The sequence below is a fragment of the Amycolatopsis sp. NPDC058278 genome, from assembly GCF_042881395.1.
Taxonomy (GTDB): Bacteria; Actinomycetota; Actinomycetes; order Mycobacteriales; family Pseudonocardiaceae; genus Amycolatopsis.
Genome location: NZ_JBHVXZ010000046.1, coordinates 1 through 55,794 on the forward strand (window position 1 = coordinate 1; position 55,794 = coordinate 55,794).

At 69.2% G+C, this 55,794-nt stretch carries 54 protein-coding genes and 1 tRNA gene (1 of these 55 only partly in view); 30 read left to right on the forward strand and 25 right to left on the reverse strand.

Annotated features, from left to right (window positions below; all coding sequences use genetic code 11):
* Positions 1-423 precede the first annotated feature (423 nt).
* On the reverse strand, positions 424-2,991 hold the full coding sequence (gene lanKC, locus ACFVYA_RS23895) for a class III lanthionine synthetase LanKC (RefSeq protein ID WP_387048015.1): 2,568 nt from the start codon (positions 2,989-2,991) through the stop codon (positions 424-426).
* Positions 2,992-3,425: 434 nt separating this feature from the next.
* On the opposite strand from lanKC, the gene ACFVYA_RS23900 reads away from it, so the two are divergent.
* The 3 genes from ACFVYA_RS23900 to ACFVYA_RS23910 all read left to right on the forward strand — a co-directional run bounded on the left by ACFVYA_RS23900 (position 3,426) and on the right by ACFVYA_RS23910 (position 5,074).
* Entirely contained in the window at positions 3,426-3,791 is a 366-nt protein-coding gene (locus tag ACFVYA_RS23900) for a hypothetical protein (protein WP_285987806.1), read from the forward strand.
* A gap of 22 nt (positions 3,792-3,813) precedes the next feature.
* A complete protein-coding gene (locus ACFVYA_RS23905; protein ID WP_285994054.1) occupies positions 3,814-4,185 on the forward strand; it encodes a hypothetical protein in 372 nt (123 codons plus the stop codon).
* Positions 4,186-4,357: 172 nt separating this feature from the next.
* Entirely contained in the window at positions 4,358-5,074 is a 717-nt protein-coding gene (locus tag ACFVYA_RS23910) for a S1 family peptidase (RefSeq protein ID WP_387048018.1), read from the forward strand.
* A 46-nt stretch (positions 5,075-5,120) separates the two neighbouring features.
* Here ACFVYA_RS23910 and ACFVYA_RS23915 read toward each other — a convergent pair whose 3' ends face one another.
* Positions 5,121-6,422, reverse strand: coding sequence for an alginate lyase family protein (locus ACFVYA_RS23915; RefSeq protein ID WP_387048019.1), 1,302 nt, complete (start codon positions 6,420-6,422; stop codon positions 5,121-5,123).
* A gap of 108 nt (positions 6,423-6,530) precedes the next feature.
* Complete coding sequence (locus tag ACFVYA_RS23920) at positions 6,531-7,040, reverse strand: SixA phosphatase family protein (protein ID WP_387048020.1); 510 nt, start codon at positions 7,038-7,040, stop codon at positions 6,531-6,533.
* Positions 7,041-7,271: 231 nt separating this feature from the next.
* On the opposite strand from ACFVYA_RS23920, the gene ACFVYA_RS23925 reads away from it, so the two are divergent.
* From ACFVYA_RS23925 to ACFVYA_RS23950, 6 genes are all read left to right on the forward strand, one after another.
* The gene (locus ACFVYA_RS23925; RefSeq protein ID WP_387048022.1) at positions 7,272-8,186 is read left to right on the forward strand and encodes a hypothetical protein; all 915 of its coding nucleotides are present in this window, start codon (positions 7,272-7,274) and stop codon (positions 8,184-8,186) included.
* A gap of 906 nt (positions 8,187-9,092) precedes the next feature.
* Positions 9,093-11,096 carry an N-6 DNA methylase gene (locus ACFVYA_RS23930; RefSeq protein WP_387048024.1) on the forward strand — a complete coding sequence of 668 codons (2,004 nt, stop codon included), beginning with the start codon at positions 9,093-9,095 and terminating at the stop codon, positions 11,094-11,096.
* Complete coding sequence (locus ACFVYA_RS23935; RefSeq protein WP_387048026.1) at positions 11,093-11,371, forward strand: hypothetical protein; 279 nt, start codon at positions 11,093-11,095, stop codon at positions 11,369-11,371. Before ACFVYA_RS23930 ends, ACFVYA_RS23935 begins: the two co-directional genes overlap by 4 nt.
* A 381-nt stretch (positions 11,372-11,752) precedes the next feature.
* Positions 11,753-12,073 (forward strand): hypothetical protein, encoded by a 321-nt coding sequence (locus ACFVYA_RS23940; protein WP_387048028.1) that lies wholly within the window; start codon positions 11,753-11,755, stop codon positions 12,071-12,073.
* Positions 12,066-13,232 (forward strand): putative T7SS-secreted protein, encoded by a 1,167-nt coding sequence (locus tag ACFVYA_RS23945; RefSeq protein ID WP_387048029.1) that lies wholly within the window; start codon positions 12,066-12,068, stop codon positions 13,230-13,232. Before ACFVYA_RS23940 ends, ACFVYA_RS23945 begins: the two co-directional genes overlap by 8 nt.
* A gap of 41 nt (positions 13,233-13,273) precedes the next feature.
* Positions 13,274-13,699, forward strand: coding sequence for a contact-dependent growth inhibition system immunity protein (locus ACFVYA_RS23950; protein ID WP_387048031.1), 426 nt, complete (start codon positions 13,274-13,276; stop codon positions 13,697-13,699).
* A gap of 162 nt (positions 13,700-13,861) precedes the next feature.
* Here ACFVYA_RS23950 and ACFVYA_RS23955 read toward each other — a convergent pair whose 3' ends face one another.
* From ACFVYA_RS23955 to ACFVYA_RS23970, 4 genes are all read right to left on the reverse strand, one after another.
* Positions 13,862-16,828, reverse strand: a complete 2,967-nt coding sequence (locus tag ACFVYA_RS23955; protein WP_387048033.1) for a type I restriction endonuclease subunit R — start codon at positions 16,826-16,828, stop codon at positions 13,862-13,864.
* A 170-nt stretch (positions 16,829-16,998) separates the two neighbouring features.
* On the reverse strand, positions 16,999-18,270 hold the full coding sequence (locus ACFVYA_RS23960) for a restriction endonuclease subunit S (protein ID WP_387048035.1): 1,272 nt from the start codon (positions 18,268-18,270) through the stop codon (positions 16,999-17,001).
* Positions 18,267-20,012 (reverse strand): N-6 DNA methylase, encoded by a 1,746-nt coding sequence (locus ACFVYA_RS23965; RefSeq protein ID WP_387048037.1) that lies wholly within the window; start codon positions 20,010-20,012, stop codon positions 18,267-18,269. The genes ACFVYA_RS23960 and ACFVYA_RS23965 overlap by 4 nt, the downstream gene beginning before the upstream one ends.
* 412 nt (positions 20,013-20,424) lie before the next feature.
* Entirely contained in the window at positions 20,425-20,793 is a 369-nt protein-coding gene (locus ACFVYA_RS23970; protein WP_387048039.1) for a helix-turn-helix transcriptional regulator, read from the reverse strand.
* Positions 20,794-20,884: 91 nt separating this feature from the next.
* Here ACFVYA_RS23970 and ACFVYA_RS23975 point away from each other — a divergent pair, with 91 nt between their 5' ends.
* On the forward strand, positions 20,885-21,448 hold the full coding sequence (locus tag ACFVYA_RS23975) for a hypothetical protein (RefSeq protein ID WP_387048040.1): 564 nt from the start codon (positions 20,885-20,887) through the stop codon (positions 21,446-21,448).
* Here ACFVYA_RS23975 and ACFVYA_RS23980 read toward each other — a convergent pair.
* Positions 21,445-22,491 (reverse strand): hypothetical protein, encoded by a 1,047-nt coding sequence (locus tag ACFVYA_RS23980; RefSeq protein ID WP_387048042.1) that lies wholly within the window; start codon positions 22,489-22,491, stop codon positions 21,445-21,447. The two genes, ACFVYA_RS23975 and ACFVYA_RS23980, sit on opposite strands and share 4 nt — an antisense overlap.
* 912 nt (positions 22,492-23,403) lie before the next feature.
* On the opposite strand from ACFVYA_RS23980, the gene ACFVYA_RS23985 reads away from it, so the two are divergent.
* Positions 23,404-24,672: a tyrosine-type recombinase/integrase gene (locus tag ACFVYA_RS23985; protein WP_387048043.1), complete on the forward strand. Its 1,269-nt coding sequence runs from the start codon at positions 23,404-23,406 to the stop codon at positions 24,670-24,672.
* Positions 24,673-25,213: 541 nt separating this feature from the next.
* On the opposite strand, the gene ACFVYA_RS23990 is transcribed toward ACFVYA_RS23985, so the two are convergent.
* Positions 25,214-25,286 (reverse strand) — tRNA-Lys (locus ACFVYA_RS23990).
* Positions 25,287-25,397: 111 nt separating this feature from the next.
* Between ACFVYA_RS23990 and ACFVYA_RS23995 the strand changes: the two genes are divergently transcribed.
* Complete coding sequence (locus ACFVYA_RS23995; protein ID WP_387048045.1) at positions 25,398-25,865, forward strand: AAA family ATPase; 468 nt, start codon at positions 25,398-25,400, stop codon at positions 25,863-25,865.
* On the opposite strand, the gene ACFVYA_RS24000 is transcribed toward ACFVYA_RS23995, so the two are convergent.
* The gene (locus tag ACFVYA_RS24000) at positions 25,838-26,686 is read right to left on the reverse strand and encodes a hypothetical protein (RefSeq protein WP_387048046.1); all 849 of its coding nucleotides are present in this window, start codon (positions 26,684-26,686) and stop codon (positions 25,838-25,840) included. The two genes, ACFVYA_RS23995 and ACFVYA_RS24000, sit on opposite strands and share 28 nt — an antisense overlap.
* A gap of 211 nt (positions 26,687-26,897) precedes the next feature.
* On the opposite strand from ACFVYA_RS24000, the gene ACFVYA_RS24005 reads away from it, so the two are divergent.
* The gene (locus ACFVYA_RS24005; RefSeq protein WP_387048048.1) at positions 26,898-27,440 is read left to right on the forward strand and encodes a DinB family protein; all 543 of its coding nucleotides are present in this window, start codon (positions 26,898-26,900) and stop codon (positions 27,438-27,440) included.
* A gap of 4 nt (positions 27,441-27,444) precedes the next feature.
* On the opposite strand, the gene ACFVYA_RS24010 is transcribed toward ACFVYA_RS24005, so the two are convergent.
* Positions 27,445-28,086 (reverse strand): TMEM175 family protein, encoded by a 642-nt coding sequence (locus ACFVYA_RS24010; RefSeq protein ID WP_387048050.1) that lies wholly within the window; start codon positions 28,084-28,086, stop codon positions 27,445-27,447.
* A 68-nt stretch (positions 28,087-28,154) separates the two neighbouring features.
* Here ACFVYA_RS24010 and ACFVYA_RS24015 point away from each other — a divergent pair, with 68 nt between their 5' ends.
* On the forward strand, positions 28,155-29,654 hold the full coding sequence (locus ACFVYA_RS24015; RefSeq protein WP_387048052.1) for an adenylosuccinate lyase family protein: 1,500 nt from the start codon (positions 28,155-28,157) through the stop codon (positions 29,652-29,654).
* A 103-nt stretch (positions 29,655-29,757) separates the two neighbouring features.
* Positions 29,758-30,765 (forward strand): SCO0930 family lipoprotein, encoded by a 1,008-nt coding sequence (locus tag ACFVYA_RS24020; RefSeq protein WP_387048053.1) that lies wholly within the window; start codon positions 29,758-29,760, stop codon positions 30,763-30,765.
* A gap of 15 nt (positions 30,766-30,780) precedes the next feature.
* Here the strand turns inward: ACFVYA_RS24020 and ACFVYA_RS24025 are convergent, their stop codons facing one another.
* Positions 30,781-31,476: a DUF4383 domain-containing protein gene (locus ACFVYA_RS24025; protein WP_387048055.1), complete on the reverse strand. Its 696-nt coding sequence runs from the start codon at positions 31,474-31,476 to the stop codon at positions 30,781-30,783.
* Between the two features lie 190 nt (positions 31,477-31,666).
* On the opposite strand from ACFVYA_RS24025, the gene ACFVYA_RS24030 reads away from it, so the two are divergent.
* A complete protein-coding gene (locus ACFVYA_RS24030; protein ID WP_387048057.1) occupies positions 31,667-32,560 on the forward strand; it encodes a hypothetical protein in 894 nt (297 codons plus the stop codon).
* A gap of 5 nt (positions 32,561-32,565) precedes the next feature.
* Here the strand turns inward: ACFVYA_RS24030 and ACFVYA_RS24035 are convergent, their stop codons facing one another.
* Positions 32,566-33,774: an alpha/beta hydrolase gene (locus ACFVYA_RS24035; RefSeq protein WP_387048059.1), complete on the reverse strand. Its 1,209-nt coding sequence runs from the start codon at positions 33,772-33,774 to the stop codon at positions 32,566-32,568.
* A 144-nt stretch (positions 33,775-33,918) separates the two neighbouring features.
* The gene (locus ACFVYA_RS24040; RefSeq protein WP_387048060.1) at positions 33,919-34,881 is read right to left on the reverse strand and encodes an alpha/beta hydrolase; all 963 of its coding nucleotides are present in this window, start codon (positions 34,879-34,881) and stop codon (positions 33,919-33,921) included.
* 153 nt (positions 34,882-35,034) lie between these two features.
* Between ACFVYA_RS24040 and ACFVYA_RS24045 the strand changes: the two genes are divergently transcribed.
* Complete coding sequence (locus ACFVYA_RS24045) at positions 35,035-35,484, forward strand: MarR family winged helix-turn-helix transcriptional regulator (protein WP_387048062.1); 450 nt, start codon at positions 35,035-35,037, stop codon at positions 35,482-35,484.
* A gap of 37 nt (positions 35,485-35,521) precedes the next feature.
* Complete coding sequence (locus ACFVYA_RS24050; RefSeq protein ID WP_387048063.1) at positions 35,522-36,364, forward strand: SAM-dependent methyltransferase; 843 nt, start codon at positions 35,522-35,524, stop codon at positions 36,362-36,364.
* Here the strand turns inward: ACFVYA_RS24050 and ACFVYA_RS24055 are convergent.
* Positions 36,361-37,299 (reverse strand): patatin family protein, encoded by a 939-nt coding sequence (locus tag ACFVYA_RS24055; RefSeq protein WP_387048065.1) that lies wholly within the window; start codon positions 37,297-37,299, stop codon positions 36,361-36,363. The genes ACFVYA_RS24050 and ACFVYA_RS24055 overlap by 4 nt on opposite strands.
* Before the next feature lie 103 nt (positions 37,300-37,402).
* On the opposite strand from ACFVYA_RS24055, the gene ACFVYA_RS24060 reads away from it, so the two are divergent.
* The 5 genes from ACFVYA_RS24060 to ACFVYA_RS24080 all read left to right on the forward strand — a co-directional run bounded on the left by ACFVYA_RS24060 (position 37,403) and on the right by ACFVYA_RS24080 (position 42,708).
* Positions 37,403-37,948: a PadR family transcriptional regulator gene (locus tag ACFVYA_RS24060; RefSeq protein ID WP_387048067.1), complete on the forward strand. Its 546-nt coding sequence runs from the start codon at positions 37,403-37,405 to the stop codon at positions 37,946-37,948.
* On the forward strand, positions 37,945-39,957 hold the full coding sequence (locus tag ACFVYA_RS24065) for an FAD-dependent oxidoreductase (protein WP_387048069.1): 2,013 nt from the start codon (positions 37,945-37,947) through the stop codon (positions 39,955-39,957). The genes ACFVYA_RS24060 and ACFVYA_RS24065 overlap by 4 nt, the downstream gene beginning before the upstream one ends.
* A gap of 72 nt (positions 39,958-40,029) precedes the next feature.
* The gene (locus ACFVYA_RS24070) at positions 40,030-40,959 is read left to right on the forward strand and encodes an alpha/beta hydrolase (protein WP_387048070.1); all 930 of its coding nucleotides are present in this window, start codon (positions 40,030-40,032) and stop codon (positions 40,957-40,959) included.
* 17 nt (positions 40,960-40,976) lie between these two features.
* Entirely contained in the window at positions 40,977-41,681 is a 705-nt protein-coding gene (locus ACFVYA_RS24075; RefSeq protein ID WP_387048072.1) for a helix-turn-helix transcriptional regulator, read from the forward strand.
* Between the two features lie 73 nt (positions 41,682-41,754).
* A complete protein-coding gene (locus tag ACFVYA_RS24080; protein WP_387048122.1) occupies positions 41,755-42,708 on the forward strand; it encodes a prephenate dehydrogenase in 954 nt (317 codons plus the stop codon).
* 93 nt (positions 42,709-42,801) lie between these two features.
* Here ACFVYA_RS24080 and ACFVYA_RS24085 read toward each other — a convergent pair whose 3' ends face one another.
* Together ACFVYA_RS24085 and ACFVYA_RS24090 are read right to left on the reverse strand one after the other, a co-directional pair.
* Positions 42,802-43,005 carry an antitoxin gene (locus ACFVYA_RS24085; RefSeq protein ID WP_086843804.1) on the reverse strand — a complete coding sequence of 68 codons (204 nt, stop codon included), beginning with the start codon at positions 43,003-43,005 and terminating at the stop codon, positions 42,802-42,804.
* Between the two features lie 23 nt (positions 43,006-43,028).
* A complete protein-coding gene (locus tag ACFVYA_RS24090) occupies positions 43,029-44,996 on the reverse strand; it encodes an FUSC family protein (RefSeq protein ID WP_387048074.1) in 1,968 nt (655 codons plus the stop codon).
* 68 nt (positions 44,997-45,064) lie between these two features.
* Between ACFVYA_RS24090 and ACFVYA_RS24095 the strand changes: the two genes are divergently transcribed.
* Entirely contained in the window at positions 45,065-45,514 is a 450-nt protein-coding gene (locus tag ACFVYA_RS24095) for an SRPBCC family protein (protein WP_387048076.1), read from the forward strand.
* A gap of 114 nt (positions 45,515-45,628) precedes the next feature.
* Positions 45,629-46,378 (forward strand): polysaccharide deacetylase family protein, encoded by a 750-nt coding sequence (locus ACFVYA_RS24100; RefSeq protein WP_387048124.1) that lies wholly within the window; start codon positions 45,629-45,631, stop codon positions 46,376-46,378.
* Here ACFVYA_RS24100 and ACFVYA_RS24105 read toward each other — a convergent pair.
* From ACFVYA_RS24105 to ACFVYA_RS24120, 4 genes are all read right to left on the reverse strand, one after another.
* Positions 46,375-46,854 (reverse strand): carboxypeptidase regulatory-like domain-containing protein, encoded by a 480-nt coding sequence (locus tag ACFVYA_RS24105; RefSeq protein ID WP_387048078.1) that lies wholly within the window; start codon positions 46,852-46,854, stop codon positions 46,375-46,377. The genes ACFVYA_RS24100 and ACFVYA_RS24105 overlap by 4 nt on opposite strands.
* Positions 46,851-47,456, reverse strand: a complete 606-nt coding sequence (locus ACFVYA_RS24110) for an RNA polymerase sigma factor (protein ID WP_387048079.1) — start codon at positions 47,454-47,456, stop codon at positions 46,851-46,853. Before ACFVYA_RS24110 ends, ACFVYA_RS24105 begins: the two co-directional genes overlap by 4 nt.
* A gap of 416 nt (positions 47,457-47,872) precedes the next feature.
* Positions 47,873-48,538, reverse strand: coding sequence for an SGNH/GDSL hydrolase family protein (locus ACFVYA_RS24115; RefSeq protein WP_285987771.1), 666 nt, complete (start codon positions 48,536-48,538; stop codon positions 47,873-47,875).
* Positions 48,539-48,604: 66 nt separating this feature from the next.
* Entirely contained in the window at positions 48,605-49,213 is a 609-nt protein-coding gene (locus tag ACFVYA_RS24120) for an NAD(P)-dependent oxidoreductase (protein ID WP_387048080.1), read from the reverse strand.
* An 84-nt stretch (positions 49,214-49,297) separates the two neighbouring features.
* Between ACFVYA_RS24120 and ACFVYA_RS24125 the strand changes: the two genes are divergently transcribed.
* Positions 49,298-49,861 (forward strand): TetR/AcrR family transcriptional regulator, encoded by a 564-nt coding sequence (locus ACFVYA_RS24125; protein WP_387048082.1) that lies wholly within the window; start codon positions 49,298-49,300, stop codon positions 49,859-49,861.
* On the opposite strand, the gene ACFVYA_RS24130 is transcribed toward ACFVYA_RS24125, so the two are convergent.
* On the reverse strand, positions 49,858-50,346 hold the full coding sequence (locus ACFVYA_RS24130) for a GbsR/MarR family transcriptional regulator (protein ID WP_387048083.1): 489 nt from the start codon (positions 50,344-50,346) through the stop codon (positions 49,858-49,860). The two genes, ACFVYA_RS24125 and ACFVYA_RS24130, sit on opposite strands and share 4 nt — an antisense overlap.
* Positions 50,347-50,439: 93 nt before the next feature.
* Between ACFVYA_RS24130 and ACFVYA_RS24135 the strand changes: the two genes are divergently transcribed.
* Positions 50,440-51,336: an ATP-binding cassette domain-containing protein gene (locus ACFVYA_RS24135; protein ID WP_387048085.1), complete on the forward strand. Its 897-nt coding sequence runs from the start codon at positions 50,440-50,442 to the stop codon at positions 51,334-51,336.
* Positions 51,333-52,967: an ABC transporter permease gene (locus ACFVYA_RS24140; protein ID WP_387048087.1), complete on the forward strand. Its 1,635-nt coding sequence runs from the start codon at positions 51,333-51,335 to the stop codon at positions 52,965-52,967. Before ACFVYA_RS24135 ends, ACFVYA_RS24140 begins: the two co-directional genes overlap by 4 nt.
* Here ACFVYA_RS24140 and ACFVYA_RS24145 read toward each other — a convergent pair.
* Together ACFVYA_RS24145 and ACFVYA_RS24150 are read right to left on the reverse strand one after the other, a co-directional pair.
* On the reverse strand, positions 52,964-53,431 hold the full coding sequence (locus ACFVYA_RS24145; RefSeq protein WP_387048088.1) for a hypothetical protein: 468 nt from the start codon (positions 53,429-53,431) through the stop codon (positions 52,964-52,966). The two genes, ACFVYA_RS24140 and ACFVYA_RS24145, sit on opposite strands and share 4 nt — an antisense overlap.
* A gap of 38 nt (positions 53,432-53,469) precedes the next feature.
* The gene (locus ACFVYA_RS24150) at positions 53,470-53,802 is read right to left on the reverse strand and encodes a hypothetical protein (protein ID WP_387048090.1); all 333 of its coding nucleotides are present in this window, start codon (positions 53,800-53,802) and stop codon (positions 53,470-53,472) included.
* 140 nt (positions 53,803-53,942) lie between these two features.
* Between ACFVYA_RS24150 and ACFVYA_RS24155 the strand changes: the two genes are divergently transcribed.
* Positions 53,943-55,169, forward strand: a complete 1,227-nt coding sequence (locus ACFVYA_RS24155; RefSeq protein WP_387048092.1) for an MFS transporter — start codon at positions 53,943-53,945, stop codon at positions 55,167-55,169.
* Here ACFVYA_RS24155 and ACFVYA_RS24160 read toward each other — a convergent pair.
* A complete protein-coding gene (locus ACFVYA_RS24160) occupies positions 55,111-55,683 on the reverse strand; it encodes a TetR/AcrR family transcriptional regulator (RefSeq protein WP_387048093.1) in 573 nt (190 codons plus the stop codon). The two genes, ACFVYA_RS24155 and ACFVYA_RS24160, sit on opposite strands and share 59 nt — an antisense overlap.
* Before the next feature lie 95 nt (positions 55,684-55,778).
* Between ACFVYA_RS24160 and ACFVYA_RS24165 the strand changes: the two genes are divergently transcribed.
* A protein-coding gene (locus ACFVYA_RS24165) for a nuclear transport factor 2 family protein (protein ID WP_387048095.1) crosses the window boundary here: on the forward strand, positions 55,779-55,794 show its 5' portion. The gene runs 410 nt beyond the window's last position; only the first 16 of its 426 coding nucleotides appear in the window; the start codon lies at positions 55,779-55,781; the stop codon falls past the right edge of the window.

The following is a 55,794-nucleotide window of genomic DNA, read 5'->3' on the forward strand; positions in this document are numbered from 1 at the left end:
CGCGGGCGGCCCCCCCGCGGGGGGGCGCGCCCCCCCCCATGGTGGGGCAACCTTTGGGGGGGGGCCGCCCGCCCGCCGCCGCCCCCCCCCCGGGGCGCGCCCCCGCCACTGCCCCATGTGGCAGGTGGAGATCGCGGAGTCGTCGCCGGCAGGCGCCCCGCCGACAACCGCGACCTCCACCCGCAGTCGGCCTGCTGGTCGGTCGCGGACCCCGTCGCCGGAAGGCGCCCCGGCGGCGGCCCGCGCCACTACCGCAGGCAGCGGCCGCCCGACACTGGGCGGTTGTACCGGCTGTGCCGCGTTGACCCGGCCGTCGAGCTCCTCACTGCCTAATGCGGCTGGACGTGAAGCGCTGCTTGGCCTTCGTGCGTGCAGCCGGAAGCAGTCAGCGGCGACCCACGCCGGACGTCGTGGCGATTTCGGTCAGCGACCAGCGGCCGGGTAGATCGGCGTGCCACCCAGGAAGGGCAACACCTCGCTGCCGTCGAAGAGCGAAGCCAGAGAAAGGAGGATCCCCGCGCCGCCGGTCTTGACGTCCATCGAGAGCCGTAACAACCGGTTGCCCGGGAACGCGAGGCCGTTCTTGTACGGCACCGCATACCAGGCCAGCCACGCCAGGTGACGGTCGATCGCCGCCGCACGGCTCGGCTGCTCCGCGTCCGGGTTCGCGGCCAGCGCGACCGCCAATCCGCACCGGCCGTTGAGCAGGCCGGGCTGGACGACGAACTCGCCGAGGCACGCCTCACGTAGAGCGGAAATACTGTCAACGGCCTCCGCGTCCGGGCGGTGGCGCGCCAGCTGCTCGGCAACCAGGAGGATCCCGGCGCTGCCGACGCCCGCGTAGGGCAACGTGCGGGCCACACCGTCGCGGACCTGCAGCGAGCCGTCGTCGGCTTCGATGCACTCTTCGAGGTCGCGGCACAGCGCCTGGTCGGCGAAGGAGAGCCAGGCCGACTCACCGGTGCGCTCGAAGAGGCGGATGAAGAGCAATGCCGGCCCGGCCCAGCCGGACAGCAAGCCGGCCCGGGCGGAGTTCCCCGGCGGCGCCGCGGTCTCGAGCGCCTCGGCGAGCCGGACGGCCGTGGTCAGCGCCTGGCGCCCGAACTCGTTGTCCTGGCGAACCGTCGCGAAGTGCAGCATCGTCAACCCGATGCCGGCCAAGCCGCTCTCGAGAGAGTGGGCGGTCGTCTGCTCGACGAGCCGCGTGGACGTCGCCAGCAGCTTGCCGGCCTCGTCGTGGTGCCCGAAGTTCTCCAGCACGTAGGCGATGCCGGAGCTGCCGTCGTAGAAGCCGGGCCGGGTCGGCAGGTCGCGACGGACCGATTCGATCAGCCAGCGTTCGTGCTCGGGGAAGCGGCCGGCCCCGGCGACGTCGAGAGCGTGCAGCACGCCGGCGGCCCCGACCCCGTAGCACGCACCGCCGACGCGGAACTGTTCGATGTCGCCGGGGAACAGCCGGTCGTGACGCGCGGGTGTCGCGCTGGCGAGGATCGCCTCGGCGATCTGCTTGCGGACCAGCGACCAGTCCGGTTTGTCGTGGTCGAGCTCGGTGTGGACCGGTGCCGGCTCCGCGGGGACTTCACGCGGGGACAGCACCGCGACCGCGGCGTCGGCGTATCCCTCGGGTAGCGGGAATCTGCGTTCGACGAAGTCGGCGATACGACGCAGCTTCGCCGGAGCGAGCTCAACCAGGGGCGTTAGCGGCAGGAACAGCCACAGCCGCAACGCTGCGAGCGCGTGCTCGTCGACCGCGAAGCCGGTGCGGTCGGCCGGAGCGCGGAAGCCGGGCGTGCCCGGTGCCGGACGGTCGGCGGACTCGGCGTCGAACGCCGTCCCGAAGTCGGTCAGGGAGATCCGGTCGTGGTGGTCTTCGTCGACCGAGATGTTCAGGGGGTGCAGGTCACCCAGGACGATGCCGCGGGCGTGGGCTTCGGCGATCGCCTTCTCCACTCCCTCGACGATGTCCAGGGCGCGGCGTGCGTACGCGGCGAGGTCGGCGGTCGTCGTGCTGCGCCTGGTCAGCGGGTAGTTGCGGGTCAACCAGCCGGCCAGTGAGATCCCCGGCAGGTACTCCGTGGCGAGGTAGCGGCGCTCTGAAACGGTGAACCACTCGACGACCCGCGGCACGCTCGGGATGCCGGCGAGCCGGGCGAGCACCTCGTGCTCTCGGCGCAGCCGTTCGACGGCGTCGATCCGCGCCTCGTCGAGACCTGCGTATGGGCGAGCCTCCTTGAGGACGACCTGGTCGCCGCCCGCCTTCGGGTCGGCGAGGTAGCTGCCGCCGCCGTTCGAGGCGTGGAGTGGCCTCACCATCCGGTACGGAAAAGGGGCCCGAGCACCCGCTTTGCCCGCGGTGATGCTGCTTCGCAAACAGGCGGGGAGCTTGACCCAGTCGGGCACGGAGAACGTCGGTTCCCGCTTCTCGGGTACCAGCCGGCCGTCCGGCTTGCGGACGGCCGGGACGCGGTTGCCATCGTGCTCGACCCACTGTTCGGCGAATCCGCCGTAACGCACGTAGACGGGTCCGTCGCCGTACCGCAAGGCGCTCGGAATTCCGGGGCCGTGCTCACCTTCCAGCCGTGTTGACAGGTCTGCGAGCACTCGCTCGAGTTCGTTGTGGTCAGCCGGATAAATAGTCGCCAGCTCGACCTCGTTGTCGCTGGACGCGTATTTCGAATTCCGCGCCAGCAACGTCAGCGGCGAGCGGAGGTGCTTGTAGGCGACCGCATGCTCGATACAGGACTCGTACACCTGCGTAAGCACCCGGCTCGCGTTGTCCAGACCGGCCGAAACGTGGACCTGCCAGCCCTGGGCGGGGAGAACACGGCCGTCAGGGTGCCTCGCGCGCCACACTCCGCGGTCCGTGGTGACCCACCCTGCCACCGATGCGGGGAGCGCCGGGGAGAAATCCTCGACCGGCGCACCGTTTTCCCGCTGTTCGTCGTAGAACAACGGGTCGGCGAAGCAAAATGCTTCGTAGCGCAGGTCCATCCGAGATACCCCTCCGTGCGACCCCCGGGCATGACTGCCCCGGGACAAGAGATATTCCCCCATGCCGGACCCCTCTGCGCCAATCCGCCAACCCGGCGGTTCAACTGGGCTATCCGAGGTAGACAAAAAGGGCGACTACCGGCCAGTAGTCGAACTCAGGGTGATTTTGTCCAGTCCGACTACCACACCATAGTGGTGTAACACGAAGGCCTTTCCGACATGTCCGCAGGCCCACCAAAGGATCCGGATGAAAATTCCACCGAATTGGCAATTTGCCATCAAGGCCGTTCGGTGATCGATTTTCCCGGTAGGCACCCGTCACGTGGGGACACGTCGGATCGCGGTGGTCCGCGCCACGCCCGCGGCACCTCGGCGGACGGGCCCGCCGGTACCACGGAGTAAGTTGACGGCCGGCGGACCGGAAGGAGGAACGGGTGGTCTTCGGATTCGCCGTGACGGTCGCCGTGGCTGCCACGCTCGTCGCGCTCTGGAGCTTCGTCCAGTCGGCTCGGAACCGGCTCCCGGACAACCCGCTGCTGATCGCGCTCGCGGTCCTCGAACTGCTGCTGGTCGTGCAGCTGGTGATCGGGATCGTGCTGCTCGCCGGCGGTGACCGGCCCGGCAGCCTGGCGACGTACCTGGCCTACCTGATCGGCTGCCTGGTCGTGCTGCCCGTCGGCGCCGCCTGGGCGCTGGCCGAGCGGAGCCGGTCGAGCACCGCCGTGCTCGGTATCGCCTGCCTGGCCATCCCGGTGATGGTGCTGCGACTGAACGAGGTGTGGAGTGGAGCAACAGCGTAGGACGGCCAGCGGCCCGGGACGGGTGCTCGTCGCCGTGTACGCGATCTTCGCACTGGCCGCGACGTCGCGGGCCGGCGTCCAGATCGGCACGAAGTTCCACGAAGCCCCGCTCGCCTACCTGCTCTCGGCGTTCGCCGCGGCCGTCTACATCGTCGCGACGATCGCGCTGGCCCGCCGTGGTGACGGCTGGTGGCGGGTGGCCCTCGTCGCCTGCTCGATCGAACTGCTGGGCGTGCTGACGATCGGCACGCTGAGCCTCGTCGACGCGGCCGCCTTCCGGCACCCGACCGTCTGGTCCGTCTACGGCGAGGGGTACCTGTTCATCCCGCTCGTGCTGCCGATCGTCGGGCTGTACTGGCTGCGGAAGACCGCACCGGTGAAGATCGCCGCCTGAGCGCGCGGAACAGTACGGGAACTGCACGTAGCCCACTCCGGGGAATAAATACGGATTCGACCGGCGACTTTCGTCGGTTCCGGACATTCACCGAAAACTCGGACAATCTTCGAGTTCGGTCCCCACCGGCTTTTCCCCCACGCGGTTCTCCCCCGCGTGAAAAGGAGTGAGCGTGAAATTCGGCAAGTTCGTTCTGCTGGCCGCGAGCACCGCACTGGCCGTCGTCGGCCTCGGCGGTCCGGCGGCCGCCGACAGCACCCCGCAGGCCCAGCCGTCGATCATCGGCGGCAGCACCGCCACCAGCGGCCCCTGGGCGGCCCGGCTGTTCGTCAACGGTCAGCAGAACTGCACCGCGACGATCATCGCCCCGCAGTACATCCTCACCGCCAAGCACTGCGTGAGCAGCTCCGGCACCTACACGTTCCGCATCGGCAGCCTCGACCAGTCGAGCGGCGGGACGACGGCCACCGGCTCCACCATCACGCGGTACCCCGGGTCCGCTGACCTGGCGATCGTCCGGCTCACCACCTCGGTGAGCGCCACCTACTCGCCGCTCGGCAGCGTCGGTGACGTTTCGGTCGGCCAGAACGTCTCGGTCTACGGCTGGGGCGCGACCAGCCAGTGCGGCTCCGAGATCAACTGCCAGTCGAGGTACCTGAAGGTCGCGACCGTGCGGGTGAACTCGATCAGCTGCAGCGACTACACCGGCGGCGTCGCCGTCTGCGCGAACCGCGTCAACGGCATCACCGCCGGCGGCGACTCCGGTGGCCCGATGTTCGCTTCCGGCCGCCAGGTCGGCGTCGCGTCGACCAGCGACCGGTCGAACAACACCGCGTACACGAACATCACGCGTTATCGCAGCTGGATTTCGCAGGTGGCGGGCGTCTGATTCCGCCGGAAAAGGGCCCGGCCGAGAAAGGCCGGGCCCTTTGCCATCAGGACGTCGAAATGTCGTCGAGCTGTTCCGCGGCCGGTCGCACCGGATAGAGGTCGCCGCCCGGCTCCACCGGCACCCGGGGCAGCGCCGCGCGAGCCGCCCGGTCGCCCGCGTCGGCCGCCGCGTGCAGGACGTCCAGCGCCGCATACGGCCGGAAGTCCAGCTCGGGGTACGGCCACGCCGGCTGCCCCTGCGTGGCGCCCGGGATCAGGAGGTCGACCGCGCCGAACAGCGTCGCGCCGCTCGGTGCCGTGTAGTGCCACAGGTCGACGCCGACGTGCTTGCCGATCTGCGCGAGCCGGGTCAAGGCGACCAGGTTGAACGCCGAGTAGTGCCAGCTGCGCGTCCGGCTCGTCTCCTGGGGTTGCAAGCCACCCGCCTGGATCTGTGGTGCGATCCGGCCGGGTCCGGCGTCCCGCGCGATGGCCGCGGCCAGGTCCCGCTGCCCCGTGCCGAGGGCGAGCGCGGCGACGAGCATGTCGTAGAAGCTGCCGTGGTTGTTCTGGGCCTTGGCTTCGTCGGTCCCGTTCTTGCTGGTGCGCAGCCAATCCAAGAACTGCGTGTACCAGCCGGTCATGCCGGTCTGGTCGGTCTTCGTCCAGCCGGGCGCGCCGGTGGCCAGGATCGCGGTAGCGTCGACGACCTGGCTCAGCGTGTAGGAGAACTCGATGATGCCGATGCCGCGGCCGTCCACCTTGCACGGGATGCCCTGGGCGAAGTTCATGTTCGGGTTCATCTTCGTGGCCGCGTCGAGGAACCACGTGCGCAGGTCGAGCGCCGCGCGCCGGGCGTACCGCGCGTCCCCGGTGTAGTACCAGGCGAGCGCGAGCCGGTAGATCGCGGCGAACGCCTGACCGCGGTAAGCGTGGTCGGTGATCTCGTCGACGATCGGGTTGCGCTGGCCGTCGCGCTGCACGAACGGGCAGCCCCACGGGTTTTCGGCGGTCGGCTGCGTCGTCGGCCACCAGTAGGGCGCGAGGCTCAGGTAGTCGTGCTTGTCCCCACTGGGCGGGACCTGTTTCTTCGACGTGACGCTCCACGGTCCCGCCGTGAGGTCGCTTCTCGCGGCCGTGAGCAGGTTGTTCAGCGCGGTGCGTGACGTCTTGTCGCCGACGAGCGCGGCGAACTTCGTGCGAAGCAGCTGATTGCCGTCGAGAACGGCGGTTGCGGGTGCGCACACCGGCCCGATGACCGGGACGGCGCAGCCGGTGGGTCGCGACGCGGCCTCGGCCGGCGCGGCGAAAGAGGCGACGAGGCCGAGTGCGGCGAGCGTGGCCACGACGGTGTGGCGGAAAACCATGTCCGCTCCATTCACAAATATGAACATCAGACCTGTGAGTGAATGGAGAGTACGCATGTGAACATCCAGGAAGCAATGCCTGGTCCAAACCACCGGACCACCGGACCGTCAGCCGGTGAAGTCGCGCGGCTGGAAGAAGGCGACGAGCCGGGCCGTGCGAAGATCGTCCCAGGGGTCCGTGGTCGCGAGCACGGCCGCGGCGCCGGTGGGGAATTTGTTCTGGACCGGCAGCGTCTCCTCCCCCTGCCCGGCGAGGTGCAGCGTCACGTCGCTGACGCCGGGCTCGTGCCCGACCAGCGCGAGCGTGGTGACATCGGGTGGCGTCCGGCGGGCGGCGTTCAGCAGCTCGCGGACGTCGGCGCCGTAGAGGTCGTCGTCGTACTCGACGGGCGGCGGAGCGGGGAGTTCGTCGCTCACGCGCAGCCAGGTTTCCCGCGTGCGACGCGCGGTGGAGCAGACGACCAGCTCGGGAACGTACCCCTCCGCGGCGAGCCACCGGCCGAGCCGAGGCGCATCACGGAGACCGCGGGGCGCGAGGGGGCGCTCGTGGTCGGGCAGGCCCTCCGACCAGTCCGACTTCGCGTGCCGGACAACGATGAGCCACCTGGTCGCGTCCATGCCCGCCACCCTAACGGCGAAAGGGCGCTGAGCGGATCGCTCCAGCGCCTGGTTTCCGCTCAGCGCTGGGTCGGCAGCGGGCGATGGGCCCGCTCGGCAACGCTTGCCACGCCGCCGGCGCATCAGGCCGCGATGCAGTGCGGCATGCTGCCATTCCTGGTCGCACTGGACCGCTGACCCGATAGGGTGACCCCCGAACAAAGTTGATCTAGCGGATCTGGGGTGGTTAGCGTGGGAAAAATCCGACGTCTGGCAACGATCGCGACCGGTGTCGTGGCCAGTGTGGCGATGGCGGCCGCGCCGGCTTCGGCGGCGACGTCTTCGGTCGACCTTCCCGAGGGGATGACCGCCAGCTACCTCGTCGTGGATCAGGAAACCGGCCAGACCTTCGGCTCCGACGAGCACAAGCAGTACCGCTCGGCCTCGCTGGTCAAGCTGTTCATCGCCCTTGACTACCTCGAATCGCACGGTCCCGACTACGAAATCCCCGCCGACGATCTGGCGCTGCTCGAGCCGATGCTGCGTTCCAGCAACGACGACGCCGCCAGCACGCTGTGGGTGCGCGACGGCTGGGACGAGATCGTCAAGCGGATGGTCACCAAGCTCGGTCTCACCGACACCGCGCCGCCCACCGCCCGCGGCAAGTGGGGTTACACCGCGATCAGCGCCGCGGACATCGCCAAGACTTACCAGTACATCCTGCACGAGGCGAACCCGAAGTACCGCGACTTCATCATGGGCAACCTGGCGCTGTCGACCAAGTGCGGATCGGACGGCTTCGACCAGTCGTTCGGCATTCCGAGCGCGGTGCCCGGGCCGAGGGCGGTCAAGCAGGGCTGGTCCGGTTTCGGTGCCGCGCCGGCCCCCGGTCAGGAATGCTCGGAGACCAACGCCAAAATGCTGCGCGTGCTGAAGTCGCCGGAGGTCAAGGCGGCCACCGCGATCGCGTCCAGCGGCGAGGGCACGACCGGCGCCCAGGACATCGACCTGACCAGCCGCGCGATGCACACGAGCGGCACGGTGGGCGCGGACAACGAAAAGATCATCGTGGTGCTGACCCTGGAGCCGACCACGCTGTCCTGGCAGGACTCCGCCAGCCGGATCACCGAGCTCACCCGGGAGATCTACTTCCAGTGCGCGCTCTGAAAGCGCTTGGATGAAGCGCCGGTGGTGGCGGTCGCCGACCAAGCGGCCGTCGCCACCGAAGCGCGGTCATCTTCGAGGCTCACCAGATCGGCAAACACGAACATCCCCGCCGGTCAGCGAGGATGTCGAGAGTGGGCCGCCTGGGGCTCGAACCCAGAACCTACGGATTAAAAGTTTGAGTGAAACCAATGTCGGCGAGTGCCATTGAGGGCCGTCATCTGCCAATAAATGCAGGTCAGCTGATATTTTCCCAATTTTCGGTGTCGCGGAGTGTCGCATGGTGTCGGGCACTACTCCGGCAACGGAGCCCCATCGGAGACGCAGTGATGGGTACATCTAGTCCACGGTGGTCGATGCCGAGTCATCCATGGTCGGCGTCGAGACGTATCCCACGTCGATACCGTGCACGTCGGCGCCCGAGATGCCCGTTGTTCCACGCGGGACGGTCACCGCGTCCAGGGCGACCCTTCAGCCGTCGATGCAGGCGAAGCCGCGCTGATCCTCGAGCTGTTCCGTAGTAGAATGGGCCGGGAGGTCACGGCGCCGGAGACGACCGAGGGCCACCAGTGAACAGGCCAAGAACTTGGTCGTCGTCTTGGCGCGATCGCCAATTTTCACTTGAGAGAAATGGCAACTTTCGTCCGATTGAGGCAGCCCGCAGGGCCACGAGGCCTTTGGCGGAGCCACGTCGCGCTTAGGCGATGCTCGCCGAACCCGTCAACGCTCCGATGAGGCCGAGCACATCGTATTCGCCGGGCAATCCGCGACCTGCTCGCCAAGCACGACGAGACCCGCGCCGGCTTACTCCCTGAGCAGGACGCAGCTACCGAGGAGCTGCCGCACAGACTGCGCGTGAACCTCCTTAACGAGTTGACATGTTAAGGAGGTTCACGGAAGACTGCAGGCGTGCCCATCGGAGATGACAACCTGCAACTCGTGAGCCTTGCCGACATCGCAGAGCTCACGCAGTTGACGCGTCCTGCCATCAGCAACTGGCGCCGGCGGCACGACGACTTCCCGCAGCCGGTCCAGGAGACTGGCGCGGTCAGCCTGTTTCGACTCGCGGACGTCCAAGCGTGGCTGACCAAGCACGACAAGAAGCAGATCGAATTCACAGCGCGCCAGGAGGTCTGGCGAGCACTTAGTGTCGTCCGCGGGTATGTCACCGTCACGCGGGCTGTCGAAGTCTGCCTCTGGGTACTGGGCATGTACGTGCTCAACGCCGAGCTAGACGAGGATGGCCGACTGTGGCCGTCAGGCCGATACGGAACCGATCCCGCTGATCTCCTCGATGCGGCAGCTGACGTCGCAGGCGAGTACCTACTGGGAAAGCCGCTCGAGCTCGATCCGGGCGAGGCCAGCAAAGCAGCCCCCCTCGTCGGAGAGCTACCCCGGCTCGTCCGCGAATACGGCGCGGCCGAGGTGTGCGAAGCCCTCATCGCAGAGGCATCGGAACGACAGGGCAAGGGGTCCGGGCAGTACGTCACCCCCGCCGCGCTCGCTCAGCTCATGATCGCACTCGCCAATCCCCTCACCGGCACGGTCTACGACTTCGCGTGCGGCTGGGGAAACGTGCTGATGCACGCGCACTGGAACCGGTCCCCCGATACTGCACTGCACCTGAACGGGGACGACAACCTCCCGATCGCCTGGATGATCGCAGCATTGCGCATGCTGATTCACGGGGCGGACGGCACGATCGGAAACCAGAACGCCACCACCACGCACACCAGCCGGAACGCGGACTTCGTCTTCACCGACCCGCCGTTCGGCGGCCAGGCCGACACCTGGACCTGGCTCCACCGGACCATCCACCACCTCGGCGAGACGGGCCGCGGCTTCCACCTGACACCGATGGGGCCGCTGTTCTGGAGCGCGCGGGGGGCTCTAAACCGCCGACAACTCGTGAAACAGGGCTCGGTCGAAGCCGTGATCACCCTGCCAGCGGGCTTGTACCCTCACACAGCCATACCCATGGCCCTGTGGCTCCTTCGCCCCCCTGGCAAGCCCAGGTCAACGGTGTTGCTGGTTAACGGAAGCAACCTGGGCACTCCCAAGCGATCGCAGCGCGAACTCACCTCCGCCGACATCGAAAAGATCGTCGAGTGCCACCAGGCCTGGAAACACGATGACCAGCGGACACCCGAAGGCGGTCTGCCGTGTCAGGCTGTTTCGATCGAGAAACTGCTCCAAGGCGAATGCCGACTGGACGCGGCCCACTGGACATCCCCCGAAACGACGTCGGACGTGCACGCGTCGCGGATCCGCTCGGCACACGCGAAGGCACGCGACACCACAGCCCAGGTGCCTCCGGTGCCGGCACTCGGCGCTCTGCGGCCGGTGCAGACCCAGTCCGTGCTCGTGCGAGATCTTGGGGAGGTCGTCCGCGGAATCCGTGTGCCGCAGGACCGCCTGGGTCTTGGCTCCACCCCGCTAATCCAGGCCAAGGACATCCAACGCGACTGGACCGCGCTTCCATCCAGCACCGTAGACCACGAGCAACTCGGCCGGGACCTGCCCCGAACCCGCCCTGGCGACGTGCTCGTCTTCGCCCACGACGGCCAAGTCCGCGCCGGGGTCGACGAAGCTGGTGGCGCGGTTGTCGCCGCGCCGCTGCAGGTCGTGCGCCTCCAGGAACAGACCGGTGACCGCGCACTGCTGCTCGCGGTCCTACTGTCCGGAACACCGATCTCCGCGTCGGCCACGCTGTCCTACGCGGACATCCGGGACCTCACGGTGGCCTGGCCCCCTGTGCGGGACTCGGCACAGGTGACCAGCGTGCTGCGCTCGGTGATCGCCCAGCGCGACGCTGTCCAAAAAGCCGCGACCGCGGCCAATGAGCTGCTGGACGCGATGGTCGCCGCGATGGCCGCAGGCTTGCACCCAGGTGAAGCCGAGGACTTTCGATGACGACGCGAACGGGGAGGCCGGCGGGAGATCCGCGCACCGTGATCGGTCTTATCTTCCGCATCATCGACGAGCCACGCAGGGCAGCCTGCACAATCGCGATCCTCATCCTGCCGCTCTGCGTCGTCGCCCAGGTGCTCGGGAGTGGCCCCGTCTTCGGCGTGCCGGTGGCATGGATCGGCGGCGTGGGCAGCGTGTCGGGCACCACAGTGCTCGCTCTACTCCGCCGACGGGCCCGAAAACGTGCCGAGGCAGCCGCCGACGGCGAACAGCAATAAGGCGACCATTGACCAGGCGCCCACGCAGACTGCCTCATTGGAGGTCCCCGCGCCCCACCCACCCTGCTGCAAAGCGTGTGAAGGTCGCTCGTTCCCAGCCGTCGACGTCGAGGCCGCAACGAGGGTGCGGATCGTGTCGAGCACCGGAGTGGCACATGCAACCACCAGCGAGAAGTTGCCAACCGCGACGACAACAACGCAGCCGCTGTCTTGGGCGGCTACATCACGACGCCAGCCTCCGCACCAGCACGTTTGTGAGCAAACGACAGGCCAAGCTCGGCTTGTGCCACCTCGCTCCCGGCGATCGGGCACTTGTCAATGGTGATCGCATCCTCCACACTCGACGAGCACTGAACGTGTTCGAGGGGGATGGTTTCAGTAGTGGACGGTCCTGGGTTCCATGTCGACGTCGGCAAGGTCGAGGAAGCCGCGAACGGCATCAAGCGAAGCGTTACCGACCAGTCGAGCTTCGAGCTGCGCGACCTGTGCGGCGACACCGGCCTGTACGGACACGACGGCATCCACAACTCGCTGATGAACTTCTGCGTCCGCTGGAGCGACGGCCTCGACATCTTGACTGACGACGCGGACGCGATCGGCGACGTACTCACCAAGGCAGCCGCCGCGTACCGAGCGACGGACACCTCCGCTGCCGGCTCACTCACCACCGACCCGGGCCAAGGACCGGTGGACGATGGCTGAACTCGGCGACACCAACGACCCGACAGCCCTCGTCCCAGGCAAGCCCGAAGCGATCGAGGAAAACGCCCGCGTCCTCAACGCCCGCGGCGACCTCGCCGGCCAAGCCGCCGACGGACTCAAAGCCATCGACACCGGAGCCTGGGAAGGCCCCGCCGCCCGCGCGTTCCACGACAAGTTCAGCTACGAACCGAACAAGTGGTTCGACGCCGCCGACGCCCTGCACCGCGGCGGATCACTGCTGACCGACTACGCGCGCACACTCCGCTGGGCCCAAACCCAGGCAGGCGAAGCCATCGCCCAGTGGAACAGCGCCCAGGCCGCCACCCAACAGGCCAAGACGCGGCATGATGCCACATCTGCCGAAGCGCAGGCCAACAACCAGCCTCCGCCACCGTTCACCGATCCGGGTGAAGCCGGACGGCAAGCTGCCCGGGACACGCTGAACCGGGCCCGAGCACAGCTGACCGAGGCCGGGGACTACATCGCCGGCATGCTCGACACCGAAGCGGACGTCGCGCCGCAAAAGTCCAGCTGGCTCGACGACGCCGGCAACTTCCTCGCCGACCTCGGCACCCACGCGGCGAACAGCCTCGCGTCGTTCGGCAACGCCATGCTTAACCACCCGGTCGACACCGCCGCAGCGGTCGGCGGCATGGCGCTGACCGCGATCAGCTCAGCGGGTGAGGGCGCCGGCATCGCCCTCGACGCCACCGGCGTCGGCGCCATCGCCGGCGTACCCCTCAACGTCGTCTCCGCGGCCGGCATCGCCGCCGGCGGAACGATGACCGTCGGTGCCGTCGGCGACCTCGCCCGACACGCCATGACCGACAACCACGTCGAACCCGTCAAACCACGCGCCAACCCGACCAAACCCACCAAGACGGACCGACTCAAGGAACACCTCACCGACAAGGACCTCGACGGCGCTCGCCGCGAACTGAACGGCGAGGTCGTCGCCCGAAAAGGCGACGGCACCCCCTGGGACCACGTCACCGAAGTCAGAGAGGCCCAGAACGGCCTCTCGAACCAGATCAACCGGTTGAAACGCCAGCTCAGCGACTCGCGGCTGTCGCCGGAAGACCGTCCCGCCGTCGAGGCCGAGCTGTCCGAGGCCAGTCGGCTGCTCGACTACAGTGAGCAGTGGGTACCACGCGGATAGCAGCTACACCCACGCGACCACGAGAGCTGACACGAGGAGCCATGGGGACCAGTCCTGACGTCGACGAATCGCTCACCCTCGAGCAGATCGAAGACCGCCACTGGGGCAATCCACCAGCTGACGCTACCCGGCTGATCAAGACCGTCTACGAGCTGCGCCACAAACCGATCGGCTCCTTAGACGTGGAAGACCTCCGTGTGCTCCTGCTTCAGCAGGAGAGCCCCGACGTGCTGGTCCCCCTTGCGCTGGCCCACCTCGAGCAGAACCCACTCGCCGAAGGCGACTTTTACCCCGGAGACCTGCTAACCGCAGTGCTGAAAATTCCGCAAGCGTACTGGCAGCAGCACCCCGACCAACATCGCCGCGCATCAGCCCTGATCGGAGCAGTCGAGGCCCTTGGCAACCTCGACGAGCATGACGCACCACACGACACGATCTGGCAACAGATCAACACGTTCCGCGGCTGACAATCCACAATTAGGACAGCCGCGGACATCTGATCTGCGGGACGGTTTCAAGACCTGTCGGAGCAAGACGGGAATGGCGCTGACCGTTGCCAACTGTACGAGCCGCTCTCGCTACCGCTGCGATGGTCCGAAACATCATTCGCGGTATGGCACCCAGGCTGCTCACACATCCGTCTGCTGATCAATCGCAGCCTCGTAAAAGGCGTCCGCAAGGGCCACGATGACAGCGTTGACGCCAGGTCCGTCGCTGAAGAAGTAGTCGGCCATGGTGTTGTGGGCCTCCTGGTTCTCGACCACCGCCTCGGTGACCGCGGCCTGGAAGTCCGGTGACTCCATGAACTGCTTCTTCGAGTTCACCTTGGTCTGGTTGACCAGGTCCGAATGGGCGAGCAGCCGCTGCACCAGTCCCTGCACGAACGCACGGACTTGAGATTCGGCGAACGACTCGGCGCCGAAGAGGTCGTTCATCTTGTCGATGACAACCTGGAGTGCGACGTATTTTGGCTCCTTCCGGGTGCCGGTGCCTGCGGCGCCGATGCCCTTGAGTTGCCCGTCACCGGTCAGCGAGATGTCGACCGCGGTCCCCTTGTTGTGCTTGACACCGACCAGGACCACATCGGACAGGTCGACCTCCGCGGCCCAGGACGAGTCTGCGATGACCTTCTCCAGGAGTCGCAGGAAGATTGACAACATCTCCAGGTACGCGTCGCCGTAGTCGACGACCTGGCTCATGAAGTCGTAGAGCCGGACGAGGGTGGAGACGTCCTTGCGGAACAGGTCGAGGGTATTGAGGGTGACCTTGTCGTCGGCCTCGATCGCAGCCGCGTAGCGGCGGGCGAACTCGTTCTTGGCCGGGCTGATCGCCGCCGAGAGCGCGTTGTTACCCTTCCGGGTGACCCACAGCTCGGCGACCTCGCGCACCTGCTCTGGTGTGTAGATCCCAGCCTGGGCGAGCTTATTGACGAGATGGACGACGACGTACGGGTCGGTCTCGGTCTCCAGGGTGGCGTTGGTGAAGTACGGCTCGAACGCGGCCCGGATGTCCTCGGGCTTGTTGACGAAGTCGAGGACGAATGTCTTGCGCTTCTGTTCTCCGCCGGCAGTGCGATGTGTGCGGTTCAGCCGCGAGAGCGTCTGCACGGCGGTAAGCCCGGTAAGCTTCTTGTCCACGTACATCGCCGAGAGCAGTGGCTGGTCGAACCCTGTCTGGAACTTGTTGGCGACCAGCATGATCTTATACGTCGTGCCCTTGAAGGCAGCGGCCAAGTCCGAGCCGGCACCGGGGTTCAGATTGGCTTCGGTGAACTCGTCGTCCCTGCTCGGCTGCGGTCCCCAGTCCGAAGCCCACTCCTCGTCCTCGGCCATCGTCACCGAGCCGGAGAAGGCGACCAGGGTGCGGTAGTTGTACGAGACGTCCTGGGCGGCCCGCTTGGCGATGTAGGCGTCGATCGCCTTCTTGTACTTCACCGCAGCCTTGCGAGAGCCGGTCACGACCATCGCCTTCGCCTTGCCCTCCAGCAGGTGGGCGACGTTGACGTGGAAGTGCTCGACGATGATCTGCACTTTCTGGCTGATGTTGGTCGGGTGCAGCCTCACCCACCGCATCAGCCCCTTACGCGCCGCAGCCTCGTCCACCACCACGTCGCCGTCGCCGCTCTCGGCCTGGCCGGCAATCTTCAGCGCGGTGTCGTAGGACTGGTAGCCCTTGAGTACGTCGAGGATGTAGCCCTCCTCGATCGCCTGTCGCATCGAATAAAGGTGGAACTCGACCGGCTTCCTGTCAGGACCCTTGCGGCCGAAGAGCTCCAGGGTCTTGTTCTTCGGCGTCGCGGTGAACGCGAAGTAGGAGATGTTCTTCGACTCGGCCCGCTCGGTCATCTCCGCGGCCAGGATCGACTCGACATCGACAGAGCCGCCGTCCTCTATCTCCTTGATCTCCTCAGCGGTCAGGACAGCCTTGAGTTTGGAGGAGATCTGCCCGGACTGCGAGGAGTGCGCCTCGTCGGCGACTACTGCGAACCGCTTCCCCCGCAGGCCCTTGCCGGCCCGGATCTCGTCGAGTGCGAACGGGAAGGTTTGCACTGTCACCGCGATGATCAGCTCCCCGTTCTTCAACGCGGTCGCCAGCAGCCCAGACTTCGACTTGGCGCCCGCCTTGCGGACGTCCTCCGGACTGATCGTGGCCACGATCTTCCCCGACCCGTCGATCTGCCGGATCGCCTCCTGGAGCTGACCGTCGAGCACGGTGCGGTCCACGACCACGATCACCGAGTCGAAGACCTTCTCGTCGTTCACGTGCAGCCGCGCCAGCCGGTGTGCGGTCCAGGCGATGGTGTTTGTCTTCCCCGAGCCTGCGGAGTGCTCGATCAGGTAGCGATGCCCCACTCCCTCCTCGCTCACCGCGGCCACGATTTTCGTCACGGCCTCCCATTGATGGAACCGGGGGAAGAGCATGCTCGTGCGCCGCACCGACGTCCCGGTCGCGACGTCCCATTCCTCCTTGGTCTCCACGATCATCAGCCGGCCGATGATGTTGAGCCAGGCGTGCTTCTCCCAGACCCGCTCCCACAGGTACGCGGTTGCTGAACGCCCGCCCGTACCCGGCGGGTTCCCCGCGCCATCCTCATGGCCGACGTTGAACGGCAGGAAGTGCGTCTTCTCGCCCTCGAGCCGGGTGGTCATCGCGGCCAGGTCGTTCGAGACCGCGAAGTGCACCACCGCCCGGTGCCCGAACGACAGCAGCGGCTCCGGCCGCCCGTTGGTCAGCGGATGACGGTGCTTGCGGTACTGGTTGATCGCCTCATCGAGGGACTGGGTGAAGTCGGTCTTCAACTCGACGGTGGCGACCGGGAGCCCGTTGATGAAGAAGACCAAGTCGATGCTGCGCTGATCGGCGGTGGAGAAGTACACCTGCCGCATCACCCGCACCCGCATCGCCGCGTACTGCTCGTTGGTGGTCGCGTTCAGGCTGGTCTCGGGCCGGAACTGTGCCATCTTCAACCGGCCGCCACCGATGTACTGCACTCCGTTGCGCAGGATGTTCAGCGTCCCGCCACCATGTTCCAGGGGCTTGTCCAGCGCTGTGGCCAGCACGTCGAGGAACTTCGCCTCCGACCCCGCCGCCTTCAACGATTTCGCGTATGCCGCCTGCTGGGTCTCCTCCAGCCAGGCGAACAGGTCCTCCGGGAAGAGCGCCCGCTCCCGGTCGTAGCCGGTGTCGTTCGCCGAGGACAGCCACCCGTGGGCCTCCAAGTACGCACAGATCTCGGATTCGAAGACGATCTCGTTGTGATCAGCCATCAGAGAGCCTCGCGTACGTCGACCTTGCCCGTTACGGCCGCAGTGATCAGTGCGGATCGCCGCTCCCGCGCAAGGTCGATGAAGCGCTCAGCTTCGGTCATGAGTGTGTCGATCTTCGCGGTCTGATCATCGAGGTACGCCGTGATCCGCTGCTGCTCATCGATCGGCGGCACCGCGACCTTGAAGTCGGCGAGCAGCGGACGCCGTAGAGACTCCATGGTGACCGTGTTGCTACCCGCGAGTGCGACTGGCCGAAGGAACGTCGACAGGAAGTAGTAGAAATACCAGCCCGTAACGTCCATGAAGTCTGTGAACACGTAGACCCGCTGGTGCGCTTCAAACTTCCCATCGAAGTAGTGGAAGACCTTGCCGGTACCGCCCTGACCGTCGCCAGGCGTCATGACCGCTTCTCCCTCAAACGAGTAGTGATCAATGCGCAGGATCTCACGACCGCGTACGTAGAACGGGTATTCACCGTCATCAGTGGCGTTCCCGGAGTCTTCGGACCCTGTTGTGATTGTGCACAGATACCGGGTACGAACCATTCGCCAGTGCTTCGGCACGGTGCCCAGCAGCTCCACCCCAGACGGCGCAGTCTCCGCATCGTCGAGACCGGACAGCAGCGCCGAGCGGATCGTTGCCTCACGCCGCTCGCGGAGCATCTCGATCAGGCGTTGTTGCTCCTCGATGAGCGTGTCGATGCGGGCGGTCTCACGGTCGAGGTAGTCGGCGATGGCGTGCTGCTCCTCCAGTGGCCGTACCGGGATAGGGAGGTTCCCGAGCGTCCACTTGTTGGTGCCTGCCAGGTTCGTCGTCTGCTTTGCGGTCGTACGGAAGTACGTCCGGGCAACTGAGCCATCCAGCCAGTAGACAAAAAACTCGGAGTCGAGTGCCTCGCTTGGCCTCACAGCGAAGATGTGATTCTGGTGCAGCATGTCCGGCACCTGGCCGCGCCAGAGCGCTCCCCGGCCTAGCTTATCGATGTCCCCGCCCTCGGTCATAAGGACGTCTCCAGGTTGGAGCATCGACGCCGCGGCCCGGTCCGGTGAAACCCGGACAGTTTTGATCTCCCGCATGGCCACGTATCCGACCTGAACGTTCGCGACACGCAGGTACGGCCACTCTGGGTCGGCAGGATTGCCCTCCCCGCTCAGGGTTATCCCAGTCTGAACCGTCGAAACGTGCTTCAGCCTTGTCATACCCCTGAGCGACTCCACATCGCTAATCCATGGCGCGCCCGAGTCGAGGTACTCAATGTATCGCTTGCTCATCCTTCCACCTCCCGCAGCAGGTCGAGGATCTTGGCGACCTGCTTCTCCAGGTCGGCGTCGATCTCGGCGAGGGGGCGCGGTGGGACGTACTTGTAGAAGTGGCGGGTGAAGGGGATCTCGTAGCCGGTCTTGAGTTTGGTCCAGTCGATCCAGGCGTCGGGAACGTGCGGTTTCACCTCGGCGTCGAAGTACGCCTGGATGACCTCGGCCTCGCCAGCCGCACCGGCGGTCGAGCCGCCATAGGTGAACGGGACGTTCTCGGTGTCGCGCTTCTTCGTGTCCGGCTTGGGCTTGCCCTTGCGGTCGACGACGGGATTGCCGGACTCGTCGGGGAGGGGACGTTCGACGGTGATGGTCCAGTAGCCGAACTCGTCGTTGCGCAGTACCTTGGAGTAGTCGGGGTCAGCGTCGGCGAAGTCGGCATACAGACGCACCACCTTGGCGCGGTCGCCCTCACTGAGCTCACGGTTCTTGGAGCCGAGGCTCTTGCGCATCTTGGTCCAGAACGAGGTGCCGTCGATGAGCTGGACCAGGCCCTTGCGGTCGAGGTGCTTGGTGTTGTCGAGGATCCAGATGAAGGTGGCGATGCCAGTATTGAAGAACATGTTAGTCGGCAGCGCGATGATCGCATCGACCAAGTCGCTTTCCAGCAGCCACTTGCGGATATTGGAGGGGCCGGACTCGGCGGCGCCATTGAACAGCGGCGAGCCGTTCATCACGATCCCGGCCCGGCCGCCGCCGTCCTCGGGAGCGCGCATCTTGTGAGCGAGGTGGAGCAGGAAGAGCATCTGCCCGTCCGAGGTCGACGGGAGGCCAGGGGCGAACCGGCCATAGGGACCAGCGGAGTCGCGCTCGGTGTTGACCGCCTTGGCGTACTGCTTCCAGTCGACGCCGTACGGCGGGTTGGACATGCAGAAGTCGAACTGGCGGCCCTTGAACGCGTCATCGGTGAGCGTGTTGCCGAAGGCGATATTGGTCGCGTCGTGGCCCTTGGCCAGCAGGTCGGACTTGCAGATCGCGTACGACTGCGGGTTGTACTCCTGGCCGAACAAGCCCAGCTTCGCGTCAGGGTTCTGCAGGAGCAGGTGTTCCTCGGCCAAGGCGAGCATGCCGCCGGTTCCGGCGGTGGGGTCGTACAGCGTCCGGATGATGCCGGACTCGGTCAGGGCGGCGTCCTTCTCGGCGAAGAGCAGGTCGACCAGCAGCCGGATCGCGTCCCGCGGGGTGTAGTGGTCGCCGGAAGTCTCGTTCGCGGCCTCGTTGAACTTGCGGATGATGTACTCGAAGGCATCGCCCATGTCGGCGTTGGAGACGACGTCCGGATGTAGGTCGACGCGTTTGAAGGACGTGATGACCTCGCGCAGAAGTTCCGCCTTCTCGAGGGCGAGGATCTCCTTCTTGAAGTCGAAGTACTCGAACACGTCGACATCGGGTGAGAACCGGTCGATGTAGTCGGCGAGGTTGTCCGCCAGCCCGTCGGCGTCTTCGAGGAGGTTGGCGAATGAGTAGTTCGAGGTGTTGAAGAACGGCCGGCCGGTCACCTTCTTGACCTCGTTCCTGAGCCGGTTCGGGTTGTCGTACTTCGCCGCCAGTTCGCGCACCGTCTCACGGTCGGGTTCGAGGATGCAGTCGAGACGACGCAGGATCGTGAGCGGGAGAATCACGTTGCCGTACTGGTTGGGGCGGTAGGGGCCCCGAAGCTGGTCGGCGATCAACCAGATAAAACTACCGAGAGTGCTCACGCGGCTCCTTACGACGTTCACTCGACGATGAATGGTGGACGTCCAGCATGGAGGACGTGCGCACCGTCCGACCAGGCGGCGCACAGTCTGCGACAGCCGGCGCGTCACAGGAACATCATGGCGCATCGCCAGTCCTCCGGGCGGCGCCACCAGCGCTAGGCCGCGTGAGAGCCTGTAGCCGGGCGCTTGCGTGGCGAAGGCATTTAGACTCACGCAAGCGATAAACCAGGCGGTGATCCCTCGGCCACGAGTTCGGTCTGCGCCTGCGGCGAGGTCGCGGGGCTGCGCACGCTGCCCCCTCGCCGCAGACAGACGAGCCGGCTGCACCGCCTCCGCCGGAACGACGAACCGACGGTCGAGCCGACGCAAACCGGGGACAAGAGAAGCCTGGTCCGCGCATGAAACGTCGGCGTCATCCTGGTTGTCTTCGTTGGCGCGTGTTCGGCCACCCCGCCGCTTGCCAGGCATGGGCAAGGCGCGCGGCGGGCATCGGCCCGATCAACTCGTCGATGGAACGAAGCTCGTAGCACTGCATCAGGGACAGCAACGTGCTGAGCTGCGGATTCGGGAAGCGCGCGCCTTCAAGCTTGACGAGGGTGTTTCGCGTGATGCCCGCAGTCACCGCGGCGACTTCTTGTGTCAGACCCCGTTGCTCGCATAACTCGCGGAGACGGTGGCCTAGATGCACACTGAAATGGTCATCAGAGGGCGGAGATGGAACTGCCTTGAGGATACGCGGAGTCCGTCGAGAATCCTCGTCGGGTGGCTCTCCAGCTGGCATCTTGACCTCTCGAGTCGCTGACGGTGCGGCCAGCCTTGCCTCGGCGCACCTACTTGAGAATGCCTACTTGAGTGGGCACAATCAAGGAGACATGACGGCTCAGGCGATCAACCCCACCTGGTCAGCACCCGCTGGTGCTGGGCTGGTGCATGCCGCGGAGGCCGTGTCTGGATTGCTCGGAGTACCCGGTCGGGTGTGCACCGTTCGATTCCAGGGCAAGGCGGTCACGGCCGTTGCCGAGCTCGACCGGTCGGCTCACGACGTGCTTCACCGTGAGCCGATTACGGACCTCTTGGCGTTGGAGCTGGTCTCAGGTAGCGCGGAGAACCTCGAATGGGCCCGACCTGTCACGATCCAGGCCATCGTCGTGGCTGGACGTGATCCTGTTCGCGCCGTACAGCGGGCAGCTCGGTGGGCGTCCTATGCGTCTCGGGTCGCGATTGTTCCCGCTGATCGCGTCTCTGAGCACGCCATGGCCGAGGCGGCCCTGCGTGGTGTGTGGCTGGTAGTGGCCGGACGTCCGGTACAAATCGCCTCGGCAGGCGAGGTCGGGCCGGCGCCCGGGTCCAGCAGGGGCCTGCTGCACCGCCTGCTGGACGAAGTGATCCTTGCCGAGTTGCGCAGCGACTCAGCTCCGGGAATCGCGTTCGTCTAGCCCGCGGCCTGCCAGTGCCGTAAGGCCGACGGCACCCTGAGAAAGACCGGCGACGTGTTCGCGGCCGCATGTTCCTCTTCGCCACGCCGGCACCAGGAGGACCAAGTCCTGACCCGGTCACCCCCTGCGGGCAGAGCGACAAGCTGGTGGCGGAGGTCGAGAACGCACGCAAGATTGTGCTGCCGCACCTCGTAGGTCGATGCGACGGCCAAGCGATCGAGCCGAGCGCCGCGGCAGATTTGACAGCCACACCTCCACCGCCGGGCTGTCGGTGTGGCCATCACGGCGTCGTGGAGAAGGTCGCGGTAGTGCAAGGCAAGTCCTGCGGGCCAGAAAGCTGATTCCTTACCAGGAATACCCCCGCCACCACCGGCTCGCTGGGGATACAAGTGTCGTAGTGCTGTCGTACCTCCGTACGCGGCGGCCAGCGCGCCATGAGCGAGTAGCCCAACCGCACTCGTGTCGCAGCGCAACGGAATGACCGGGATCCCGCTTCGGATCACGGCGAGTAGTCCCTGGAGTATGCGGTTCGCCCCGAAGGGATCGCCGGCATGCTCGATGATCACGGCGATCGGCACCGAGACCTGGGCGAGTTCGGTGAGCAGCAGCCGGAGGCCGACGCCGTATAACCACCAGTTGGCCAGAGCCAGAGGCGCGACGGCTCCCGGGATCGCTGCCGAGTTCCGCAGAACCGTCTGGAGGCTATTCAGGTCCGTTGCAGCAACGTAGCCCGCGTCCGGCATGATCACCGGCAGTCCCAGGTCCCGCTGCCACGAAATCCAGTTGGAGTCGAATGGATGGGCTGCGGGCAACCGGTTCCGTCCCTTATAACGCTGACGGTCCGGCAACATCAACTGCTGGAAACCGCGCCCTCGAAGATAGCGGACGACCATCTTCGCTTCCTTGTCTCCGGAAACGACGAGGCCACCACCGGGCACCCCTGCTACCGAGGCAAGCGGCTGTGCATCCGCCGGATCTACTTGTGCCAGCAGAACATCCGTGATCGCGAAGACGCCGCGTGCCGTTGTCCGGGTTGCCGTCATCAAGCCTCCTTGAGAACTTGTAATCGACTACGGTACGGCGGCCGGGCGACACCCTCGGTACGCGACACGCCGGAAAGTCGCGAAGCGAAAGGGAGAGTTGAAAACACCCGCCACTCGAACAACAATCTCCACATGAGCCACAGCGCGAGTGCCGCAGAGCGATCAAGAGGTCGCCGCGAAACGGCGAACACCTCGTGAACCAGGACAGCGACGTGGCTGCTTGCCTCGTGATCAACGAAGCATCGCAGCTCAGCACGCGGGCAATGTCCATGATCGACGAGGCAGGACATCTGCCTGCTGTGGTCTACGATGGCGGCAGTGACCGAAGCTGCCGTCACACAGCCAATTCTGTTTGAGCTTCCCCCGTTCGCCGCACACGGTGGCGTTGCCCCCAGCTGACGGACTCTGGTTGGTGGAGTCGACGGTGCTTCGCCTGGAGGGCAAATGTCTCCAACTATCGACGCAAGTCCATGGCACCTGGTAGTTCCGAATCGAGATGCCGCCCAGACTGGCCATGAGCATACGAGACAAGTCTCATGATCGATCAGACAGACCATCTGTCCTTTGTGGTCTATTATGACCAAAGAGGCCGAGGTTGCCGCCGCACGGCCAAATTCCATTTTTCTTCGCCTGACTTTGTTACGAATAGACTGTCTCTTGTAGACATTCGCCGGGCACCCGTTCACGATGGTAGTCCCGCGGCGATCCGCCGCGATCGCGGCGGCACACCCATTAACCACAACCCCCGCGAAGTCACAGTCACGGGTGTTCTTCTTGCGAATGAGGTGCATGACCATGACATCGGGCGATGGAGTGTTCAAGCGGTGTGGGTGCCGATGCCCGGTGACCGGCAGGCAGCTGGGCACGCGCTGTCGCCGGTTGAGCGAGCCAGGGCACGGCTCGTGGTGGTTCGTGGTCGAAGGGTTGCATGCCTCGGACGGCTCTCGTTCACGCATACGTCGCGGTGGCTACGCCTCGAAGGATGCCGCGAAAGCTGCCCGGGAGCAGGTCGCGGCGACGGCCAAGGACATCGGGCTGACGACCGGTCGCTGGCTGGAGTACTGGATCACCAATTGCAAGCTTCGTCCCAGGACGCGCCGGTCCTACCGGCAGCATGTCCTCACGTACCTGATCCCGCAGCTGGGTGAGCTGCCATTGGTGACACTCGATGTGAGCGACGTGCAGAAGGCGTTCACCGCGATCGCGGCCGGGAGCGGATCACGGTACGGGCGACTGGCCCCGTCAACGGTGACGCGGGTCCGAGCGACGTTGAGCTCCGCCCTGACCGCTGCAGTCGGTCACGGGCTACTGGCACACAACCCAGCACGAGGCCGCGAGATCGAGCTCCCGGAAGCGGTGAAGCCGCGTCCGCATGTGTGGACCGAAGAGCGAGTGGCACGCTGGCGGGCAACTGGATGGCGGCCGGGACCGGTGCGCGTGTGGACACGAGAACAGACGATCGAGTTCCTCAACGCCATCGCCGGACACAAGCGCTACCTGTACTACCACCTCGTGGCCGTCACCGGCCTACGCCGCGGCGAAGCCGCTGCCTTGCGCGAGATCGACGTGGACCTGCGACACAACGAACTATTCGTCGTCACCAGACCCGACCCCGAAGAGCAGGAAGACGACGACGGGAAGCTGAAGAGCCACCACAGCACACGGACCATCGCTCTTGACCACGTCACCGCCGGCCTGATGCGACGCCACCTCACGGCTCAAGCCGGGCTGCCTGCAGGACCAGACGGAGAGCGGTACCTGTTCACCACCCCCACAGGGATGCCATGTCGGCGTGACCGGTTCACCCACGAGTTCGAGAACCTGCTGGTCGAACGCACGAACCTGCCACCGATCCGACTGCACGATCTCCGGCATGGCGCGGCCTCGCTGTCGCTGGCCGCCGGCAACGACCTCAAAAGCGTCCAGGAGATGCTCGGACACGCCTCGATGTCCTTCACTGCCGACTACTACGTCTCGCTCTACCCCGGCACCCGCCACCAGGCCGCCGAGAAGATCAGCGCGTCCCTGTTCGCCGCGCCGCCCAGCCGTACGCACCGGACCCGGCTCCCGCTCCACTGCCGACGCGTAGCGGGCGGTGCCGCACAGTGCCGTCACATGTCGACAACTGCCGCAGAACATGACCCTCGGACGACAAATCCGCAGGTTCGCCGCCTTCGCTGAGCACCAAATGGCGGCCTTGAGCTGGAGAAACACGGTCTACGCGGGCTACCGCCGAGTACTACGGGACTCCGATGCGTCTCCGTTCGTCATGCCGTGCCGAACCGCTCCGAGGCTGTCAGTAAATCCGCAGCTTCACCCCTTCACCAAGCACGAAATATCGACCCTGAGCTGGGGAAACACGGTCACACGATGGTGACGGCCCGGCACCAGGGGGCTCCGATGCGTCTCCGTTACGCGCGCCGTGCCGAACCGCTCCGGCACCGCCGGCCACACCCACGGACACACCACGCCCGACGAACACAGACGCGGAACCACACCCAGAGGGCGCCGAACGCCCATCGCCACAACGACGATTTCCCCGCCGCAGCAACAAAAACGACCGCCGCCGCCAGATCGAACATCCGGTGCCGACGTGCACTCACAGGCCAACCCGTTCGCCGGAGCCTACGGCCGCGGACACACAACGGGCCACACAGATCCACCTGACCTGCAGAAAGATCACCAAATCGAACGTTTCCGCAGGTCAGAAGCATGATCGTAGTGGGCCGCCTGGGGCTCGAACCCAGAACCTACGGATTAAAAGTCCGCAGCTCTACCAATTGAGCTAACGGCCCGCTCCCCCAGTTTAGCCAGGCCCCGGTCAGGCCCTCGCACGCCGGGTCCGGCTGAGGCTTCGGCGGAGGTCAAGACTGGTTCTTCGCCGGTCGGCTGGTCACGGTGCCTTCATGGCTGGTTCGCTGCTGATCTTCACCGGGCCCCCTGGTGCCGGGAAGTCGACCGTTGCGCGGGGGGTGGCCGCCGACGGCGTGCGGCCTACCGTGCACCTGCACACCGACAGCTTCTACGTCTGGATCCGGGCCGGGTTCGTGCCGCCCTACCTGCCCGAGGCCGCCCGGCAGAACGAGGTCGTGCTCGGGGTGATCGCCGAGGCCGCCTGCGGGTATGCGCGCGGGGACTACGACGTGGTGCTCGATGGCATCGTCGGTCCTTGGGCGCTGCAGCCCTTCCCGGACGCTGCGCAGCGCGACGGTCTGGACCTCATCGACACGACCGAGCGAGACCGCCGACGCAGTGCGGCGGGCGGGCTCGGCCGCGTTCGCGCTCTGATCCTCTTTGGACGAAGTCGGACGCGCGGGGCTCGGACCGGGCCCCGCGCGTCACGTCGTCAGCACTGGACGAACAGGCCCGTGTAAGCGGTGCACTTCTTCGACGACTTGTCGTTGGCCGCCTCCGGGTCGGCCGGCGCGCTCGCCGCTCGCTGAGCCGTCGTCGTGAACGCTCCCCATGCGAAGACGCCGCCTTCCGACGTGAACTTCGCCGTGGCCGACGCGCCCGGGGCCAGGGTGCCGATCGCGCAGGTCAGCGTCGCGCCCGAGCGGGTGCAGCCCGTCATCGAGACGACCGTGCGGCCGGAACCCGGGTTGGCCGTCACGCGAACGCCGGTCGCGGTGGCCGGGCCGGTGTTCGACACCTTGATCACGTAGTCGACCCGGGCGACCAGGCCGGGGCGCGGGGTGGCCGTCAGCGCGACCTTGACGTCGGCCTCGTCCGGCGGGGCGATCGTGACGGCCGGGCCGTCTTCGACGGCGAACGCGTAGTTGTCGCCGGCGAACTGGTGCTGGAGCGTGAACTGGCCGGGCGCCACGTCGTCCTTGACGCGCAGGGTGAACGTCACCGTCCGGCTCTCGCCCGCGCCCAGGTCGCCGACGCCGCCGCGGAAGCTGCTGAGGTACGGCGCGCACGGCGCGATCGCCCCGGTGCAGGAGACCAGGTCCACCACGTCGGCGATCGGCTTCTCCTTCACGTAGAGCGCCGCCTTCGCGCCGGTGACCGTGAAGTCCGCCGGGTTGGTCAGCTGCTCCGTGACCGTGAACGTGGTGCCCGCGCGCACGGTGGTCGCGCTGACGTCGATCGTGCTCGCGGGCGGGGCCGCGGACGCGACGGCGGGCGACGCGCCCAGGGCCGCGGCCGCCAGCGCGGCCAGCACAGCGGCTCTTCGTCCGGTTCGCTGCATGTTGTGATCTCCTGGTTCCGAACCGAGGGGTGCCGCTCCGACCGGTGAAACTGGCGTGCGCAGCAGGGGTGACGAAGATCAGATCGGCGCACCCCGAAATTCGTTACCGGGTTCGCGAAACCGTGCTTGAACTGGGCTTTCACGCCGGTTGCCCGGTCACCGACCGCAGCAGCGAACCGAAATTGTCGGACCCCTGTGGCACGCTCCGCGCATGACCGAACACACCGTCCCGGTGACGCCGCCACCCCGCCTGACCGGCCCCAGAACCGACCCGGCGCCGGTCGCTGACGAGCGTCAAGCGCTCACCGAGAGCCTCGAGTACTACCGGCGCACCTTCGAGCTGAAATGCGCCGGCCTCGACCCGGCGCGGCTGTCCGAACGCTCGGTACCGCCGTCCACCTTGACCCTGCACGGGCTGCTGCGGCACCTCACGGGCTGCGAACGCTGGTGGTTCCGGATCCAGTTCACGGGCGAGGACGTCCCGAACCTCTACTACTCCGACGACGACCCGGAACAGGACTTCACGGACCTGGGCGGCGATGTCGACGAGGCGTTCTCGTTGTGGCACGCCGAATGCGCGCGCTCCCGCGCGATCGTCGCGGCCAGCTCGCTGGAGCAGACCGGCACGCGCCTCAGCACCGGCGAACCGTTCACCCTGCGGTGGCTGATGCTGCGGATGATCGGCGAGTACGCGCGCCACATCGGCCAGGCCGACCTGATCCGCGAGCGGATCGACGGCGCGACCGGCGAATGACGGTTCAGGCGGCTGCTGTCCGCCGGCGGAAGCGGGAAAGGAGGTTGATCACCAGCGGAACGACGATCCAGCACGCGTAGGCCCAGTGCGTGAAGAAGGCGACCGGGATCGAGAGGGCGAACGCGGCGATCATCGCGCCGATCCCGCGGTAGACCGTGCCGAAGAGCTCCGGCGGGGTGTCCGCGCGGTAGAGGTGGTTCCGCTTGATCTGCCAGGCCATGAGGAGGAACAGCGTCAGCGCGATGACCTGCACAACGGCGTAGAAGACGAAGCGGAATTCGAACCCTCCGTCTTCGGAGATCACCTTCGTGGCGAAGGGCATGATCACCTGCATCAGGAGCCAGCCGAAGGTGAGGCGGGCCAGCCCGCCGCCGAGCGTGGTGACGTAGTTGAACAGGCGGTGGTGGGCGCGCCAGTGGCCCCCGATGACGATGAAGCTGATCAGGAAGGAGACGTATTCGGACTGGTGATGACCGAGTGACCGCAGCAGTTCGGCGCTGGTGGCGCCCTCCGGCAGCGGCAGCTCGAGCGCGAGCAGCGTGATCGCGATGGCGACGACGGCGTCCGAGAAGAAGGTCAGCCGCTCGGCGGCGATGGCCCGGGATTCGGAGCCGGCGGTGTCCTCGATGGACGGGGCGCTGGTCATGGCGGATGAGCGTGCCAGACCCGGTCGTGCGGCCGTCGCCGAGGGCGGCCGCGTGCGATGCTGACGCCATGACCGTCGACCCCGATTCCGGACTCCTCTCCCCGGTGCGGGCCGGTACGCCGGCCGAAGCGTCGACCGGGGACGAGGCCTGGTTGCGCGCGATGCTCGACGCCGAGGCGGCGCTCGCGAGGGCGCAGGCGCGGGTCGGGACGGTGCCGCCGGAGGCCGCCGGCGCGATCACGGAGGCCGCGGGCAAGGTGCGGATCGACGTCGCCGAGCTGGCGCGTGGGTCGCGGGCGACCGCGAACCCGGTCGTCGGCCTGGTGAAGGCACTGACGTCGGCCGTCGGCGAGCTCGCGCCCGGAGCCGCGGAGTACGTGCACCGCGGCTCGACCAGCCAGGACATCTTCGACACCGCGATGATGCTGGTCGCCGACCGGACGCTGCGGCCGCTCGCCGCCGACCTCGACGCCACGGCCGAGGCGCTGGCCGGGCTGGCCCGCGCGCACCGGGACACGACCATGGCCGGGCGGACGCTGACGGCCCACGCGGTGCCGACGACGTTCGGGCTCAAGGCCGCGGGCTGGCGGCAGCTGGTGCTGGACGCGGCCGTCCGCATCCGCCGCGTGCTCGACGGCGGGCTGCCGGTCTCGCTGGGCGGTGCGGCCGGGACGCTGGCGGCGTACGCCGAGTACGCGCGCCTGGCGAGCGAGCCGAGCGGGGGCGGGGGCGGGGGCGGGGGCGATGCCACCACAGCCGCGGCGGCCCTCGGCGGCGCGGGGCCGGCTCGCGATGCGGAGGCCGGCGACTACGCGGAGCGGCTGACCGCGGCGTTCGCCGAGGAGACCGGGCTGGCAGCTCCGGTGCTCCCGTGGCATTCGCTGCGGACGCCGGTTGCCGACCTCGCCGGGGCGCTCGCGTTCGCCGCCGGGGCGCTGGGGAAGCTGGCTGTCGACGTCGAGACGCTCAGCCGGACCGAGCTGGGCGAGGTCGCCGAACCGGCCGCCGAGGGGCGGGGCGGCTCCTCGGCGATGCCGCACAAGCGGAACCCGGTGCTCGCGACGCTGATCCGGTCGGCCGCGCTGCAGGTGCCCGTGCTGGCCGCCGGGGTCACGCAGTCGATGCTCGCCGAAGACGAACGGTCGGCCGGGGTCTGGCACGCCGAGTGGCAGCTGGTGCGCGAGTGCCTGCGGCTGACCGGCGGTGCCGCGCACACCGCCGCCGAGCTGGCGCGCGGGCTCACCGTGGCGCCCGGGCGGATGCGGGCGAACCTGGCGTCGACGCACGGGCTGATCGTCTCCGAACGGCTCTCCGCCGTGCTCGCGCCGCTGCTCGGCAAGGCGGAGGCCAAGGAGCTGCTCGGCGAGGCGTCCCGGCGGGCGGTGCGCGAAGACCGGCCGCTCCGGGACGTGCTGGACGAGCTGCCCGCCGTCACCGGCGTGCTGACGGCGGCCTCGTTGGACGAGCTGCTCGACCCCGCCGGCTACACCGGCGCGGCGGGCGCCCTGGTCGACCGTGCCCTCGGCGACCGCGCCCTCGGCGGGCCGGAGCCGGGCGGTTCGGACTAGCGCGAAAATTCTTTGAACCGTCCTCGGCGGGTGTCCGTGTAGTGGGTATCAAGCAGCCGCACCGAGCGGCGGGAAAACCCTAACGGACACAAGGAGAACTTCCATGCTTCGCACGCGCATCGCCGTCTCCGTCGCCGCGGCGGCAGCCGGGCTGGCAGTGCTCACCGCTTGCTCGGGTGCCGAGACTGCTCAGCCGGTTGTCGCCCCCGCGGCGGCCGGTGGCACCGGGGGCGGCCAGGCCGCCAACGGCCAGGGCCAGGTAGGCAACGCTGCTCCGGCCTCGAACGAAAGCAAACTGGTCGTCGCGGACGTCGCCGACGTCGGGCAGGTGCTCACCGACCAGAACGGCATGACCCTCTACCGGTTCGACAAGGACACCGCGAAGCCGCCGAAGTCCAACTGCGACGGTGACTGCGCCAAGGCCTGGCCGCCGATGCTGGCGACCGGGGACGTCCAAGTCCAAGGTGTCGACAAGAACATGGTCGGGAAGGTGACGCGCTCCGACGGGACCGAGCAGATCACCGTCGGCGGCTGGGCGCTCTACCGCTACGCCAAGGACACCAAGCCCGGCGACGCGACCGGCCAGGGCGTCAGTGGCGCCTGGTACGCGGCGAACGCCAAGGGCGGGAAGGCCGGCCAGGCCGCGGCGACCGGCTCCGAGGCCGGTGGCGTCAAGCTCAGCGCCAGCAAGATCGACGGCCTCGGCGACGCGATCGTCGACCAGAACGGGATGACGCTCTACCTGTTCCAGAAGGACACCAAGAAGAAGGCTTCCGCCTGCAACGGTGACTGCGCCAAGACCTGGCCGCCGGTGCTCTCCAACGGCAAGGTCGAGCTGCAGGGCATCGACTCGAAGCTGCTCGGCAGCATCAAGCGCCAGGACGGCTCGGAGCAGGTGACCGTCGGCGGCTGGCCCGTCTACACCTTCTCGAAGGACACCAAGCCGGGCGACGCGAACGGCCAGGGCGTCAACGGCACCTGGTTCGTCATCGAGCCCGCCGGCTGCAAGCTGGGCAGCAACCCGAACACCGCCACCAGCCAGCAGCAGGCGCCGGCCGGCAGCGGTGTGGGTACCAGTGACTCCTCCGGTTCCGGTGGCACCACCTACTGAACCACCCCGAACCTCCTAGTGGGCGAGGCCCGGCGGACGCTCTTCGTGAGTGACCTCCGGGCCTCGCCCCTTGTGGTCACGACGCAGGAACGACCGGCGACGCGGTTCTTCGGTGACCCGGTCGGTGCGGTCGGTGCGGTCGACGTGGTCGGTGCGGTCGACCGCGTCGACGTGGTCGGTCCGGTCCGTGCGGCCGGTCCGGTCGATCACCTCCGTGCGCTGCTCGCCGACCGCCGGCTCGTCGGCCGTCTCGTCTTCGGGCAGCAGGATGGTGCGGCGGGCCGGCAGGACCGCGATCAGCAGGCCGAGCGCGGCGACACCGAGGTGCAGCCACGTGTCGGCGCGCCCGAGGTCCATCGGGTTGCCGGCGGTGGCGAAGGGGTTGGTCGAAATGAGGCCGTCGATCATCAGGCCCCACACGAACAGCAGGCCGTAACCGATGAACAGCAGCCAGCCGAACGTCCGCGCGCGGCCCGAGCCGAACGCGAACAGCAGGCCGACGACGCCGGTCACGACGCGGACCAAGCTCATCAGCGGGTTGGCGGAGAACCGCCAGAACCCGGTGTCGTGGTGCCCGGCGAAGTTGCCGAAGCCGGTCCTTGAGAATCCGATGATGCCGACGACGAGGAACGCGATCCCGGCCAGTCCGGCCAGCACCTGCGCCGGCTGCAGGCCTCGGACCCGGATGCGTGCGCCTTTCGCGTGAACCATGACTCCAGTCCTTCCCAGCGGGTGGTGACGACCGTCACCGCCCTCAGGTACCCCGCGAACACGGTGAGCGAAACGATGGTGCTTGCCCGCAGGGCCCCGGTGTGTTCGCGGATCGGGCCCGGTTCGAGAGCTATCCCACAAACCGGCCCGTTCCGGCGAACAGCGCACGGCCTTTCCGGCAATCCGGAGCATGCGCAAGCTGAGCGGCATCTTCCTGGTGGGGCTGTGCCTGGGGGCGATCGGCGCGGTGGTGGTGACGGCGCGGCACAGCTCCGCCGCGGCGCCCCAGCCCCTCGCGGTCACCGAACTCGTCACGACGGCGTCCGCGACGCCGACTCCGACGCCGGAGCCGACATCGACGCCGGCTCCGGCATCCGAGACCGAGCCGTCCGCCACGCCGACGCCCGCGTCGAAGGTGGATCCGGCCAAGGTGACCGCCGCCGCGCTCGACAAGCTCGTGGGCGACGGCGAAGTCAGCGCCGTCGTGTTCGACCGGGAGCGCGGCGCGGCGATCACCTCCGTGCGCGCGGACCGCGCGTACACCTCCGCGTCGCTCGTGAAGCTGCTGATCGCGCTTTCCGCACTCGAACAGGGCGGTCCCGTCGCGGAGGTCCAGCGGATGCTGTCCCGCAGCGACGACGACCTCGCGAGCCGGTTCTGGACGGCCTACGGCGGGCCGTCGATCGTCACGCGCTGGGTCACGAAGCTGGGCCTCACCGGCACCCGGCCGCCAGAGGACGCCGGCCGCTGGGGCGACACGCGCATCACCGCGGCGGACATCGTGCGGATCTACCAGTACCTGCTCGACCACAAGTCGGCCGCGATCATGACCGCGCTGCGCGGCGCGACCGAGCGGGGGGCCGACGGGTTCCGGCAGTTCTTCGGCATCCCGGACGCCGCCGCCGGGCAGGAGTGGGCGGTGAAGCAGGGCTGGTCGTGCTGCCGGCCGACGCGGATGCTGCACACCTCGGGCGTGGTCGGCCACTACATCGTCGTCGTGCTGACCGAGCACCCCGCCAAGGTCGACTACGCGACCGGGTCGAAGCGGGTCACGGAGATCGTCTCGACGCTGCTCGGCGGCTGAGCCGGCTACTGGTCGGTGTCCGCCAAGCCGCCTGCCGCGCCCGACCGGGGCAGCGGCCACGGCTGCACCCCGCCGGTGGCCTCGACCTGCCGGCCCGCCGTGGCGGGCGGGGTCGTGTGGGCGCCGATCCAGGTGAGGATCTCGGGGATCTGGGATTTGAAGGTGTTCATGTTGTGGCCCGCGTCCGGGACCTGCCACGCCTGGAACCGGACCGGCGGCCGGACGCCGGCGCGGACCAGCTCGGCCGCCGCGCTCTCGAACTTCTCCTTCTCGCCCCAGATGGCGAGGATGTCCACCGGGGACGGGTGGAGGCGGACCGTGATGCCGACGTTGTTGGCGTCGTCGACGTCCTGGCGGCCCTTGTAGAGGTTCTCCGTCTCGGCGTCCATCTGGGCGCGGTCGTAGCCGCTGACGCTGACCGCCTGGCCGTACCACTGCGGGTGGCGGGTCACGAGGTTCATCGCGCAGTAGCCGCCGGACGACCAGCCGGCGAAGGTCCAGGCCTTCCGGTCCGCCGCCACGCTCAGCTTCTGCAGCGCCCACTCCCGCAGGTCCGCCGTCAGGTACGTGTCGTTCGCGGTGCCGTCGACCTCGTCGACGCACTCGGTGTCGTGGCCGATCTTCGGGACGCCCGTGGGGTCCGGCATGAGCACCACGACCGGGGGCAGCACGCGCTTGGCGATCGCCGCGTCGAGCTGTTCCGGCAGCTTGTACCCGTCGGTGACGACTTCGGGCCCGGACGGGTAGTTCGGGATCCACTCGATCACCGGGAACCGCAGGCTCTTGTAGGCCGGGTCGAAGTACTGCGGCGGAAGGTAGAACGTCACGTCGCGCACGAGCTTGGTGCGCCGGCCCGTCACCTTCTTGTGGACGACGGTTCCCTTGCCCTCCTTGGCGTGCGCCGCGCCCACGTCGCGGACGACCTCGAGGCTCTCGTCGTTCCCGGCCGTCTCGACGTCGATGCTGTTGGCCGCGTAGACGCCGGTGCCGAGCAGCGAGCCGAGCGTCGGGAAGAACCCGCCGATCATGTTGCCGGCCAGCCCGGTGGTGACGACGATGGAGACGACCGCGCAGAGGATGGTGGCGGTGCGCCACAGCAGCTTCCGTTTCCACCGCTCCCAGAACAGCGGGATGGCGATGATCGCCAGCAGCGTCACGGCGACCACGATGCTCATCGTGATCGGCGAGTCGAGCCGGATGCTGCTGAGGTGCATGACAACGGTCCTTCCGGGCGGGCAGAAATGCGCGCCCGGATCGCGGGACTCGCGTATATATCACGTTTGAGCCCCCTCGCACGTTGCGACCTTGTGACCTCCGCCATAGGGCCGCAACGTGCGGCGGGCTCAGCGATTTCCCGGCTACCGGGCCAGAGCGCGTGCCAGCACGGTGACGGCCTGGGTGATCGCCGCCTCGGCCGCGTGGGTCTCGCGGAGGGCGTTGACCATCACGAAGTCGTGGATGATCCCCTGGTACCGGACGGCGGTGACGGGCACGCCGGCCTGACGCAGCTTCGCCGCGTACGCCTCACCTTCGTCGCGAAGGACGTCGGCTTCGCCGGTGATCACCAGGGCCGGCGGCAGCCCGGCGAGCTCGTCGAGCGACGCGCGCAGCGGCGACGCCGTGATTTCCGCGCGCTGGGCGGGATCCGTCGTGTACTGGTCCCAGAACCACTTCATGCCTTCGCGCCCGAGGAAGTAGCCCTCGGCGAACTTCAGGTACGACTCGGTGTCGAAGTTCGCGTCGGTGACCGGGTAGAAGAGCACCTGCTGCTTGAAGGTGACGTCGCCGCGCTGCTTGGCCAGGATGGTCAGCGCCGCGGTCATGTTCCCGCCGACCGAGTCCCCGGCGATCGCGATGCGAGAGGTGTCGAGCCCCTTCTCCGCGCCGTGCTGGGCAACCCACTTCGCCACCGCGTAGTTCTCCTCGATGGCGACCGGGTAGCGCGCCTCGGGCGACCGGCTGTACTCGGGGAACACGACAGCCGCGCCCACCCCGGACGCCAGTTCGCGCACCAGCCGCTCGTGGGTGTGGAAGTCGCCGAACACCCAGCCGGCGCCGTGGATGTAGACGATCACCGGCAGCGGACCGGAAACGCCGGCCGGGCGGATGATCCGCGTCTCGACGTCGCCGTTCGGGCCGCCCGGGACGGTCAGCACCTCGATCTCGGCGGCAGGCATGGCGATCTCGCCGTCCTGGACGCCGTCGACGGCCTTGCGGCCCTCTTCCGGCGGCAGCTGGAACAGGTACGGCGGCTGGTCGGTGGCCTCCGCGAACGCCTGTGCGGCCGGTTCGAGGGCCAGGTTGTGCGGGTTGGCGGTCATGTCGTCCTCCTCGGGGTGGAAGCTGATGTCATGAAGGTAGTTCGCAACTCAGTTGTGCACAACTAAATAGACGGCAATGAGATGCAGCGCACTTAAGTTGCCGCCCAGCCGGATCGCGCGCACCATGGACAGCCAAGGGAAGAGGAGGACGCCATGGCATCGCTGCGGCTGGACGACCAGCTCTGCTTCGGGCTGTACTCGGCGTCGCGCGCGGTGACGTCGCTGTACCGCGTCGTCCTGGAGGACCTCGATCTGACCTATCCCCAGTACCTGGTCATGCTGGCCCTCTGGGAGCAGGACCACCGGCTGGTGAAGGAGCTCGGCGCCGAGCTGAACCTCGATTCGGGCACGCTTTCGCCGTTGCTCAAGCGGCTGCAGACCGCGGGCCTGGTGGTCCGGAACCGGCAGGCCGACGACGAGCGCTCGGTCCGCGTCAGCCTGACCGAAAGCGGGAAGGCGCTGCACGAGAAGGCGCGGGGCATCCCCGACGTGATCGGCGCGGCGATGAACCTGGACGAAGCCGGGCTCGCCCGGATGCGCGCCGAACTGGACCGGTTGACGGAGTCCGTCAACGCCTATCGGGAGGCGTGGTCGCCGGCGTGATCCTTCCCGTGGCAGCATGGGCCGCGAAGGGGTGGTCATGATCAACCACGACGACGCGCTCAAGGCCGTCGCAAGCAGCCTCGACCGGCCGTCCGCCGCGCGGATCTACGACTACTTCATCGGCGGGGACACCCACTACGCGATCGATCGCGACTTCGCCGAGAAGGTCCGCGCCCGGCTGCCGCTCATGGGCGAGTACTGCCTGACGAGCCGGCAGTTCCTGGGCCGCGCGGTCCGCGCGTGCGTGCGCGCCGGGCTGCGGCAGTTCGTCGACGTCGGCTCCGGCCTGCCGACCGCGGGCAACGTGCACGAGGTCGCCGACGAAGCCCGCCCCGAACTGGACACGCGGGTGCTCTACATCGACAACGAGCCCATCGCGCTGGCCCACTCGACGTTGCTGCTCGCCGACACCGCCGACCCGGAACGCCACCACGCCATCGCCGCGGACTTCCTGCAGCCGGACGACCTGTGGGAGCGGGTGAAGGCGTCGGACATCATCGACGTGCGCGAGCCGATCGCCCTGGTGATCAACGCGGTCATGCACTTCGTCAAGGACGAGCAGAACCCGGACCGGCTGCTCGAGTTCTACCGCACCCGGCTCGCCCCCGGGTCCCTGCTGGTGCTGTCGCAGATGACCAACCAGAACCCGGTGAACGAAGACGAGCGGCAGGCGCTGCTCGACCTGCTCGAGTACTACGAGACCACGACGAACCCGGGCTTCCTGCGGACGATGGCCGAGTTCGAGCGCTTCTTCGGCGGCTGGCCGCTGCTGGAGCCGGGGCTCGTCTACGCCCCGGCGTGGCACCCCGACGAGCACACCGTGTTCGCCGGTTCGCCGTCCGAGTCGCGGGTGATCGGCGGCGTCGCCCGCAAGCCCTAAGACGCTTCGCGCAGGCCGTCCAGCACGTCCAGAACCGCCCCTTTGCCCAGGTCGACGGCCTTGCGCAGGACCTCCGGGTCGCGCTCCAGCACCGCCACGTCCGGCGCACCCGCCGGTGGGCGGACGGTCAGGATGCGCGGGTCGGTGGTCAACGTTCCTTCGTCCTCGACGTCCCGCCGGTAGGTGTCCTGCCAGGCCGGGATCGCGCCGGGGGCCTGGCGCCGCAGGAACCGCGGCACGACGACGTCGTGCACCCGCGGCGGCGGCAGCGGCAGCTCGTCGGCGCGGCGGGTGCGCAGCACCAGGACGTCGGTCGCACCCTGGGCGAGCGCGGTGCGGTACGGGATCGGCTCGGCCACGCCGGCGTCGACGAACCGGCGGCCGGCCATCGGGATCGGCGGCCCGGCCAGCACCGGCATGCACGACGACGCGGCGAGCGCGACCTTGATCGCGTCGACGTCGTCGAGGAAGGGGTGCAGGTCGGTCGACTCCCCCGTGTCGGCGTCGGTGGCCAGCGGGTGGAAGGTGACCGGGTTGGCCAGGATCGCCGGGAAGTCCATCGGCTCCAGCACCGAGTAGACCTGGTGGACGAGGTATTCGAGGTCGATCACCGCGCGGCCGCGCAAGGTGTGCAGCGGGTTGATGATCCGGCGCATCACCACCGGGTTCCACCACGTCCGGACGCCGGTCGAGGACCGGCCGCAGAGCAGCCAGGCGCCGTTCAGCGCACCGGCCGACGAGCCGTAGACGGCGTCGAACGCTCGCGTCACGCCGAGTTCGTCCAGCGCCAGGACCATGCCGCTGGAGTAGGTGCCGCGGCTGCTGCCGCCCTCGATGGCGAGCGCGAGGCGCCGGCCGTCGGTGCGTTCGCCCGGGACACTGCCCGCCGCCATCCGTTCGGAGATCAGTTCGAGTACCGGGTGCACTCCTCCCATCCTGGTCTTTTCCGGGGATTAGTCGACCCGATTTGCCCACCCGGGCCGGTGAAGTGATGCGCGCCTCGTTGCACTGCAACTCGTTGCATAGCACCCTCGGGCCATGGCACTGGAGCACGCGATCCTCGTCTCGCTGTCCGAGCGCGCCGGTTCGGGCTACGAGCTGACGCGCCGCTTCGAGAAGTCGATCGGGCTCTTCTGGAGCGCCACCCACCAGCAGATCTACCGCGTGCTGAAGCGCATGGAAGAGGCCGGCTGGGTGGCCGTCGACGTCGTCGCGCAGTCGGGGCGGCCGGACAAGAAGGTCTACACGGTCAGCGACAGCGGACGCGCCGAACTCGTCCACTGGCTGGCCGAGCCGGATCCCTCCGCCGGGCCGGTCGAGCTGGCCGTGAAGATCCGCGGCGCCACCTTCGGCGACCCGGCGAAGGTGGCCGAGGAGATCGTCCGGCACCGCGCGACGCACGCCGAACGCCTCGACGTCTACCGCCAGATCGAGAAGCGCGACTTCCCCGCGCCGGCCAACCTCCACGGCCGGCACCTGCACCAGTACCTGGTCCTGCGCGGCGGCATCCGCGTCGAAGAGGGCCAGGTCGAGTGGTTCGACGAAGTGCTCGCCGCCCTCCACCACCCGAAGGACGCCCGATGAGCCCGTACCCGCACCTGCTCAGCCCGCTCGACCTCGGCTTCACGACGTTGCGCAACCGCGTCCTGATGGGCTCGATGCACACCGGCCTCGAAGACAAGGCCGCGCACTTCCCCGAATTGGCCGAGTACTACGCCGAACGCGCCCGCGGCGGCGTCGGGCTCATCGTCACCGGCGGGTTCGCGCCGAACCGCACCGGCTGGCTGCTGCCGCTCGCCTCCAAGCTGACGACGTCCGCCGAGGCGCGACAGCACCGGCAGCTCACCGCGCCCGTGCACGAAGCCGGCGGCAAGATCGCGCTGCAGGTCCTGCACGCCGGCCGGTACGCCTACCACCCGCTGAGCGTGTCGGCGTCGAGCATCAAGGCGCCGATCAACCCCTTCCGGCCGCGCGCACTCACCGGTTACGGCGTGCACCGGCAGATCCGCGCCTTCGCCGACTGCGCCGCTCTCGCGCGCGAAGCGGGCTACGACGGCGTCGAGATCATGGGGTCCGAGGGCTACCTGATCAACCAGTTCCTGGCCGAGCGCACCAACAAGCGCACCGACGCCTGGGGCGGCACGCCCGAGAAGCGGCGCCGGTTCGCCGTCGAAATCGTCCGGAAGACCCGCGCGAAGGTCGGCGACGACTTCGTCATCATCTACCGGCTGTCGATGCTCGACCTCGTCCCGGGCGGCCAGCGGTGGGAAGACGTCGTCGCACTCGCCAAGGAGGTCGAGGCCGCCGGCGCCACCATCATCAACACCGGCATCGGCTGGCACGAGGCCCGCGTGCCGACGATCGTGACGTCGGTGCCGCGCGCCGCCTTCACCTGGGTGACCGGGAAGCTCAAGCCGCACGTGGGCATCCCGGTCGTGACGTCGAACCGGATCAACATGCCGCAGGTCGCCGAGGAAGCGCTGAGCAGCGGCGACGCCGACCTCGTGTCGATGGCCCGGCCGTTCCTCGCCGATCCCGAATGGATCCGGAAGGCCGAGACCGGCCGCGAGGACGAGATCAACACCTGCATCGCCTGCAACCAGGCCTGTCTCGACCACGCCTTCAAGCGCAAGCTCGTGTCCTGCATGGTGAATCCGCGTGCCGGCCACGAGACGACGTTGACGCTCGCGCCGACACGGCGGTCGAAGCACGTCGCCGTCGTCGGGGCCGGGCCTGCCGGGCTCTCGGCAGCGACCGCGCTCGCCGAACGCGGGCACAGCGTCGAACTGTTCGAAGCCGACGACGAGATCGGCGGCCAGTTCGGCATCGCGCGGAAGATCCCCGGCAAGGAGGAGTTCGCCGAGACCATCCGCTACTACCGGCGGCGGCTCGAAGTGACCGGCGTGAAGCTGCACCTCGGAAAGCGCGTGGCCGCGGCCGAGCTCACCGGCTTCGACGAGGTCGTGCTGGCCACCGGGGTCGCGCCGCGCGTCCCGTCGCTGCCCGGCATCGACCACCCGAAGGTGCTGTCCTACGTCGACGTCGTCAAGCACGGCAGGCCGGTCGGCGAGCGGGTCGCGGTGATCGGGGCCGGCGGCATCGGCGTCGACGTCAGCGAGTTTCTCACGCACACGAGCTCGCCCGCGCTCGATCTCGACGCGTGGCTGGCAGAGTGGGGTGTCACCGACCCGGAACAGGCCGCCGGCGGGCTCGGCACCCCGCGGCCCGAGCCGTCGCCGCGGCAGGTGTTCCTGTTGCAGCGCAAGAAGTCCGGCATCGGCGCCGGGCTCGGCAAGACGTCCGGCTGGGTGCACCGGGCCGCGCTCAAGGCCAAGCGCGTCGAGCAGCTCCCGGGCGTCACGTACGAGCGGATCGACGACGACGGCCTGCACATCACCGTCGACGGCCGGCCTCGGCTGCTCGACGTCGACACGGTCGTCGTCTGCGCCGGTCAGGAGCCGGTGCGGGACCTCGCCGACGAGCTGCGCGAGGCCGGGCTGCCGGTGCACCTGATCGGCGGGGCCGACGTCGCCGCGGAACTCGACGCGAAACGCGCCATCGACCAGGGGACGCGGCTCGCCGCCGCGCTGTAGCGCAGCTCACCCGGAAAGGGTGACACGGTGGTGTCGCGGACGGCTGCGACGGTCCGGGCATGACGATCGTGGATGACGATCGTGGATGCGGACTGCCTCGCCGAAACCCTGGCGTTCAACGAGAAATTCGCGGCGGCGGCCGCGAACCGCCCGGCTCGGGGGGCAGCACCGAGCGCGGAAACCCTGGCGCGGCTGCGGCGCAACCGCCTCGGCGGCGACACGCCACCGGTGCGGCTGCCGCGGGGCCGGGACCGCGTCGTCGACGGCGTGCCGGTCCGGGTTTTCGTGCCGGACCGGGTCGACGGCGTGTACCTGCACCTCCACGGCGGCAGCTGGGCGTTCGGCTCCGCGGCCGGCCAGGACGAGCGGCTCTGGCGGCTCGCCACGCAGACCCGGCTGGCCGTGGTGAGCGTGGACTACCGCCTCGCACCGGAGCACCCCTTCCCCGCCGGGCCCGACGACTGCGCGACGGCGGCCCATTGGCTGGTGCGCAACGCCGGCGCCGAGTTCGGTTCCGAACGGCTGCTGATCGGCGGGGAGTCGGCCGGTGCGCACCTGAGTGTCCTGACCCTGCTGCGCCTTCGCGACCGGCACGGTGTCACCGGCGCGTTCCGGGCCGCTCACCTGCTCTTCGGCCCGTACGACCTGTCGATGACCCCGAGCCAGCGGAACTTCGGTGCCCGGCCGTTGCTGAGCAACACCGAGTCGCTCCGGGGCAGCTACGCGCTGTTCGTCCCCGGCATGGGAGAAGAACAGCGCCGGGCCCCGGAAGTCTCACCCCTGTACGCGGACCTGGCGGGTCTGCCGCCCGCCCGGATCTCCGTCGGCACCGAGGATCCGCTGCTGGACGATTCGCTCTTCCTGGCCGCGCGGTGGCAGGCCGCGGGCGCGCCCGTGCAGCTGGACGTCGTCGCCGGCGCCATGCACGGCTTCACGTTGTTCCCCCTGACCGTCACCGAGCGGGAACACCGGCGGGAGCGGGACTTCCTGGCCTCCGCGTGAGCGGTAGCGTCGGCGCCATGACCCGGACCGCCCGGCTGTACGCGCTGGTGGAGGAACTGCGCGCGGCCGCGCCGCGGCCGCGGACGGTCGCGGCGCTCGCCAGGCGGTTCGAGGTCAGCGACCGCACGCTGCAGCGCGATCTGCAGGCTCTGATGCAGGCCGGCGTCCCGGTGCGGGCCATCCCCGGACGAGGCGGCGGCTGGGCGATCGACCCGGAAACGACCCTGCCCCCGATCCACCTCACCGCCGGCGAGGCCTCGGCGCTGACCGCCGTGCTCGCCGCGGCCGACGCCACCACTCCGTACGCCGGCGAGGCTCGCACGGCAGCCCAGAAGATCACGGCCGCGATGACCGGCGCCGTTTCGGCGGCGGTCCGGGAACTCGCCGCCCGGATCGTCACCCTGCCCTCGGACGGCGACCCGGCGACCCGCACCGCGGTGGAACAGGCCATCACCGGGAACCTCGTGCTGCGGCTGAGCTACACCGACGCGGCCGGGCACGCGAGCGAGCGCGTCGTCGAACCGGCCGGGCTGCTCACCGCCGGCGGCCGCTGGTACCTGATCGCCTGGTGCCGCACCCGGCGGGCCGGCCGGGGCTTCCGGCTGGACCGGATCATGGCGGCCGCGCCAACCGGGGAACCGGCCCGGCCCCGCGACCTGACCGAACTGCTCCGCGGCTCGGCCGCCGCCGGTGCGGTTCCCCCGGCCGCCTTCGCACCTTGAGAAGGCTCGCCGCCGCGCTGTAGCCCGATATGCGTCCGGCACTGGCAGGATGGGCCCCGTGCGAGACGTATGCGTGATCGGGCTCGGGCTGATCGGCGGGTCACTGCTGCGCGCGGCCGCCGCCCACGGCCGCACGGCGTGGGGTGCCGCGGTTTCCGAAGTGGACGCCGACGCGGCGAGCAGAGCGGGCTACGACGTCACGACCGACGTCGAAACGGCCCTGCACCGGGCCGCGGCCGAGGACGCGATGGTGGTGCTCGCCGTGCCGCTCCCGGCCGTCGAAGACCTGCTGCGGCTGGTCAACCAGCACGCGTCGCACTGCCTGCTCACCGACGTGACCAGCGTGAAAGCGCCGGTACTGGACGCGGTCCGCCGTCGCGTGCCGTACACGCGGTACGTCGGCGGGCACCCGATGGCCGGGACGTCGAACTCCGGCTGGCTGGCCGGGGACGCCGCACTGTTCCAGGGCGCCGCGTGGGTGGTCACGGTCGAGGAGGACACCGACCTCGAAGCCTGGGCCGAAGTGGCGAAGCTCGTGCTGGACGTCGGGGCGCACGTCGTCCCGCTGCCCGCGGAATCGCACGACGAAGCCGTCGCCCGGATTTCGCACCTGCCGCACCTGCTGGCGGCGATCCTGGCCACGATCGGCGCCGAGGGCGGCCCGCTGGCGATGTCGCTCGCCGCCGGGTCCTACCGCGACGGCACGCGCGTCGCCGGCTCGAACCCGCAGCTCGTCCGCGCGATGACCGAAGGCAACCGGGACGCGCTGCTGCCGATCGTCGACGAAGCGCTCGGCCGGCTCGGCGCCGCCCGCGGTTCGCTCGCGTCGACCGGCGGGCTCGCGGCCACCATCAACGCGGGATACGAAGGCGCGCAAGCGCTGGCCGCCGGCCTGGACGCCGAACGGGCCGGGGTCCGGATCAGCCTCGCCGCGCCGGACGCGCGGCAAGGCCTGATCGCGCTCGGTGAACGCGGCGGCCGGATCACCGGCCTCGCGGACGGGATCGCGACCGGCGAGGTCCAGTGAGGCTGATTCAGCCGTCGGCCGCCGCATGACTTTGGCGATGCCCCGCCGGTATGTGGCGGGGCGCGGCGGCCTGACCGGAATCAGCCTCAGTAGCTACCGCGGGGTGTCCGGCGTGTCGTCGAACTTGTTGAGGAAGTCCTTCGCCTTCTCGACGCCGCCGTCGATCTGGCTGTCGTGCCCGGCGAACTTCGACTTCGCGAAGTCGGCGGCCTTGTCGAGGCCTTCCTCGATCTTGTCGTTGTGCTCGCGCAGGGCCTCTTCGGCCTTGCCCTTCAACGCTTCGAAGTCGATTCCCATGGGTGCATTGAACCGCACGGACCTCAGATGCGCCGGTGGTAGGGCAGGAACCGCCGGACCAGCCCCAGTGGCGCGCGTTCGGCCAGGTCAGGGCCGCGGACGGCGTCGAACGCGGACTCCAGCTGGTCGACCACGCCGGCCAGCTGCGGGGCGTCCGGCAGCGGCATCGACCGTGGTTCCCGCTGTTCCCGGACCGCCGACGCGAGTTCCCCCAGTGCGGCCGTCAGCAGCTCGACGTCGGCCGGCTCCGGCGGCGGCACCCCGCGCCCGATCGTCACGCCCACCTCGGTGACGGCGTCCGCGACGCGCTCCTGCGCGGCGATCACCGGCCACCACGCCACCGCCTGGCGGCCGTGCGCGGACGGCTCCACGACCGCCTGCTGGAACGCCGTCCGCAGGTCGGCCAGGGCCCGGTAGGCCCCGCGCCGCGCCCGGGACCGCGCCAGCCGCGCCTCCCCCGACGACGCTTCGACCAGCGCGTGGGAGACGTACTTCGCGACCGCGTCCAGGCCGTCGGCCAGGCGCCCGCCCACCCGCGGGCGACGGCTGCCGGGCCACAGCAGGTAACCGAAGACGAGCACGATCACGCAGCCCAGCACGGTGTCGACCAGCCGCGCCAGCACCACGCTCCAGTTCCCGGTGTGGGCCAGGCCCATCTGCAGGATGATCAACGGCGTCACGAAGGCGCTCTGGATGCCGTAGTTGCGCACCTTCCCGACCGCGATGCCGCCGGCGAAGACCGCGCTGAGCACCACCAGGATCCAGCCGTTCGCGCCGAGACCGAGCACCGCGGCGCCGATCCCGACACCGATGACCGTGCCGATGCCGCGCAGCACCGCGCGGCCGAAGACGGACCCGAAGTCGGGCTTGAGCACGATGCCGACGGTCAGGGTGATCCAGTACGACCGTTCCAGCGGCACGAGCAGGCCGACGACCTCGGCGATCGCGACGCACAGCGTCAGCCGCAGCGCGGCGATCCAGGTCAGCGGGCCGGACGCGAGCGAGCCCGCCCACTCCCGCAGGCGGCGGTGCCACGGCGTCGGCTGCCGGCGCTTGCGGTCGTCGCCCTTGCCGATCCGGACGAGCCCCGCGTAGAGCGCGCCGAGCACCGGGTCGGGGTCTCCGGGCGGCACCGGCGGCGGGGGCGGCAGCGGCTGGCCGGCCAGCACCGCGGCCGAAAGCGCGACGAAGTGGTCGATGACCTCCGCGGCCGGGCGGCGACCCGCGTTGACCATCGCCACCGACGCCTCGACGGCGGGGGTAGTCGCCGAAAGCAGGTTGAGCAGGTGCCGATAGGCGGCGTCGCGGCCGGACAGCCAGGAGCGCGCGGTGAGCAGCTGGTCGTAGGCGGTGTTCATCGCCGTGGTCAGCCGGTGGCGGGCGACCCGCGAGACGGCTTCGTCGGTCGCCGACAGCATCGCGGCCAGCTCGACGTAGACGTGCGCGACGGCGGTGCGTTCGGGGCTCGTCGCGCGGACGGTCCAGGTGACGAGCGCGACCAGCAAGCTCCAGGCGGCGCCGAGGCAGAAGCAGCCGAAGAGGACCTCGACGCGGACGCCGGTCGCGTGCTGCCCGGTGGCGAGCACGCAGAACACGAGCATCTGCAGCCCGGCGACCGAGGCGTTGCTGCCGGCCGCGCTGATCACCGCGGACACCGCGGCGACCAGGACCACCGTGGGCACCGACAGCGCCGGGGTACCGCCGGTGAGCAGCCCGGCGAGGTAGCCCGCGGTCGCGGCGAGGGTCGCGCCGCCGAGCCGCCGGGCGCGGTAGCGGTAGGGCCCGGCCGATTCGGACAGCACGGCGGGCAGGGCCCCGGTCGAGATGAGTGCGCCGACGGCGATGTCCCCCGCCGCGTACGCGATCGCGAGCGGCACGGCCAGCGCGACCACGGCCCGGGCGACCATGTTCCACGGCACCGGCACCGGGGTGCTGCGCAGGAGCTGGACCAGCCAGTGCGGCGCGGTGAGGTCGGGGCGCGGCGTGCTCACCCCCTCATCTTGACCTACGCTCCCGGAGACGATTAATTATCAGTCTGCCAACAACATGGGAGGTTCCGGTGGGTCGCAAGTACTCGTACGAGGTCAACCGCACGAGCACCGCGCCGCCGGAGGCGCTGTTCGCGCTCGAAGCCGACGGCCCGCGCTGGGCGGAGTGGGGAAAGCCACTGATCGTCCAGGCCCGCTGGGCGCGGCGCGGCACCACCGAACCCGACGGCGTCGGCGCCGTCCGCGAGGTCGGGATGTGGCCGGTGCTGATCCGCGAGGAGACCCTCGAGTACGAGCCCGGCCGCAAGCACGTCTACGCCTTCGCCGGCGGCAAGCCGATCAAGGACTACCGCGCCGAAGTGCTGTTCACGCCGGCCGACGGCGGCGGCACGCACCTGCGGTGGACCGGCTCGTTCACCGAGCCGGTCAGGGGCACCGGGCCGGCGCTGGCCGCCACGCTCCGGATCGTGATCCGGCTGTTCTCCGCCAAGCTGGTCAAGGCGGCCGAAACCGGGCGCTGAGCTGGGTGGCTCCGGCCACACAAGATCGCCCGGCGCAACGTTTCCCCACCCTCCCGCGTCACTCTTTCGGGTAGTACACGAAGGGGGGAAGGCGTGCGGAAGCGCTTGACAGCCGTGGTCGCCGCGGCGGCACTGGCCTTGACCGGGTGTTCGGGCCACGAGCCGGATCAGCGGGAGTTCGGCACGAGCCAGCCGAACCCGGCACCCCAGGGCGTCGGCCCCGACGTGAAGACGTCCGGGCCGTACCCGTTCGGGACGGTCCAGCAGCAGGCGCCCCCGATCGAAAACGGCCAGGTCCCGCTGATCCGCCGGATCACCACCGACAAGCCGTACGTCTTCCTCACCATGGACGACGGTGCGGTGCAGGACCCCGACGCGCTGAAGCTGATGCAGGAGAACGGGACCCACCCGGTGCTGTTCCTGAACCAGAAGTACGTGAAGGGCCACGAGGCCTACTTCAAGCAGATCCTCGACGCCACCGGCGCCACGCTCGGCGACCACACGGTCGACCACCCGAACCTCAAGGGCAAGCCGTACGAGTTCCAGCGCAAGGAGATCTGCGACGACGCCGACGACTTCCAGCGCGGGCTCGGCATCCGCCCGTCGCTGTTCCGGCCGCCGTTCGGCAACTACGACCAGAACACCCTGCGCGCGGCGGCCGCCTGCGGGATGCGCGCCTCGGTGCTGTGGACGGCCGCGGTCAACGACGGCCACGTCCAGTTCCAGTCCGGCGACAAGCTCAAGCCCGGCGACATCGTGCTGATGCACTTCCGGAAGACCTTCAAAGAGGACTACACGGCGTTCGTCGAGCAGGCGAAGAAGGACGGGCTCACGCCCGTCCCCCTGGCCGACTTCCTCGGTTAGAGCACCACGGTCGGCGTCACGACCGTCCGGCGGCACGAGACGTCCCCGAGGTGCACGAGGATCTGCGTCGTCCCGCGCGGCACGTTGTCGAGCACGAACCGGCCGCCTTCGTCGGCGGTCGTCGACGACGTGCCGTGCTCGGCCACGCGCACCTCGACGCTGTACTGGCCGGCCGGCACCAGCCAGCCGTCGATGCGGTGCAGCTTGCCCATCTTGGTCAGGTTGATCATCACCGTCAGGTCGCTGACCGTGAACGTGATCGTGCCGGTGCCGCCACCGCGGACCCCGGCGAGGTTGTCCAGCCGCTCCCAGCGGGCGACCTCGACGTCGAGGTCCTCGAGCGCGAGCGCGAATTGGACCCGCTGCACCAGGTCACCCGGTGGCGGGTCCAGCTCGTCGAGAAAACGGCCGATGTCGGCCAGCAACACGTCGTCACCGAAGGAGGCTTGGCCCCCCGGCGCACCGAGGTCGTTCATCGGCTTCCCCCTTCACTGACGAGGAGATCTCGCATCTGGTCGAGGCAGCGACCCCTGGTCGGGCCGACACTGCCGCGCGGCATGCGCAGCGCCTCGGCGACGAGCTGGTACTCCGCGCGACCCGCGAGCACGGTCAGCCGGAGCAGTTCCTGACAGCGGTTGGGCAGCCGGACGAAGGCGCGCCAGACCCGGCGGTCGCGGTCGGCGCGAATGGCTTCGTCTTCGGGCGCCGGTTGAGTACTGGGCATGGCCTCGGCGACCTCGTCGCTCAGCGGCACCGGCTGCATGCGACGGCCGAACGGGTGGGTGGCCTCGCGGCGGGTGGTGGTGATCAGCCACGCGGCGAGGGCCTTGGGGTCGCGGAGCTTGCCGAGCTGGCTGAACAGCGCCAGCCAGACGGTCTGGACGACGTCTTCGGCGACCGCGCGGTCGAGCCCGTTGGCCCGGGCGACGTGCCAGACGAGCGGGGTCAGCTCTTCGACGAGGCGGGCCATCGCCCGGCGGTCACCGTCTCTGGCGGCCTGCATGCACGCAGCGTGCAGCTCGGCGCCGGTCAGGCCCTCCCAAGGCGGATCTACCTCTGTGGTTTGCACGTCGGTCACCGTATCTGCCCCTCTTCGGAAGAGTCTTCCAGTCGGCAATGGCAGTATCGCGGGTCCTTCGGGGGGAAGGAGCGTGCAGGTGGATCTCGGATACATCAAGGTCACTTACTTCGTCGGTCGTGCACTACCGGTCAATGACGATTGCGGGAGGTACCGGCCGGCGCGGTGACCGCGACCGACCGGTACTCCCCTCCCTCAAGGACCCGCTCCCCAACGGGCCCCGCCGGATGTCCCCTCCCCCGAAGGGCACCCGGCCGACGGTGTCCGGCAGCCCCCTCGGCTCCCGGCCACCGCGCTCACTCCGAACGCGACACCCCCTGTCGTGTTCCTCCGTACTTGGCTGCTCCACAGGACGCAGTGGGGGCACCCCCAGATACCGGAACCGGCGAATTTTTTTGAGAATCGACGCAGAGCGGCTAACTGATCACGGCGCGTGCCAGCGTCCCGGCCCAGCGGGCGTAGCCGGCGGGCCCCGGGTGAAAGCGGTCGCTCGCGAAGGCGGCGGGGTCGAGCAGGGCGGGATCCATCGGGAGGTGCCGGACGCCGGGGAGGCGGCCGAGGGTCGCGGCCGCCCGGTCGAGGGCGGCGGACCGCGCCGAAAGGACGTCACGCAGCGGGCGCGGCAGGGCGGGGAAGCGGGCCATCGGCGGCACCCCGGCCAGCAGGACGTCGACCGGGCCGAGCCGCCGGCGCAGGTCGAGCACCAGGCGCAGGAGGTCACGGCGGTAGCCCGCGGCGGTCCGGAGCTCGATGGTGTCGTTGACGCCGAGGGCGATCACCACCAGGTCGGCCGGGCGGACCACGGGAACGAGCTCGGCGCGGACCACCCGGGCGTTGGCGCCGGTCCGGCCGACCGCCTGCCAGCGCACCGCCCGGCCGTCGCGGGCCAGCTCGCGGGCGAGGCAGCCGGTGAGCGCTTCCTCGTGGTCCGCCGCGCCGACCCCGTCCACTGTGGATTCGCCGAGGACGGCCAGGCGGAAGGGTTCGCCGTTGCCCGGGACGAGACCTTCGGTGGGGCCGGCCGCGCCGGGGAGCCGCGGGGTCTTGCGCTTGACGTAGACCGCTTGAGCGAGGAGCACCATGCCCGGAATTAGAACAGCGGCGCGCAGCGCCTCCGTTGAGGGCGGCGGTGGGGAGGAAGGCGGCGGCTAGCCGTGGGCGATCGAAACCTTCCGCCTGATCAGCGTGGGGTCCGCCACGGCGTCGAGCAGGTACGCGGCGACGTCGGCGCGCCGGATGGTGAACGTGCGGACGTTGCCGTCGAGCCGGCTCGCGACCTTGCCCGTGCGCGGCCCGTTCAGCAGCATCGGCGGGCGGACGATCGTCCAGTCCAGGTCGGTGGCCTCGACGACGGCCTCCATCGCGAGCATGTCCGCCCAGCCGTGCTTGAGGAAGGTGTTGAGCAGCGGCTTCACGAGCGAGCGCGTGAAGAAGCCGTCCCCCTCGGTGTGCATGCCGCTGGCGCTGACGACCAGCAGCCGCTTCGCCCCGGCCTCGATCACGGCGCGGGCGCCGTCCACGCAGACCGTGGTCGGCCCGCGGTCGCGGGAGCCGACCGCGGAAATGACCGCGTCGCGGCCTTCGACGGCGGCCGCCAGCTTCTCCCGTTCGTGCAGGCCCGCGACGACGACCTCGGCCGGCAGCTTCAGCCGGGCGGCGTCGCGGACCACGGCCGTGACGTCCCAGCCGCGGTCCAGTGCCTGCTTGACGACCTCCCCGCCGACGCCGCCGGTCGCCCCCAGAACGGTGATCTTCATGGTGTCTCCTCTTCGGTTAGTGAACACTCACCAGGTAGGGTGAGTGTTCACTAACCAGGCTGAGAACGCACTCAGGGAGCCGTTATGGGAAGCCGCGAAGAGATCGTCGCCGCGGCCGCGAAGGTGATGCGCGAGCAGGGCTACGCCCACGCGACGACGAAGGTCATCGCGCGGACCGCGGGCTACTCGGAGGCGATGCTCTACAAGCACTTCCGCGACAAGACCGACCTGTTCCGCAGCGTGCTGGCCGAAGAGCTGCCCGCACTGGGCGCCACCCTGGCCGAGCTGACCGAGGACCCCGGGCAGGCCCCGCTGCGGGACAACCTCGTCCGCGTGGCCCGGCTCGGCCTGGCGTTCTACGTCGACAGCTTCCCGATCGCCGTCTCCATGTTCTCGTCACGGGAACTGCTGCGTTCACATCGGGAGAGGTTGCGCGGGCACGGTCCCCGCCTGCCCGTAACGGGGGTCGCGGACTACCTGCGGGCCGAGCGGGCACTGGGCCGGATCAAGGCGGACACCGACGTCGAGGCGGCCGCGGCCCTGCTGCTGGGCGCGTGCTTCCAGCAGGCCTTCCTGGCCACCTTCGAGGAGACCGAGCCGGCCGACCAGGCCGAGCGGCTCGCGGACGTCCTGCTCGCCGGGCTCTAGGCGTTCTTCTCTTCGCGGAGCTTGTGCCAGCGCTCGTACATGCCGTTGAGCTCCTCGAGCATGAACGACAGGAAGTCCCGCATCTCGGCGAGCCGCTTGCCCGAGGGGGTGTCCTCACCCAGGGCGCTGACGCCGTTCTCGGCCGCGTCGCGCCACATGATGATCATGCGGTCGCGCTTCATGAACGTGGCGTACCAGAGGTCGTCGTAGAGGCGGTAGTGGTCACGGCGCTCGCCGGGCTCGCGTTCCTTGGCGACCAGGCCGATCTGCTCGAGGTAGCGCACCGCGCCGGAGACGGCGGCCGGGCTCACCTGCAGCTGCGAGGCGAGGTCGGCGGCGGTCAGCCGGCCTTCGTCGGTGGTCATCAGCGCGGCGAACACCCGCGCGGGCATGCGTTGCATGCCGATCTGCGAAAGCACGAGCCCGAGGCTCTCGACGTACCGGCGGACGGCGTCTTCATCTCGCTTCGTGTCAGGCGTCGTCATCGGCCCATCCTCCCGTACCCCTCCCGCATGATCACTCGATCTAGACATTTTCTTAACTTCACAACTTCATGAAGCGAGTGTAGCTTCCGAAGCATGGAAAACGCCATTTCGGTCACCGGCCTGCACAAGTCGTTCGGCCGGACCAAGGCCCTCGACGGCCTCGACCTGCAGGTACCCGCGGGGGAGGTGCACGGCTTCCTGGGCCCGAACGGCGCCGGGAAGTCGACCACCGTCCGGGTCCTGCTCGGCCTGCTCCACGCGGATTCGGGGGACGTCCGGCTGCTCGGCGGCGACCCCTGGAAGGACGCCGCGAGCCTGCACCGCCGCCTCGCCTACGTGCCCGGCGACGTCAACCTCTGGCCCAACCTCTCCGGCGGCGAGGTGATCGACCTGCTCGGACGCCTGCGCGGCGGCCTGGACGAGAAGCGCCGAGCCGAGCTCGTCGAGCGCTTCGACCTCGACCCGAAGAAGAAGGGGCGGACGTACTCGAAGGGCAACCGGCAGAAGGTCGCCATCGTCGCCGCCCTCGCCTCCCGGGTCGACCTGCTGATCCTCGACGAGCCGACGTCCGGCCTCGACCCGCTGATGGAGGCGACGTTCCAGTACGCCATCCAGGAGGAACGCGAGCAGGGCCGGACCGTGCTGCTCTCCAGCCACATCCTCGCCGAGGTCGAGGCGCTGTGCGACAAGGTCAGCATCATCCGCAACGGCCGCACCGTCGAGTCCGGCACGCTGGCCGAGCTGCGTCACCTGACCCGGACGTCGATCACCGCCGAGCTCGCCGGGCCGCCGAACGGGCTCACGAAGCTGGCGAACATCCACGACCTCAAGGTCGAGGGCAACCGCGTGCGCTTCGACGTCGAGACGCGCTCGCTCGACGAAGCCCTGCGCCGGCTGACCGAGGTCGGCGTGCGCAGCCTGGTCAGCCAGCCGCCGACGCTGGAAGAGCTGTTCCTGCGCCACTACACGACCGAAGCGAGCGCGAAATGACCGCGACGCTCGAACGCCCGGCCGTGGTGGCGCCCGCCGACGAACTGGCCGGAACCTGGCACCTCACCCGGCTCGCGCTGCGCCGCGACCGCGTGATCCTGCCGATCTGGATCGTGCTGCTCAGCGTCGTCCCGGCGAGCACGGTCAGCACCTTCACGCAGTTCTACCCGACCGTCGCCGACCGGCTCGCCCTCCAGGCGGGCGCGAACGCCAACCCGTCCTACGCGCTGCTCTACGGCCCGCCGTTCGACCTGACCACGGCCGGCGGGTTCATCGCCTGGCGCATGTGCGGGTTCCTGGCGCTGCTCACCGGGCTGATGGTCGTCTTCACGGTCACCCGGCACACCCGCGCCGAGGAGGACACCGGACGTGCGGAGCTGCTCGCGTCCGCGGTGGTCGGCCGGTACGCGGCGCTGACAGCGTCGCTGCTGGTGGCCGGCGGCGCGAGCGTGCTGACCGGGCTGGTCCAGGTGGTCACGATGATCGGCGCCGGCCTGCCCGCGGCCGGTTCGCTCGCGTTCGGCGCGTCGGAAGCACTCGTGGGGCTGGTGTTCACCGCGGTCGCGGCGGTCGCCGTCCAGCTGGCCGAGTACTCCCGGACCGCCAACGGCATCGGGACCGCCGTGGTCGGCGCCGCGTTCCTGCTGCGCGGCGCCGGGGACTCCACTGTGGACGCCCGCTGGCTGTCGTGGCTGTCGCCGATCGGCTGGGTGCAGCAGGTCCGGGCGTTCGCCGGGGAACGCTGGTGGGTGCTCCTGCTGCCGATGGTCTTCACGCTGGTCGTCGGCGCCATCGGGTACTGGCTGCTGCCCCGCCGCGACGTCGGCGTCGGCTTCCTCCCGCCGCGCCCGGGTCCCGCTCGCGCCGCGGCGAGCCTGCGGTCACCGCTCGCGCTCGCCTGGCGGCTGCACCGCGGCCCGCTGCTCGGCTGGGTGATCGGCACGGCCGTGGTCGGTGCGGTGTTCGGCTCGATCGCCAGCGGCATCGGCGGCCTCGTCGGCTCCAGCCCGCAGGCGCAGCAGATCATGGCGCGGCTGGGCGGCAGCCACGCGCTGACGCAGGCGTTCCTCGCCGCGATGGCCGGGATGTTCGCCATGGTGGCGTCGCTGTACGGCGTCCAGGCGGTGCTGCGGATGCGCGGCGAGGAGACCGCGATCCGGCTCGAGCCGGTGCTGGCCACCAGCGTCGGCCGACTGCGCTGGGCGGGCAGCCACCTGGTGTTCGCCTTCTTCGGCACGGCGGCGCTGCTGCTGTCCGGCGGCGTGTTCATGGGCCTGGCCAACGGGCTGCGGACCGGCGACGTCGGCGGCTCGCTCGCGGACACCCTCGCCGGGATGCTGGTCCAGCTGCCCGCGGCCTGGGTGGTGGTCGCGCTCGCGGTGGCGATCTTCGGGTTGCGGCCGGGCTTTTCGGCCGCGGCGTGGGCCGTCGGTGCGCTGGCGCTGCTGCTGAGCCTGTTCGGCCCGGTCCTCGACCTGCCGCAGGCGGTGCTGGACGTCTCGCCGTTCCAGCACCCGCCGAAGATCCCCGGCCAGGCGTTCACCGCGACGCCGCTCCTGTGGCTCCTGGCGGTCGCCGTGGTCGCCTCGGTGGCCGGTCTGGCCGGCTGGAAACGCCGGGACGTCGGCTAACGCACCCGCAGCTCGTGGCCGGGACCGGCCACGAGCTGCGCCTGCGGCCCGTCCTTCCCGCAGCCGGGCCCGTTCGGCTCGGCGAAGGACGGCGTCACCTCGAGGGTGTGCGGTTTCCCGTCGTCGAACCGGACGGTGACCTTGACTGGTTCGGCGGGCAGCCCCGGGATGGTCGCGAAGCCGTGGAGCCCGCCGGTCGGGACCATCGACGTGCCGCACGAGCTGTCCGGGCCGGTACCCGTGCAGGTCGTCGCGCCCGCCGACGTCTCCGGGTGGAGGCCGACCTCGTCGGTGACGCACCGGCCGCGCCAGCAGGCTTCGAGCGTCGCTTTCGAGATGCCGTTCGGCGACGGGATCGACAGGCTGATGCCGACCGGAACGCCGATCGCCGTGCAGGCGCGCTCCGGCCCGGCACAACCGGCCGTCACGGCGGCGAACACCACGAACCCCAGTGCGCAACGCATGCCGACCAGACGGTGCCGGCGGCCGCCGGGTTGCACGGTCAGTCGCGCCAGATGGAGGTCAGCGGCAAGGCGGGCGATGTCGAGGTCGGCGTGAGGGAGCCGGCCGAGGTCGCCGGCGGCACGGTGACCTCGACGACGCTGGTGGTGGTCGTCGCCGGCGGCGTCTCGACCGAGGTGACGGTGGCGGGCGGCGCGGACTCGGTGACCGTGACGGGCACCGCGGAAACGGTCCTGGTCGGCGGCGGATCGGGGGTCTCGGCGGTGCGCGGGGCCGGCCGCCCGGCAACGAGCATGGCGGCCACCAGCAATCCGGTGGCGAAGCCCGCGAGGCCAGTGACCGCGGCGGAGCCCCAGGTAGGTCGGCCACTCATCCGGGCACCCCCTCGCCACGCGCAGCGCAGGTACGAGGACTAACTCGCGTTGATCTTACGTCGTGTTACCCGATGTGCACCTAGAGCGGATAAGACTCAACTTTCTTGCGCCGAACCCGCGCATGTGCCAGCTTGGAACGATGGGGGTACTGGGGAACCCGGACTTCCGGCGCCTCTGGCTCGCCGACCTCGCGAGCCAGGTGGGCAGCCGGATCGACGTCTTGGCGGTGCCGTTGCTCGCGGTCACCGCGCTCGGCGCGCCGGTCTTCGAGGTCTCCCTGCTGCGGACCGCGCAAACGCTGCCGTACTTGGTGCTCGGGCTGCAGGTCGGCGCCTGGTGCGACCGGATCCGCCACCGCCCGGTGCTCATCGCCGCGGACGCCGGGCGGGCCGTGCTGATCGCCTCGGTCCCGGTCGCCGCGCTGTTCGGCGTGCTCGGCATGGCACAGCTGCTCGCCGTGGTTCTCGCCGTCGGCGTGCTCAGCGTCTTCTTCGACGTCGCCCACCAGACCTATGTCCCGCGGCTGGTGGCGCACGGGCAGCTGCCGGAAGCCAACGCGCGGCTGCAGACGAACCGGTCGATGGCGGCGGTCGCGGGTCCCGGCCTCGCCGGGGTGATCGTCCAGGCGCTCGGCGTCGCGACGGCGCTGGCCGTCGACGCCGTCAGCTACCTGTGGTCGGCCCTCTGGCTGCGCAGGATCGAGAAGCCCGACGTGCGGCCCGAACCGCGGGAGCGGCGGTTGCTGCGCGAGATCGGCGAAGGGCTGCGGCTGGTCCGCGGCGACCGCGTCCTGCTGGCGATCAGCGCCCACGGCGCGGTGTCGAGCTTCTTCCAGTCGGCCCACCTGGCGATCGTGATCGTCTTCCTCGCCCGCGACCTCGGGCTCTCGCCCTGGGTGATCGGGGTGCTCGGCACGGCGTCGCTGACCGGCGCCGTCACCGCCGGGTTCACCGCGCGGTGGCTCGGCGAACGGATCGGCCAGGCGCGCGCTCTCGGGGGTGCGGCGGTGCTGTTCGGCCTGGCGTACCAGCTCTACCCGTTCACCGGCCGCGGCTGGGCGCTCGCCTGCTACGTCCTCGCCGGCTTCTTCACCAGCTACAGCGTGATCGTGCTGAGCGTCTTCGGTGTGAGCTTCCAGCAGGCCGTCACGCCGCCGGAGCTGCTGGGCCGGGTCAACGCCATCTCGCAGACGCTGGTGTTCGGCGTCGTGCCGCTCGGCAGCCTGCTCGGCGGCACGCTGGCCGGCACGATCGGCATGCGGGCCACGCTGCACATCGCCGCGGCCGGGGTGCTGGCCTCGGCGGCGATCATGGTGTGGTCGCCGCTGCGGAAGCTGCGTGACCTGACGCCCGCAGACCGTCGATGACCACCCGGACCAGGTGCGCGCTCCCCGGCGCGTACCGCTCGACGGCGAGGCAGCCGACGATGAGCGCGCGCAGGTCGTCGCCGTCGATGTCGGGGCGGACCGCGCCGGCGGCCTGTGCGCGAGCGAGCAGTTCGGCGAAAGCGGCGCGGAACTCGTCGCCGGCACCGGCCTTGAAGGCGTGCCCGCCGGACTCGGCCAGGGCGTCGCAGATCGCCCGGTTGAGTGACGCCTGCTTGATGACGCGGACGAAGTAGTCGACGAAGACTTCGCCGGGGTCTTCGGCGGTGGCGAGCGCGCGGGCTTCCTCGGCGAACTGCTGGATCCGCTCGAGGACGACGGCCTGGAACAAGGCTTCCTTGCTGGGGAAGTGCCGGTAGACGGTGCCGGCCCCGACCCCGGCGAGCCGGGCGATGTCATCGAGCGGCACGGCGAGCCCGTCGAGCGCGAAGGCCTCTTCGGCGGCGGCCAGCACCTTGGCCCGGTTGCGCCGCGCGTCGGCGCGCATCTTCTCCATCACGTCTCCTCGTTGACAACCGGAGCGAAAACTCCGTATCGTCCTAAGCGGGCCCACCGTTCCGATTCAACGCCCAGTCTTCCAGGAGAATTCCGATGCCGCGCACCGTGT

Bases quoted from the DNA above. Each gene is read 5' to 3' on its own strand.
- ACFVYA_RS24070 (WP_387048070.1), top strand. From the start codon at position 40,030: ATGACGATCGTGGATGCGGACTGCCTCGCCGAAACCCTGGCGTTCAAC.
- ACFVYA_RS24115 (WP_285987771.1), bottom strand. From the start codon at position 48,538: ATGGTGCTCCTCGCTCAAGCGGTCTACGTCAAGCGCAAGACCCCGCGG.
- ACFVYA_RS23915 (WP_387048019.1), bottom strand. From the start codon at position 6,422: ATGGTTTTCCGCCACACCGTCGTGGCCACGCTCGCCGCACTCGGCCTC.
- ACFVYA_RS24140 (WP_387048087.1), top strand. From the start codon at position 51,333: ATGACCGCGACGCTCGAACGCCCGGCCGTGGTGGCGCCCGCCGACGAA.
- ACFVYA_RS24055 (WP_387048065.1), bottom strand. From the start codon at position 37,299: ATGGGAGGAGTGCACCCGGTACTCGAACTGATCTCCGAACGGATGGCG.
- ACFVYA_RS24000 (WP_387048046.1), bottom strand. From the start codon at position 26,686: ATGCAGCGAACCGGACGAAGAGCCGCTGTGCTGGCCGCGCTGGCGGCC.
- ACFVYA_RS24030 (WP_387048057.1), top strand. From the start codon at position 31,667: ATGCGCAAGCTGAGCGGCATCTTCCTGGTGGGGCTGTGCCTGGGGGCG.
- ACFVYA_RS24075 (WP_387048072.1), top strand. From the start codon at position 40,977: ATGACCCGGACCGCCCGGCTGTACGCGCTGGTGGAGGAACTGCGCGCG.
- ACFVYA_RS24105 (WP_387048078.1), bottom strand. From the start codon at position 46,854: ATGAACGACCTCGGTGCGCCGGGGGGCCAAGCCTCCTTCGGTGACGAC.
- ACFVYA_RS24040 (WP_387048060.1), bottom strand. From the start codon at position 34,881: ATGACCGCCAACCCGCACAACCTGGCCCTCGAACCGGCCGCACAGGCG.
- lanKC (WP_387048015.1), bottom strand. From the start codon at position 2,991: ATGGACCTGCGCTACGAAGCATTTTGCTTCGCCGACCCGTTGTTCTAC.
- ACFVYA_RS24145 (WP_387048088.1), bottom strand. From the start codon at position 53,431: ATGCGTTGCGCACTGGGGTTCGTGGTGTTCGCCGCCGTGACGGCCGGT.
- ACFVYA_RS24120 (WP_387048080.1), bottom strand. From the start codon at position 49,213: ATGAAGATCACCGTTCTGGGGGCGACCGGCGGCGTCGGCGGGGAGGTC.
- ACFVYA_RS23975 (WP_387048040.1), top strand. From the start codon at position 20,885: ATGACGGCTCAGGCGATCAACCCCACCTGGTCAGCACCCGCTGGTGCT.
- ACFVYA_RS24085 (WP_086843804.1), bottom strand. From the start codon at position 43,005: ATGGGAATCGACTTCGAAGCGTTGAAGGGCAAGGCCGAAGAGGCCCTG.
- ACFVYA_RS24020 (WP_387048053.1), top strand. From the start codon at position 29,758: ATGCTTCGCACGCGCATCGCCGTCTCCGTCGCCGCGGCGGCAGCCGGG.
- ACFVYA_RS23995 (WP_387048045.1), top strand. From the start codon at position 25,398: ATGGCTGGTTCGCTGCTGATCTTCACCGGGCCCCCTGGTGCCGGGAAG.
- ACFVYA_RS24160 (WP_387048093.1), bottom strand. From the start codon at position 55,683: ATGGAGAAGATGCGCGCCGACGCGCGGCGCAACCGGGCCAAGGTGCTG.
- ACFVYA_RS24050 (WP_387048063.1), top strand. From the start codon at position 35,522: ATGATCAACCACGACGACGCGCTCAAGGCCGTCGCAAGCAGCCTCGAC.
- ACFVYA_RS24060 (WP_387048067.1), top strand. From the start codon at position 37,403: ATGGCACTGGAGCACGCGATCCTCGTCTCGCTGTCCGAGCGCGCCGGT.
- ACFVYA_RS24155 (WP_387048092.1), top strand. From the start codon at position 53,943: ATGGGGGTACTGGGGAACCCGGACTTCCGGCGCCTCTGGCTCGCCGAC.
- ACFVYA_RS23935 (WP_387048026.1), top strand. From the start codon at position 11,093: ATGACGACGCGAACGGGGAGGCCGGCGGGAGATCCGCGCACCGTGATC.
- ACFVYA_RS23960 (WP_387048035.1), bottom strand. From the start codon at position 18,270: ATGAGCAAGCGATACATTGAGTACCTCGACTCGGGCGCGCCATGGATT.
- ACFVYA_RS23950 (WP_387048031.1), top strand. From the start codon at position 13,274: ATGGGGACCAGTCCTGACGTCGACGAATCGCTCACCCTCGAGCAGATC.
- ACFVYA_RS24135 (WP_387048085.1), top strand. From the start codon at position 50,440: ATGGAAAACGCCATTTCGGTCACCGGCCTGCACAAGTCGTTCGGCCGG.
- ACFVYA_RS23980 (WP_387048042.1), bottom strand. From the start codon at position 22,491: ATGACGGCAACCCGGACAACGGCACGCGGCGTCTTCGCGATCACGGAT.
- ACFVYA_RS24005 (WP_387048048.1), top strand. From the start codon at position 26,898: ATGACCGAACACACCGTCCCGGTGACGCCGCCACCCCGCCTGACCGGC.
- ACFVYA_RS24150 (WP_387048090.1), bottom strand. From the start codon at position 53,802: ATGAGTGGCCGACCTACCTGGGGCTCCGCCGCGGTCACTGGCCTCGCG.
- ACFVYA_RS24025 (WP_387048055.1), bottom strand. From the start codon at position 31,476: ATGGTTCACGCGAAAGGCGCACGCATCCGGGTCCGAGGCCTGCAGCCG.
- ACFVYA_RS24035 (WP_387048059.1), bottom strand. From the start codon at position 33,774: ATGCACCTCAGCAGCATCCGGCTCGACTCGCCGATCACGATGAGCATC.
- ACFVYA_RS24010 (WP_387048050.1), bottom strand. From the start codon at position 28,086: ATGACCAGCGCCCCGTCCATCGAGGACACCGCCGGCTCCGAATCCCGG.
- ACFVYA_RS24065 (WP_387048069.1), top strand. From the start codon at position 37,945: ATGAGCCCGTACCCGCACCTGCTCAGCCCGCTCGACCTCGGCTTCACG.
- ACFVYA_RS23945 (WP_387048029.1), top strand. From the start codon at position 12,066: ATGGCTGAACTCGGCGACACCAACGACCCGACAGCCCTCGTCCCAGGC.
- ACFVYA_RS24015 (WP_387048052.1), top strand. From the start codon at position 28,155: ATGACCGTCGACCCCGATTCCGGACTCCTCTCCCCGGTGCGGGCCGGT.
- ACFVYA_RS23920 (WP_387048020.1), bottom strand. From the start codon at position 7,040: ATGGACGCGACCAGGTGGCTCATCGTTGTCCGGCACGCGAAGTCGGAC.
- ACFVYA_RS23970 (WP_387048039.1), bottom strand. From the start codon at position 20,793: ATGCCAGCTGGAGAGCCACCCGACGAGGATTCTCGACGGACTCCGCGT.
- ACFVYA_RS24045 (WP_387048062.1), top strand. From the start codon at position 35,035: ATGGCATCGCTGCGGCTGGACGACCAGCTCTGCTTCGGGCTGTACTCG.
- ACFVYA_RS24130 (WP_387048083.1), bottom strand. From the start codon at position 50,346: ATGACGACGCCTGACACGAAGCGAGATGAAGACGCCGTCCGCCGGTAC.
- ACFVYA_RS24125 (WP_387048082.1), top strand. From the start codon at position 49,298: ATGGGAAGCCGCGAAGAGATCGTCGCCGCGGCCGCGAAGGTGATGCGC.